Origin of the sequence: Teichococcus aestuarii (assembly GCF_042651065.1) — a bacterium.
In the GTDB taxonomy this organism is placed as follows: domain Bacteria; phylum Pseudomonadota; class Alphaproteobacteria; order Acetobacterales; family Acetobacteraceae; genus Pseudoroseomonas; species Pseudoroseomonas aestuarii.
In genome coordinates this window covers 1-54769 of record NZ_JBHSCH010000047.1, presented here as the reverse complement: position 1 = coordinate 54769, position 54769 = coordinate 1, and the positions used below count along the sequence as shown (strand labels likewise).

The 54769-nt window shown below is 67.0% G+C and carries 57 protein-coding genes and 3 pseudogenes (1 of these 60 cut by a window edge); 34 read left to right on the top strand and 26 right to left on the bottom strand.

The window, feature by feature from the left end; all coding sequences use genetic code 11:
- From ACFOY6_RS16705 to ACFOY6_RS16690, 4 genes are all read left to right on the top strand, one after another.
- Positions 1-1392, top strand: the 3' portion of a protein-coding gene (locus tag ACFOY6_RS16705) for a Y-family DNA polymerase (RefSeq protein WP_379651698.1). The gene continues 96 nt to the left of window position 1, outside the view; the window shows 1392 of its 1488 coding nt (coding positions 97-1488); the start codon falls outside the window, past its left edge; the stop codon is at positions 1390-1392.
- Between the two features lie 3 nt (positions 1393-1395).
- Positions 1396-2427: a PHP domain-containing protein gene (locus tag ACFOY6_RS24395; RefSeq protein ID WP_379651697.1), complete on the top strand. Its 1032-nt coding sequence runs from the start codon at positions 1396-1398 to the stop codon at positions 2425-2427.
- A gap of 62 nt (positions 2428-2489) precedes the next feature.
- Complete coding sequence (locus tag ACFOY6_RS16695) at positions 2490-2717, top strand: DUF2933 domain-containing protein (RefSeq protein ID WP_379639662.1); 228 nt, start codon at positions 2490-2492, stop codon at positions 2715-2717.
- Between the two features lie 551 nt (positions 2718-3268).
- Positions 3269-4204 (top strand): replication protein RepA, encoded by a 936-nt coding sequence (locus ACFOY6_RS16690; protein WP_379651696.1) that lies wholly within the window; start codon positions 3269-3271, stop codon positions 4202-4204.
- A gap of 200 nt (positions 4205-4404) precedes the next feature.
- On the opposite strand, the gene ACFOY6_RS16685 is transcribed toward ACFOY6_RS16690, so the two are convergent.
- Positions 4405-4542, bottom strand: coding sequence for a hypothetical protein (locus tag ACFOY6_RS16685; RefSeq protein WP_379640090.1), 138 nt, complete (start codon positions 4540-4542; stop codon positions 4405-4407).
- A gap of 612 nt (positions 4543-5154) precedes the next feature.
- Between ACFOY6_RS16685 and ACFOY6_RS16680 the strand changes: the two genes are divergently transcribed.
- From ACFOY6_RS16680 to ACFOY6_RS16650, 7 genes are all read left to right on the top strand, one after another.
- Complete coding sequence (locus ACFOY6_RS16680; protein WP_379640086.1) at positions 5155-5817, top strand: AAA family ATPase; 663 nt, start codon at positions 5155-5157, stop codon at positions 5815-5817.
- Positions 5814-6197, top strand: coding sequence for a hypothetical protein (locus ACFOY6_RS16675; RefSeq protein ID WP_379640082.1), 384 nt, complete (start codon positions 5814-5816; stop codon positions 6195-6197). Before ACFOY6_RS16680 ends, ACFOY6_RS16675 begins: the two co-directional genes overlap by 4 nt.
- An 897-nt stretch (positions 6198-7094) precedes the next feature.
- Positions 7095-7448 (top strand): ArsR/SmtB family transcription factor, encoded by a 354-nt coding sequence (locus ACFOY6_RS16670; RefSeq protein WP_379640079.1) that lies wholly within the window; start codon positions 7095-7097, stop codon positions 7446-7448.
- A complete protein-coding gene (gene arsC / locus ACFOY6_RS16665) occupies positions 7445-7870 on the top strand; it encodes an arsenate reductase (glutaredoxin) (protein ID WP_379640074.1) in 426 nt (141 codons plus the stop codon). Before ACFOY6_RS16670 ends, arsC begins: the two co-directional genes overlap by 4 nt.
- A 108-nt stretch (positions 7871-7978) precedes the next feature.
- Positions 7979-9292 (top strand): arsenic transporter, encoded by a 1314-nt coding sequence (locus ACFOY6_RS16660; RefSeq protein WP_379651695.1) that lies wholly within the window; start codon positions 7979-7981, stop codon positions 9290-9292.
- 52 nt (positions 9293-9344) lie between these two features.
- Positions 9345-10082 carry an arsenical resistance protein ArsH gene (arsH, locus tag ACFOY6_RS16655; RefSeq protein ID WP_099095909.1) on the top strand — a complete coding sequence of 246 codons (738 nt, stop codon included), beginning with the start codon at positions 9345-9347 and terminating at the stop codon, positions 10080-10082.
- Between the two features lie 188 nt (positions 10083-10270).
- Positions 10271-11368, top strand: a complete 1098-nt coding sequence (locus tag ACFOY6_RS16650; RefSeq protein WP_379640063.1) for a YncE family protein — start codon at positions 10271-10273, stop codon at positions 11366-11368.
- Between the two features lie 74 nt (positions 11369-11442).
- Here the strand turns inward: ACFOY6_RS16650 and ACFOY6_RS16645 are convergent, their stop codons facing one another.
- Complete coding sequence (locus ACFOY6_RS16645) at positions 11443-11844, bottom strand: MerR family transcriptional regulator (protein WP_198368137.1); 402 nt, start codon at positions 11842-11844, stop codon at positions 11443-11445.
- A 105-nt stretch (positions 11845-11949) separates the two neighbouring features.
- Here ACFOY6_RS16645 and ACFOY6_RS16640 point away from each other — a divergent pair, with 105 nt between their 5' ends.
- The 7 genes from ACFOY6_RS16640 (at position 11950) to ACFOY6_RS16610 (ending at position 18923) form a co-directional block, all read left to right on the top strand.
- A complete protein-coding gene (locus tag ACFOY6_RS16640) occupies positions 11950-12195 on the top strand; it encodes a heavy-metal-associated domain-containing protein (RefSeq protein WP_007002454.1) in 246 nt (81 codons plus the stop codon).
- A gap of 14 nt (positions 12196-12209) precedes the next feature.
- Complete coding sequence (locus ACFOY6_RS16635) at positions 12210-14411, top strand: heavy metal translocating P-type ATPase (protein WP_379651694.1); 2202 nt, start codon at positions 12210-12212, stop codon at positions 14409-14411.
- Positions 14404-14922: a signal peptidase II gene (lspA, locus tag ACFOY6_RS16630; protein ID WP_379640057.1), complete on the top strand. Its 519-nt coding sequence runs from the start codon at positions 14404-14406 to the stop codon at positions 14920-14922. The genes ACFOY6_RS16635 and lspA overlap by 8 nt, the downstream gene beginning before the upstream one ends.
- 13 nt (positions 14923-14935) lie before the next feature.
- Complete coding sequence (locus tag ACFOY6_RS16625) at positions 14936-15673, top strand: cytochrome c biogenesis CcdA family protein (protein ID WP_456316942.1); 738 nt, start codon at positions 14936-14938, stop codon at positions 15671-15673.
- 143 nt (positions 15674-15816) lie between these two features.
- The gene (locus ACFOY6_RS16620; protein ID WP_456316825.1) at positions 15817-16767 is read left to right on the top strand and encodes an MBL fold metallo-hydrolase; all 951 of its coding nucleotides are present in this window, start codon (positions 15817-15819) and stop codon (positions 16765-16767) included.
- A 232-nt stretch (positions 16768-16999) separates the two neighbouring features.
- Entirely contained in the window at positions 17000-17638 is a 639-nt protein-coding gene (locus ACFOY6_RS16615) for a cation diffusion facilitator family transporter (RefSeq protein WP_007002449.1), read from the top strand.
- A 307-nt stretch (positions 17639-17945) separates the two neighbouring features.
- Positions 17946-18923: an arsenic resistance protein gene (locus ACFOY6_RS16610; RefSeq protein ID WP_007002448.1), complete on the top strand. Its 978-nt coding sequence runs from the start codon at positions 17946-17948 to the stop codon at positions 18921-18923.
- 214 nt (positions 18924-19137) lie between these two features.
- Here the strand turns inward: ACFOY6_RS16610 and ACFOY6_RS16605 are convergent, their stop codons facing one another.
- Entirely contained in the window at positions 19138-19458 is a 321-nt protein-coding gene (locus ACFOY6_RS16605; protein ID WP_007002446.1) for a mercuric transporter MerT family protein, read from the bottom strand.
- A 145-nt stretch (positions 19459-19603) separates the two neighbouring features.
- On the opposite strand from ACFOY6_RS16605, the gene ACFOY6_RS16600 reads away from it, so the two are divergent.
- On the top strand, positions 19604-20008 hold the full coding sequence (locus ACFOY6_RS16600) for a MerR family transcriptional regulator (RefSeq protein WP_379640035.1): 405 nt from the start codon (positions 19604-19606) through the stop codon (positions 20006-20008).
- A 193-nt stretch (positions 20009-20201) separates the two neighbouring features.
- Here ACFOY6_RS16600 and ACFOY6_RS16595 read toward each other — a convergent pair whose 3' ends face one another.
- From ACFOY6_RS16595 to ACFOY6_RS16570, 6 genes and pseudogenes are all read right to left on the bottom strand, one after another.
- Positions 20202-20774: a GNAT family N-acetyltransferase gene (locus ACFOY6_RS16595; RefSeq protein WP_379640031.1), complete on the bottom strand. Its 573-nt coding sequence runs from the start codon at positions 20772-20774 to the stop codon at positions 20202-20204.
- Between the two features lie 33 nt (positions 20775-20807).
- Positions 20808-22037 carry an MFS transporter gene (locus tag ACFOY6_RS16590; RefSeq protein WP_379651693.1) on the bottom strand — a complete coding sequence of 410 codons (1230 nt, stop codon included), beginning with the start codon at positions 22035-22037 and terminating at the stop codon, positions 20808-20810.
- On the bottom strand, positions 22034-23491 hold the full coding sequence (locus ACFOY6_RS16585) for an NAD(P)-binding domain-containing protein (RefSeq protein WP_379651692.1): 1458 nt from the start codon (positions 23489-23491) through the stop codon (positions 22034-22036). Before ACFOY6_RS16585 ends, ACFOY6_RS16590 begins: the two co-directional genes overlap by 4 nt.
- Before the next feature lie 55 nt (positions 23492-23546).
- Positions 23547-23885: a PadR family transcriptional regulator gene (locus ACFOY6_RS16580; protein WP_379640005.1), complete on the bottom strand. Its 339-nt coding sequence runs from the start codon at positions 23883-23885 to the stop codon at positions 23547-23549.
- Between the two features lie 136 nt (positions 23886-24021).
- The gene (locus tag ACFOY6_RS16575) at positions 24022-24732 is read right to left on the bottom strand and encodes an IS6 family transposase (RefSeq protein ID WP_379640003.1); all 711 of its coding nucleotides are present in this window, start codon (positions 24730-24732) and stop codon (positions 24022-24024) included.
- A gap of 73 nt (positions 24733-24805) precedes the next feature.
- Positions 24806-26021: pseudogene (locus tag ACFOY6_RS16570) on the bottom strand (IS110 family RNA-guided transposase); the annotation flags it as partial.
- A 118-nt stretch (positions 26022-26139) separates the two neighbouring features.
- Here ACFOY6_RS16570 and ACFOY6_RS16565 point away from each other — a divergent pair.
- Positions 26140-26424 (top strand): annotated as a pseudogene (locus tag ACFOY6_RS16565) (integrase core domain-containing protein); the annotation flags it as partial.
- A 451-nt stretch (positions 26425-26875) separates the two neighbouring features.
- A complete protein-coding gene (locus tag ACFOY6_RS16560; protein ID WP_109518955.1) occupies positions 26876-27064 on the top strand; it encodes a hypothetical protein in 189 nt (62 codons plus the stop codon).
- 56 nt (positions 27065-27120) lie between these two features.
- Here the strand turns inward: ACFOY6_RS16560 and ACFOY6_RS16555 are convergent, their stop codons facing one another.
- From ACFOY6_RS16555 to ACFOY6_RS16535, 5 genes and pseudogenes are all read right to left on the bottom strand, one after another.
- Positions 27121-27375: a transposase gene (locus ACFOY6_RS16555; RefSeq protein WP_146201983.1), complete on the bottom strand. Its 255-nt coding sequence runs from the start codon at positions 27373-27375 to the stop codon at positions 27121-27123.
- Positions 27376-27477: 102 nt separating this feature from the next.
- Positions 27478-29013, bottom strand: a complete 1536-nt coding sequence (locus tag ACFOY6_RS16550; protein ID WP_379651691.1) for an integrase catalytic domain-containing protein — start codon at positions 29011-29013, stop codon at positions 27478-27480.
- Positions 29014-29112: 99 nt separating this feature from the next.
- Positions 29113-29901 carry an IS21-like element helper ATPase IstB gene (istB, locus tag ACFOY6_RS16545; RefSeq protein WP_281262120.1) on the bottom strand — a complete coding sequence of 263 codons (789 nt, stop codon included), beginning with the start codon at positions 29899-29901 and terminating at the stop codon, positions 29113-29115.
- Positions 29898-30254 carry a Mu transposase domain-containing protein gene (locus ACFOY6_RS16540; protein WP_109518958.1) on the bottom strand — a complete coding sequence of 119 codons (357 nt, stop codon included), beginning with the start codon at positions 30252-30254 and terminating at the stop codon, positions 29898-29900. The genes istB (ACFOY6_RS16545) and ACFOY6_RS16540 overlap by 4 nt, the downstream gene beginning before the upstream one ends.
- A pseudogene (locus ACFOY6_RS16535) lies at positions 30251-30499 on the bottom strand (transposase); the annotation flags it as partial. The pseudogene ACFOY6_RS16535 and the gene ACFOY6_RS16540, both read right to left, overlap by 4 nt.
- 53 nt (positions 30500-30552) lie before the next feature.
- On the opposite strand from ACFOY6_RS16535, the gene ACFOY6_RS16530 reads away from it, so the two are divergent.
- A protein-coding gene (locus ACFOY6_RS16530) for an IS3 family transposase (RefSeq protein WP_245906663.1) occupies positions 30553-31700 on the top strand; the annotation gives its coding sequence in 2 pieces (ribosomal slippage) (positions 30553-30811 and positions 30811-31700; 1149 coding nt in all).
- 90 nt (positions 31701-31790) lie between these two features.
- On the opposite strand, the gene ACFOY6_RS16525 is transcribed toward ACFOY6_RS16530, so the two are convergent.
- Positions 31791-31904, bottom strand: coding sequence for an excalibur calcium-binding domain-containing protein (locus ACFOY6_RS16525; protein ID WP_219929813.1), 114 nt, complete (start codon positions 31902-31904; stop codon positions 31791-31793).
- Positions 31905-32014: 110 nt separating this feature from the next.
- Here ACFOY6_RS16525 and ACFOY6_RS16520 point away from each other — a divergent pair, with 110 nt between their 5' ends.
- A complete protein-coding gene (locus ACFOY6_RS16520; RefSeq protein WP_379651690.1) occupies positions 32015-32395 on the top strand; it encodes a hypothetical protein in 381 nt (126 codons plus the stop codon).
- A gap of 216 nt (positions 32396-32611) precedes the next feature.
- Here ACFOY6_RS16520 and ACFOY6_RS16515 read toward each other — a convergent pair whose 3' ends face one another.
- From ACFOY6_RS16515 to ACFOY6_RS16505, 3 genes are all read right to left on the bottom strand, one after another.
- Entirely contained in the window at positions 32612-33337 is a 726-nt protein-coding gene (locus ACFOY6_RS16515; RefSeq protein ID WP_109518962.1) for an HAD-IC family P-type ATPase, read from the bottom strand.
- 237 nt (positions 33338-33574) lie between these two features.
- Positions 33575-33772 (bottom strand): hypothetical protein, encoded by a 198-nt coding sequence (locus tag ACFOY6_RS16510; protein WP_219929814.1) that lies wholly within the window; start codon positions 33770-33772, stop codon positions 33575-33577.
- Positions 33773-33812: 40 nt separating this feature from the next.
- Entirely contained in the window at positions 33813-34625 is an 813-nt protein-coding gene (locus ACFOY6_RS16505) for a MauE/DoxX family redox-associated membrane protein (RefSeq protein WP_379639966.1), read from the bottom strand.
- A gap of 71 nt (positions 34626-34696) precedes the next feature.
- On the opposite strand from ACFOY6_RS16505, the gene ACFOY6_RS16500 reads away from it, so the two are divergent.
- Positions 34697-35110: a MerR family transcriptional regulator gene (locus ACFOY6_RS16500; protein WP_245906664.1), complete on the top strand. Its 414-nt coding sequence runs from the start codon at positions 34697-34699 to the stop codon at positions 35108-35110.
- Between the two features lie 120 nt (positions 35111-35230).
- Positions 35231-36033 (top strand): IS5 family transposase gene (locus ACFOY6_RS16495; protein WP_379639959.1). Its coding sequence is split into 2 segments (ribosomal slippage): positions 35231-35561 and positions 35561-36033, totalling 804 coding nucleotides; the frame shifts between segments, so codons are not numbered across the junction.
- 27 nt (positions 36034-36060) lie between these two features.
- Here ACFOY6_RS16495 and ACFOY6_RS16490 read toward each other — a convergent pair.
- The 4 genes from ACFOY6_RS16490 to ACFOY6_RS16475 all read right to left on the bottom strand — a co-directional run bounded on the left by ACFOY6_RS16490 (position 36061) and on the right by ACFOY6_RS16475 (position 39744).
- Positions 36061-36798, bottom strand: coding sequence for an IS701 family transposase (locus ACFOY6_RS16490; protein WP_456316830.1), 738 nt, complete (start codon positions 36796-36798; stop codon positions 36061-36063).
- A gap of 77 nt (positions 36799-36875) precedes the next feature.
- On the bottom strand, positions 36876-37721 hold the full coding sequence (istB, locus tag ACFOY6_RS16485; protein ID WP_281262132.1) for an IS21-like element helper ATPase IstB: 846 nt from the start codon (positions 37719-37721) through the stop codon (positions 36876-36878).
- 14 nt (positions 37722-37735) lie between these two features.
- The gene (istA, locus tag ACFOY6_RS16480; protein WP_109519408.1) at positions 37736-38998 is read right to left on the bottom strand and encodes an IS21 family transposase; all 1263 of its coding nucleotides are present in this window, start codon (positions 38996-38998) and stop codon (positions 37736-37738) included.
- A gap of 77 nt (positions 38999-39075) precedes the next feature.
- Positions 39076-39744 (bottom strand): transposase, encoded by a 669-nt coding sequence (locus tag ACFOY6_RS16475; RefSeq protein ID WP_379639950.1) that lies wholly within the window; start codon positions 39742-39744, stop codon positions 39076-39078.
- Between the two features lie 517 nt (positions 39745-40261).
- On the opposite strand from ACFOY6_RS16475, the gene ACFOY6_RS16470 reads away from it, so the two are divergent.
- A complete protein-coding gene (locus ACFOY6_RS16470; protein WP_379639946.1) occupies positions 40262-41092 on the top strand; it encodes a replication initiation protein in 831 nt (276 codons plus the stop codon).
- A gap of 102 nt (positions 41093-41194) precedes the next feature.
- On the opposite strand, the gene ACFOY6_RS16465 is transcribed toward ACFOY6_RS16470, so the two are convergent.
- On the bottom strand, positions 41195-41497 hold the full coding sequence (locus ACFOY6_RS16465) for a chromosome partitioning protein ParB (protein ID WP_109518883.1): 303 nt from the start codon (positions 41495-41497) through the stop codon (positions 41195-41197).
- The gene (locus ACFOY6_RS16460) at positions 41494-42156 is read right to left on the bottom strand and encodes a ParA family protein (RefSeq protein ID WP_109518884.1); all 663 of its coding nucleotides are present in this window, start codon (positions 42154-42156) and stop codon (positions 41494-41496) included. Before ACFOY6_RS16460 ends, ACFOY6_RS16465 begins: the two co-directional genes overlap by 4 nt.
- 529 nt (positions 42157-42685) lie before the next feature.
- Between ACFOY6_RS16460 and ACFOY6_RS16455 the strand changes: the two genes are divergently transcribed.
- The 8 genes from ACFOY6_RS16455 (at position 42686) to ACFOY6_RS16420 (ending at position 53423) form a co-directional block, all read left to right on the top strand.
- Complete coding sequence (locus ACFOY6_RS16455) at positions 42686-43273, top strand: hypothetical protein (RefSeq protein ID WP_379639932.1); 588 nt, start codon at positions 42686-42688, stop codon at positions 43271-43273.
- Positions 43270-43554 (top strand): DUF1883 domain-containing protein, encoded by a 285-nt coding sequence (locus tag ACFOY6_RS16450; protein WP_379639928.1) that lies wholly within the window; start codon positions 43270-43272, stop codon positions 43552-43554. Before ACFOY6_RS16455 ends, ACFOY6_RS16450 begins: the two co-directional genes overlap by 4 nt.
- Before the next feature lie 41 nt (positions 43555-43595).
- Positions 43596-44627 (top strand): IS21 family transposase, encoded by a 1032-nt coding sequence (gene istA / locus ACFOY6_RS16445; protein WP_379640182.1) that lies wholly within the window; start codon positions 43596-43598, stop codon positions 44625-44627.
- Positions 44624-45406: an IS21-like element helper ATPase IstB gene (istB, locus tag ACFOY6_RS16440; protein ID WP_379651688.1), complete on the top strand. Its 783-nt coding sequence runs from the start codon at positions 44624-44626 to the stop codon at positions 45404-45406. The genes istA (ACFOY6_RS16445) and istB (ACFOY6_RS16440) overlap by 4 nt, the downstream gene beginning before the upstream one ends.
- An 81-nt stretch (positions 45407-45487) precedes the next feature.
- A complete protein-coding gene (locus ACFOY6_RS16435; RefSeq protein WP_379639923.1) occupies positions 45488-46084 on the top strand; it encodes a toll/interleukin-1 receptor domain-containing protein in 597 nt (198 codons plus the stop codon).
- 566 nt (positions 46085-46650) lie between these two features.
- Positions 46651-46938 (top strand): toxin-antitoxin system TumE family protein, encoded by a 288-nt coding sequence (locus tag ACFOY6_RS16430; RefSeq protein ID WP_099097439.1) that lies wholly within the window; start codon positions 46651-46653, stop codon positions 46936-46938.
- The gene (locus ACFOY6_RS16425; protein WP_176559973.1) at positions 46935-47318 is read left to right on the top strand and encodes an HVO_A0114 family putative DNA-binding protein; all 384 of its coding nucleotides are present in this window, start codon (positions 46935-46937) and stop codon (positions 47316-47318) included. Before ACFOY6_RS16430 ends, ACFOY6_RS16425 begins: the two co-directional genes overlap by 4 nt.
- Positions 47319-47462: 144 nt before the next feature.
- The gene (locus ACFOY6_RS16420) at positions 47463-53423 is read left to right on the top strand and encodes a DUF3320 domain-containing protein (protein WP_379651687.1); all 5961 of its coding nucleotides are present in this window, start codon (positions 47463-47465) and stop codon (positions 53421-53423) included.
- A gap of 139 nt (positions 53424-53562) precedes the next feature.
- Here ACFOY6_RS16420 and ACFOY6_RS16415 read toward each other — a convergent pair whose 3' ends face one another.
- A complete protein-coding gene (locus ACFOY6_RS16415; RefSeq protein WP_379651686.1) occupies positions 53563-54159 on the bottom strand; it encodes a hypothetical protein in 597 nt (198 codons plus the stop codon).
- A complete protein-coding gene (locus tag ACFOY6_RS16410; RefSeq protein WP_379651685.1) occupies positions 54156-54671 on the bottom strand; it encodes a hypothetical protein in 516 nt (171 codons plus the stop codon). Before ACFOY6_RS16410 ends, ACFOY6_RS16415 begins: the two co-directional genes overlap by 4 nt.
- Between the last annotated feature and the right edge of the window lie 98 nt (positions 54672-54769).

Genomic DNA, 54769 nt, shown 5'->3' with positions numbered 1-54769 from the left:
TGGGCCAGCATCGGCAACCGCCGCTGCCTGTTCGCGACCGATGCCCCGGGCCTGCATCCCGGCCAGGCACTGGCCGATGCCCAGGCCATCCGGCCCGACGCCGTCTTCGCGGAGGCCGACGCCGAGGCCGACGCGGCCCTGCTCGAGCGCCTGGCGCTGTGGGCGCTGCGCTTCACGCCGCTGGCGGCGGTGGATGGCGCCGACAGCCTGCTGCTGGACACCACCGGCGTCGAGAACCTGTTCGGCGGCGAGGAATCCTTGCTGGCCACCGTGCTCGAAAGCTTCCGGGTGGGCGGCTATCGCGCCCAGGGCGCCATCGCCGGCACGCCCGGCTGCGCCGCGGCGCTGGCGCGCAGCGCGCCCCGGCCGCTGGTGCTGCCCTCAGGCGACGAGCCGGCCGCGCTGATCCCGCTGCCGCTGACGGCGCTGCGCCTGCCGCCGGAGATGGTCCAGGGCCTGGCCCGGCTGGGGCTGCAGCGGATCGGCGACCTGCTGCGCCAGCCACGCGGGCCGCTGGCGCGCCGCTTTGGCCGCCCCTTGCTGGACGCCCTCGACGACGCCCTGGGCACAAGGCCGCGCTCCATCCAGCCGGTGCGGCCACCGCCGCTCTTTGTGGCCTGCCGCAATCTGCTCGAACCCATTGTCACCCGCCCGGCCATCGATCGGGTGCTGGAAACGCTGCTGGAGGCGCTGTGCCGGGCGCTGGAGCAGGCCGGTCAGGGCGCCCGCCGCCTGGTGCTGCGGGGGTTCCGGGTCGACCGGGTGGTGCAGGAAGTGGCGATCGGCACCGGTGCCGCCTCACACGCTCCCCGGCATTTGGCCCGGCTGTTCGCCGAAGTGCTGGGCCAGCTGGAACCGGATCTGGGCTTCGAGCGCATGGTGCTGGAGGCCGCCGAGACGGAGCCGGTCAGCCGCGCCCAGGCTCTGCTGAGCCGCAGCGGCGATGGCGCCGCCCCGCAGCCCGCCGCTTTGGCCGAGCTGCTGGACCGCGCCGGGCATCGCATCGCCATCGCCCGCCAGGCACCGCTGCTGAGCCACTGGCCCGAATACGCGGTGGCACCCGCGGATCCTTACGCCGATCCTGGCGTCCCGGCGGCGTGGGGCCGCGCCATCCGTCCGATCCGGCTGCTGCGTGTGCCGCTCCTGGTGGCCGTGACCACCGCGGCGCCGGACGGGCGGCCGGTGCAGCTGCGCCACGCCGGTCGTCTCTACCGGGTGCTGGCGGCCATCGGCCCCGAGCGCCTCACGCCCGAATGGTGGGGCGAGGATGGCCACCGGCCGCGGCGCGACTATTACCGCCTGCAGACGGCCGAGGGACCGCGACTGTGGGTGTGCCGCCTGTTAGAGCCCGGTGCCGAAGCCCGCTGGTTCCTGCATGGCGAGCTCGCCTGAGCCATGCCGCCCGCCTATGCCGAACTGGGTGCCCGGTCGAACTTTTCCCTGCTGGACGGCGCCTCGCACCCGGCGGAGCTGGTGCTGACCGCCAGGGCGCTGGGGCATGCAGGCCTCGGCATCTGCGACAGCAACAGCCTGGCCGGGGTGGTGCGCGGGTATGTCGCGGCCAAGGAGGCCGGACTGCCCTATGTGGTCGGCACGCGGCTGGTCCTGGACGACGGCGCCGCCTTTCTGGCCTGGCCGACGGACCGCGCCAGTTACGGGCGGCTGACCAGCCTTTTGTCACGCGGGCGCATGCGCTCGCCGAAAGGCGAATGCCAGATCCGCCGCGACGAGATGGTCGAGCACGCCCAGGATTGGTGCCTCGCCGCCATCCCGCCACGAACGGTCGATCCAGCCTTTGTTGACAAGTTTACAGCGCTCGCCGGTCAGTTGCGCGGGCAGCTGGCGCTGCCCCTGTTCTGCGCCGCCGCCGTCTACCTGGATGGCCGCGATCAGGAGCGCATGGCCTGGCTGGACGACGCCATCCGGCGCGCGGGCGGCGGCGCCGCGCTGCTGGCCTGGAACGACGTCCGCTACCACCACCGGCGGCGCCAGCCCCTGGCCGACCTGCTCTCCGCCATCCGGCTGGGCTGCACCGTGGACGCGCTGGGCCAGCAGGCCGAGCCGAATGACGAGCGCCACCTGAAACGCCCGGCCGCCATGGCGCGGCTCTTTGCCAAGCATCTCGAGGCGCTGGACAGCACGCTGCGGGTCCTAGAGGCGGCGCGGGGCTTTTCCCTGGACCAGCTGCGCCACGAATACCCGGACGAGATCCTGGAGCCGAACATCCGACAGAACCTGTTCCTGGCCTTTGTCTACAACGCGCTGGGCGTGCCGCTTGCCGCAGGCGTGCTCTACCCGTTCCTTGGTCTCCTGCTCAGCCCCATCGTCGCGGCCCTGGCCATGGCGCTGAGCTCGGTGTCGGTGATCGGCAACGCGCTGCGCCTGCGAGCCGTCCACCTGCAGAACCCAGCCCGCCCGGTCCCGTAAAGGTATCCGCCTCGCGTCTGAAACCTTGAGCCACATCAGGCCGGGAAGCGGGGCGGCAGTCTATGATCCTACATGTGGGGAGGAGATCCAGCATGCATGACCATGCGGAATCTTCTTGGTGGCGCAGCCGGACCGGCATCGCCGTCATCGGTCTCGGGCTTATCGCCGCGTTCTACGTTCTTCGGGAACACTACGCGCACGTCTTCGGCGTGAAGGCACTGCCGCCCGGGACGCGGCTTGGCTGTCTGGGTCGGAACCCTCCCTTCCCGCCGCGTCCAAGCCGTCGATAACACGGTGCGTACCGACGATGTCGTCCATCTGGCCTGCGAGGGTGTGGGACTGCTGTGGCGCAGCGATTTCCAGAACGTCCGGCAATTGCTTTAGGCGCTGGTGCGTCGGTCGCCTGACATCCTGGGTGAGGAGCTCCAGGCGCCAAGCTGCCAGTCATCCAGACGCCGCTGCAGCCATGCGACCGGCAGAGGTCCATATGGGGCCGGTGACGCTGCTGAACCGATGACAAACCGGGGGTTTTATCGAGCGTCCACCCTGCCCGAGTCGCAATTGGCTAGGATGGGGGATCTATCGAGCTGTCTGCCTTTTGTTCACACGCAGGGCGGGGGATCTATCGAGTAGAGTGGGGGATTTATCGAGGAGCCCTGACGAGAAATCAGGGGATTGGCAGGGTTATCCCGGGGGGTCTCTCGAGCATACTAATAGTTAGAATCTACTAATAACCTCTAGTAGTTGGCTCGATAGAACCCCCGGCGACAGATGGGCGGATCTGATACACAATGCCGACCGTGATGATTGTGTGGCTGCTGAACGGGTGCGGTAGTTAGCAATGGGCGAGGTTCACCGGCTTCTGACGACGAAGGGCAAACAGGCGGCTCTGGAAGAGGGCGCCATGTCCCGCGAGGTCATCGAAGCCGCTGCCGCGTACATGGCAGCTGAGGATAGCCCCCTGGCCTTCGCGTACAGCGGCTGGGCCCAGTGTGCCCTTCCTCACCGACGAACACCACCTGGCCAGCTTTGGGTCGTGGAGTCCGACCACGTCCGGCTCGTCGTTGAGCCCGGTCACAGAGCATCTGGCAAGAAGGGCGACGGGCCAATGGAGCCGGTCGGAGTGCCTTTCGGCGCCTATGCCCGCCTCATCATGCTCTACCTCCAGACCCAGGCGCTCCGGACGGGCAGCCGCGAGGTGGAGCTCGGTGGCTCCTGGCGCGCCTGGATGCACCGCATCGGCGTCCCTTGGGGAGGCAGCAGCGGCAAGGCTGTCCGCGAGCAGGCCGAGATGATCGCCCGGTGCCGCCTGACCTTCCATGTTCAAGGGATGGGCCGCAGCGGCTTGGTGAACCAAAGCATAGTAGACGCGGCGGACTTTATCGAGGAGATGAGCGATGACCGGCAGGGGCGGCTGTCGCTCGAGACAGCCAAGCTGTCGGAGAGCTTCTTCGCGCAGCTTCAGAAGCACCCAGTCCCACTGGAAGAGAGCGCCATCCGGCCGCTGGCGAACAATTCGGCCGCCCTCGATGTTTTAGTATGGTTGTCTTATCGGCTCCACAGCCTGCAAGTGCCTCGGCTGGTCACTTGGCGCGCCCTAAAGGCGCAGTTCGGGACCTCGTACAAAGAACTGTATCACTTCAAGGCCCGGTTCCCGGACCTCCTGCGCCTAGCGCTAGCTGTTTATCCGGACGCCCAGGTTGAAGTTCAGGATGAAGGCGTCCTCCTGAAACCGTCCAGGCCGCCGGTCTCGCCCAAGCTAATCCAAATCGGCTGAAGCAAGAATTCTCGATAGATCCCCCACCTGAGTTCTTTGGAATCCTCGATAAGCCCTCAGCAGCCCTCGATAGATCCCCCAAAACCCTTGCAGATCAGAATCCGAGAGCTTTGAGGCAGGCATCCAGAGTCTTCTCCGCCACCGATTGGATACCTCGAACTACTGGTTGCTACGCAGTTTTCACGACCAGAATCGTCGCCTCAGGTCGTGATGCGGCCCTGCTGATGAGGCTGGATGATCGCTTGCGGCGATCGGTGCTGCTCTTCCCGGAGCAGCGGGGTTATGCGGGCGCAACTCGGGTGCTGAGCCAGACCGATGGTGCGCACGAACAACGCCATGCGGTGCTTCTGCGCGGCAAAGGCATGCTTGATACCGGAGCGGATCCGGGCGCAGCGGCATTAGCTTTCACCTGCTGGTCCGAGAGGTCGCGGGGCGGAGGATGGCGGAACTGAATGCGCTCGGCGAGGCCGCGTCCGTTACCGTCCAGTGGCGGATCAACCCATGCCACCGGTCGATACCGATATGGCTTTTATAGCCGAGACCGGCACCACGATCTGGATGGCCTGGTGCTGAGTGCTCTCGGACTAAAGCCAGATCGTCTTGGCATCCGGTACCGCACTGTGCCGGCCGAGCCTTCTCCAGAGCAGAGTAACGCCGCAAGCTCAAGCTCAGATTCGGCGCCTTCTGTACAAGATGCTTTCTAGCCTGAAGGCATTTTTCCTCTTCGCTTTATAGTGCTCAAAATCGCCAACGTCTTTCTGATCAAGCCGCTTTCAAGCAACACTGCTTCAAAGCATAAAGATGGTTAAGGTGCTGTACGCGTTCGATGTTAATGCGTGAGATGCAACATGGCAAAGCATCTTGTACATCATGCCTCGCCGCTTTCAAGCATTGCTGCCTGATCGCTTTGGTGCCATTCTATCGCACCGCTTTCATGCAGGAAGGCATTCATGGCAACGATCTCCGTCGCGAGCGACAAGGGAGGCCCTGGGAAGACCACCACGGCCATCCTGATCGCGTCTGAACTGGCCCTCGACGGCTACCGTGTCACCGTTCTTGATACTGACGCCAACCAGCAGGCCGTAGCGTTCGGACGCAAGGCCAACATCCCCGGTCTTACCGTCGTGGGCGAGGTGCGCGAGGACAATATCCTGGCCGAATTGCGGAAGGCGGAGGCGGGAAGCGAGGTCGTCATCGTCGATCTGCCGGGCGGCTCCTCGACCCTGGCGCTCAAAGCCATGCACCGCAGCCACTTCGTGCTGGTGCCGACGCAGGCCGCCTTGCCGGACGTAAAGGCGGCCATGAAGACCATCGCGCAGATCGACGATGCGCAGGAGTTGTCGCGCACCCCTATCGCACGCGCCATCATCTGGACGCGCATTTTGCCGGGCTTCGAGAGCCGCGGCGCCCGTCATGTCCGTCAGTCGGTCGAGGCCGACGAGACGCTGCCCATCCTGAAGGCCTCCATGATGGAGCGCGCCGTGTTCCGCGAGATCCATATCACCGGGAAGGTGCCCCGGCAGATCGATCCCGCCAGCGCTGCGTCGGCCAACGTGGCGGCCGTCACCGCCGAGTTGCTCCAGCGTATCTCCCAGTTGGCCGAGGCCGCATGACCAAGTTTCCCCCAATCACCGATGAAATCAGGCAAGCTGGGAAGAAGGTTGAATTGAACCTGAAGCCACGCCCGGAATTGCCCGACGAGGCCATCGAGGCGAACTCCCGTTCTATCGGCGAGCGCTATGGCTCCAATACCCAGATCACCGCGGAAGCTGTCCGCCCGGCATTCCGGCCCAGCGCGCCTCCGCCTCCGCAGATGGCGCCGCTTACCAGTGTGCGTTTCGACTGCCCGGACTATCTGGACAAGGAACTAGCGGTGCGGGCAGCAGAGGAAGGAGTGACCAAGACCTACCTGATCCTGAAAGCGCTCGGCGCGGCGGGCTTCCGGCTCGATGACATCGATCTGGTAAAGGACCGTCGGCGTATCAGGCGCTAAGGAAATTCTGCCTCTTCGCTTCTTGTACAAGACGCCTTGCTGCATCTTGGCGGTGAGGCGTTCCTGTTCTAGCGCCGGTATGGGGCAGCAGCGGCAGGCATCCACGGCTCGGACAGAACGATCACGCGTGGCAAGGAGATGAGCTACGGTCGGCCAGAGTAGGCCGTCTGACTGCCGGCTCCTACTCCCCCCTCTATCGCGGCCATCGCTCCCGGCGTAGCTGGCGAACCCGGCCTCGCCACGGCGCTACAGCCTGCCGTCGGAAGCCTCGGCGATGCGCCGCACCAGCAAGAGCAGGATGACAGCGACCACGGCAAGCGGCATCGCGTTCAGAGACGAGGAAGGTATAAGGCCTCCCCAGCAGGGTAGGGGCGGAACGCGTCCGTCCGGCAGTGCTGATTCTACGTCGCCGCCCCATGCGCGCGCCAGAAACGGGGCATTCGGCATCCACCCGTGCAAGAGCACACTACCAACTGTCCTTCGCCTCGTAGGTGGGCATCGTCTCATGCAACCCGGTGAGGGAGGATTGCGGCATAGCCTCGATGGCTTCTGGTAAGGCGGTATTATCGGATCGGTCGGGGCGTCGCAAACACAGGGCAGGGGCCTGCCTAGCCCTCATCGGAAGGGCGCCTGGCCGCGTAACCCGGCCTACCTAGCAGCAACACCGCAACGCCGTCGCGTGCACTCCTCGCCGGCAGGGATTGGCCGGAAGCCGCCTGTCCGCTTCTGTGGCGGTAGTGCGCAGAAGCGGACGTCAGACGACTGACCTACGGTCACTGAACTGCGGCAAGGCATCTGCTTCACCGGTGACGCCACACCATGGCCTCCGGAGCCCGCTGCCTTTTGTCACGCCGCATCGACTTGACTGCCAGCTGTTATATCGATAATACCCGATATATGGAATCAGAAGACGCCCTTGCCTGCCTGGGCGCCCTGTCACAGTCCACCCGGCTGGAGACTTTCCGGCTGCTGGTGCGGCATGAACCCGAGGGCCTGCCTGCCGGTGAGGTCGCCCGGCAACTCGACGTTCCCCAGAACACCATGTCCACGCATTTGGCGGTGCTGACACGTGCTGGGTTGCTGCGGTCCGAGCGCCTCAGCCGCTCCATCGTCTACCGGGTAGACCTGGAATGTCTGCGGGAGATGATGCTGTTCCTGGCCAGGGATTGCTGCGGCGGTCGCGCCGATCTTTGCCAGCCCCTGGTCGCTGGCCTGCTTCCCTGCTGCCCACCCGAGAAGGCCGCCTCATGAGCAACGTCACCATCTACCACAACCCGGGTTGCGGGACGTCCCGCAACACCCTGGCGCTCATCCGCAACAGCGGCGAGGAGCCGGAGGTCATCGAGTACCTGAAGACTCCGCCGTCACGGGAGGTGCTGGGCGATCTCATCCGGCGCATGGGTATTCCGGTGCGCGATGTGCTGCGCCAGAAAGGCACCCCCTACGAGGAACTTGGCCTCGGTGATCCGTCCCTGACCGATGACCAGTTGCTCGACGCCATGGTGGCGCACCCCATCCTCATCAACCGTCCCATCGTGGTGACACCGCTCGGCGCGAAGCTGTGCAGGCCGTCCGAGGCGGTGCTCGACATCCTGCCGAACCCGCAGCAGGGCGCCTTCACCAAGGAGGACGGCGAGAAGGTCGTCGGTGAACCGGGCCACCGCCTGATCTGAGTCGGGCGCCCGCGCCCTCCCATTCCGGGGACCGACGAGCCAAGCCGCTGACCATCGCTGACAGCGGATGGTCCGGCGCGCCCTGACGCCCGAGAGAACACGCCCTTCATGCTGGCCCTGGCCATCTTCGTCCTCACTCTCGTCCTGGTCATCTGGCAGCCACGCGGTATCGGCATCGGCTGGAGCGCCATGGGCGGCGCCGTGCTGGCGCTCCTGACGGGCGTCATCGGCTGGGCCGATGTCCCTGTGGTCTGGGACATCGTCTGGGACGCCACCTTCACCTTCGTGGCGCTGATCATCATCTCGCTTCTGCTGGACGAGGCCGGGTTCTTCCAGTGGGCCGCGCTGCACGTGGCGCGCTGGGGCGGCGGAAACGGGCGGCGGCTGTTTCCGCTTGTCGTGGTGCTGGGCGCGCTCATCGCTGCCTTCTTCGCCAATGACGGCGCCGCCCTGCTGCTGACGCCCATCGTCATGGCCATCCTGCTGCGGCTGAACTTCTCCGCAGGCGCCACGCTCGCCTTCATCGTCGCCTGCGGCTTCGTGGCCGACACCACCAGCCTGCCGCTGGTGATCTCCAACCTCGTCAACATCGTCTCGGCCAACTATTTCGGCATCGGCTTCGACCGCTATGCGGCGGTGATGGTGCCGGTGAACCTGGTGGCGCTGGTGGCAACACTCGGCGTGCTCTGGGCCTACTATGGCCGCCAGGTGCCCGCGAGCTATGCGTTGGACCGACTGGAGCGGCCCGGCGCCGCCATCCGCGACCACCTCGTCTTCCGGGCGGCCTTTCCGCTGCTTGCGGTGCTGCTGCTGGCCTATTTCGTCCTGGCACCGCTCGGCGTGCCGGTGGCGGCCGTGACCGGCGCCGCAGCGCTCCTCCTGCTGGTGCTGGCCGGGCGCTGGCACCGGGGAGGGCAGGGCGCCCTTGTCTCCATCCGCAAGGTACTAGGCGAGGCTCCCTGGCAGATCGTCGTGTTTTCGCTCGGCATGTACCTGGTGGTCTATGGCCTGCGGAACGCCGGGCTGACGGACCATCTGGCTGGCGCACTGGAATGGCTGGCCGGGCATGGCCTCTGGGCCGCCACCATCGGCACGGGCGTCGGCGCCGCGCTGATCTCCTCCGTGATGAACAACATGCCGAGCGTGCTGGTGGGCGCCCTGGCTATCGAGCAGGCGCAGGGCATCCCGCTCGCCATCCGCGAGGCGATGGTCTACGCCAACGTCATCGGCTGCGACCTGGGGCCCAAATTCACCCCCATCGGCAGCCTGGCGACGTTGCTCTGGCTGCATGTGCTGTCGCGCAAGGGCACCACCATCACCTGGGGGCAATACATGAAGGTCGGCCTCGTCATCACGCCTCCGGTGCTTCTGGCCGTGCTGGCCGCCCTGGCGCTTTGGCTGCCCGTGGTGGGTACGCCGTGAGCAACACGACCAAGCGCGCCATCCGTCCGTTCCTGACGACGGGGAGACCCTAATGCCATCCGACCTCGACCTCACGCTGCCCAACGTTGCCGACGACCATCTGCAGATGCCGAATCTCACCCGGCTCGGCATTCCCGGCGCCAGCACGCACCCACCGCGCATCCTGCTGCTCTACGGCTCGCTGCGGGAGCGGTCCTACAGCCGGTTCCTGACGCTGGAGGCCGTGCGCATCCTCCGCCGCCTCGGCGCCGAGACGCGGGTCTTCGACCCCCGCGACCTGCCGGTGGTCGACAGCGTACCCGCCGACCACCCCAAGGTGGCGGAACTCCGAGAGTTGTCCCTGTGGTCCGAGGGCCAGGTTTGGTGCAGCCCGGAGCGGCACGGCGCCGTCACCGGCATCCTGAAGAACCAGATCGACTGGCTGCCGCTGGAGAGCCGCGGCGTCCGTCCGACCCAGGGGCGCATGCTGGCGGTGATGCAGGTCTCCGGCGGCAGCCAGAGCTTCAACAGCGTCAACACCCTGCGCCTGCTCGGGCGCTGGATGCGGATGATCACTATCCCCAACCAATCCTCCGTGCCCAAAGCGCATGAGCAGTTCGACGAGGCGGGACGCATGCTGCCGGGGCCGCTCTATGACCGCGTCGTCGACGTCATGGAGGAACTGGTGAAGTTCACCCTGCTGACTCGTGACATTTCGAGCCACCTGACCGACCGCTACAGCGAGCGCAAGGAGCGGGCGGAGAAGCAGGCCAAGGCGGACTTGGCTAAGCTCTCGGGCGCCGTCGGATAGGCGCTGGAGCTCTCGTGCGGACAGTAGGCAAGAGAGGACAACCTCTGCTCGTGAACGGATAAAGACGTTTCCACTGACACCAAGCCCACGAGAAGGCCGGGCTCAGGTAGCTGACAGGATTGTTGGTGCGGCGCGTTATTGTTAACGAGAGTTAATCTCAGCTACCCGTCCACCGGGAAAGGCCCGCCATGACAAACACGAAGTCCGTCACCTATCCCGCCATGCCCACGCTTCGCCGCCGCCACGCGCTCGCGCTGCTCGGCGCGGCTGGCTTTGCCCTGCGGACTGCACCGGCGCGTGCCGCCGCGGTGGAGAAGAGCGTGAAGCTGGCGCCCGGCCTCTACGAACTGGTTGTCAGCACCACCACAGGCCTTGTGCATGTGGCGAGTACCGGCCCGCGCGGCGCCGACGACGCCAAGATCCTTGGCCTGGATCCGCGTACCCTGGAGGTCCGCTCCACCATCGAGCTCGGCGCGAACACAGCTTTCGGCCTCGGCGTGAACGACAGCACCGGCATGCTGTTCGGCACCGGCACGCGCAAAGGCAGGGTGCTCGCCATTGACCTCCGCACCGGCAAGGTCAAGACGGAGATCGGCGAGGGCGAGAACAACCATCCGCGGCAGGTCGTCGTGGACGAGGCGCGCAACCGCGCCTTCGTCTCCAACTTCGGCTTCCGGGAGAAGCCGAGCGCCGTGTGGGTGGTGGACACGGCTGCCAACACCCTCGCCAGCGTCATCACGGAAGGGCTGGAAGGGGGTATCTCGGGCCTTACCCATGACCCTGCGGGAGACCGGATCTTCGTGGCCGCCTTGCAGACGAACGAGGTGGTGGAAGTGAGCCTTGCCCGCCGCGCCGGGGTGCGCCGCTTCGCCTCCGGCGGGGACGGGCCAATCAACTTGGCCTTCCACGCCGCCAGCGGGCGCCTGTTCTGCACCAACCAGAAGAGCGGCCAACTGGCCGTGCTGGATGCCGCGTCCGGCCAGCCGGTCAAGGTGCTGGAGACAGGTGCGGGCGCGCTGGCCGTCACCTTCTCGACCGACGGTGCGCTGGCCTATGTCACCAACCGTGGGGCTGGCACGGTCAGCCTGGTGGACACGCGCGCGCTGACCGTGCTGGCGAGCCTGCAGACCGGCACGCACCCGAACACCGTGGCCGTGGATCGGCGCACGGGGCTCGCCTATGTCAGCAACAAAGCCCGCTCGGCGCCGCGTCCTGCCCAGGGCCAGCCTCCGGCCCCGGCGCCCGAGGACCCGAACGGTGACACGGTGAGCCTGATCCGCGCCTAAGATCATGGCCGTTCCGGCGGGCAACCGCTGAAACGGCCCGGAGTGGACACGGCTGGGAAGAGCCGTGTGAACGGTCAGGCGCCAGTGCTGGGACCGAGGGCTTCGATGATGCGGCACTCCGCCACCTTGCCGTGGCGGCACTGTCCGATGAGGGAATCCAGTTCGCGGCGCAGTGCCTGGAGGTCGGCAATCTTCCGGTCCACATCCTCCAGGTGCTCGCTGGCGATGACGTCCACCGCGTCGCAGGAGCGCTCGCGGTCCTCGGCCAAGTCGAGCAGTGTGCGGATCTGATCCAGCGAGAAGCCGAGGTCCCGCGCACGCCGGATGAAGCTCAGGCGGCCAAGGTGGGCCTCGCCGTAGGTCCGGTAGTTCCCGGCGCTGCGGGCCGGGGCCGGGAGCAGCCCCACACGCTCATACCAGCGAATGGTTTCCACCTTCGTCCCGGTCGCCCTGGCGAGAGCGCCGATGTTCAGCAAGTTCTCCAAAGACATCACCTTGACCCTGTAGCGACTACAGGGTCTATATAAGACGTCATCAGTTCCCCGCAACCAGCGGGGACCCACCTGCGAAGGAGGCAAGCGATGGCGAATGGTGACACGGCAGCAGGAACATCGGTCGACCTGCGTTACCGGGTGGAGGGCATGGATTGCTCCGGCTGCGCCCTGAAGATCGAGGGTGCGGTCGAGCAGATCGGCGGCGCCGAGGACATCCAGGTCAACTACAAGACGCAGACCCTGGAGTTCCGCCTGAATGAGGCGACCACGCCACGCTCGGCCGTCGAGGAGAAGATCCGCGGTCTGGGCTACGGTGTCGCGGCCCTGGCGTAACCAACAGGAACAGGATGACAGCCATGGCTGACGGCGGAACGGCTCAACTAGCCCCCAAGTCCAGGGCGGCCCTGCGATACCACGTGGAGGGCATGGACTGCCCGTCCTGCGCCTCGAAGATCGAAACTGCCGTTGGCCGCTTCGGCGGGGCCGAGGACATCCGGGTCAACTACCACAGCCAGGTCCTGGCCTTCCGGCTGGACGAGGCGGCGACCCCGCGTTCGTCCGTCGAGGAGGGGATCCGCAAGCTCGGCTACGGCGTCGCCCCGGTCGAGGCGCCGCGGGTGGTCGCGGGCGAGCCTGGCGCGGTCGCCGCCGACGTACCGCTCGTTCGCCCACGCCAGCCCTGGTGGAAGGGGAAGAAGGCGCGGCTTGCCGCGGCGATCGGCGCCCTCATGGTGGCCGGGTTCGCCGCTTCGCTCGCCGTCCCGTCGCTGGACCACTGGGCCTACGTACCCGCCGCCCTGATCGGGCTCGTCTTTTTCGGCAGGAAGGCCATCGCCGCGGCGCGCGCCGGTTCGCCCTTCAGCATCGAGATGCTGATGTCGATCGCCACTGTCGGCGCCATCGCCATCGGAGCAACCTCCGAGGCGGCCGTGGTGGTGTTCCTGTTCACTGTCGGCGAACTCCTGGAGGGCATCGCGGCCGGGCGCGCCCGCGCGGGGATCGAGGCGCTCGGCGCCCTGGTGCCGAGGACCGCGCTGCGCATCGAAGACGGCACGGCACGGGAGGTGCCCGCCGCCAGCCTCAAGGTCGGCGACCTCGTCCTGGTCCGCCCGGGTGACCGCGTCTCCGCCGACGGCGATGTGGCCGAGGGCGAATCCGAGGTCGACGAGAGCCCGGTGACCGGTGAGTCTATCCCCGTTCCCAAGGCGGAGGGCGCCCCTGTCTTCGCGGGCAGCATCAATGCCTCCGGTGCGCTCCAGGTCCGGGTGACGAAGCCTGCCTCCGACAACACAATCGCCCGCATCATCCGCCTGGTGGAGGAGGCGCAGGACGCCAAGGCGCCCACCGCCCGCTTCATCGAGCGGTTCTCGGCCATCTACACGCCGATCGCAGTTGCCGTGGCGGCCCTGGTTGTCGTCGCGCCGCCGCTTATCGTCGGCGCGGACTGGGACACCTGGATCTACCGCGGCCTGGCGCTGCTGCTGGTCGCCTGCCCCTGCGCCCTCGTCCTCTCGACGCCCGCGGCCATCGCCTCCGGCCTCGCCGTCGGCACCCGGCGGGGCCTGCTGGTGAAAGGCGGCGGCGCCCTGGAGACCATCGGCCGGATCCGCGCCGTCGCCTTCGACAAGACCGGCACCCTGACCGAGGGACGCCCGCGCGTGACCGACCTCCTCGCCCTGTCTGGCTCGGAACGCACCATGCTCGGCCTCGCCGCCGCGGTGGAGAACGGCTCCAGCCATCCGCTCGGCCGCGCCATCCTGGAGCGGGCGGACGCGGACGGCATCCCGCTCCGCCCGGCCAAGGAGTCCCGCGCCATCCCCGGCAAGGCCGTCGAAGCCGTCGTGACCGGCAAGCGCGTGACGGTCGGCTCACCCACCCACGCTGCCGCTCAGGCGCCGCTCACGGCTGACGCAACGCGGACGGTCGCCGAGTGGGAGAATCAAGGAAAGGCCGTGGTCGTCGTCTCTGTGGACGGCGCGCCCACTGGCCTGGTCGCGGTGCGCGACGAGCCCCGGCCGGACGCGGCCGCGGGCATCCGGGCGCTCGACGCCCTCGGCGTCGAGGCCGTCATGCTGACCGGCGACAACGTCCGCACGGGTCAGGCCATCGCCGGAGCGCTCGGCCTCAAGGTGAAGGCGGGGCTGCTGCCGGAGGACAAGCTGCGCGAGATCGGCGCCCTCAAGGCAAAGGCGCCCGTGGCCATGGTCGGCGACGGCATCAACGACGCGCCCGCGCTCGCCGCCGCCTCGGTCGGCATCGCCATGGGTGGCGGGACCGATGTGGCCCTGGAAACGGCGGACGCCGCGCTGTTGAACAGCCGCGTCGTGGACGTGGCCGCCCTGGTCGGGCTGTCGCGCGCGACGCTGGCCAACATCCACCAGAACGTGGCCATCGCCCTCGGCCTCAAGGCGGTCTTCCTGGTGACGACGGTGGTCGGCATCACCGGCCTCTGGCCCGCCGTGCTGGCCGACACCGGCGCCACGGTGCTGGTAACCCTCAACGCCCTGCGCCTGCTCGGATACCGCTTCAAGGACGTGGCGCATGGCTAAGGGCCTGCCCAGGGCGCGTCTTGCCTGGACCTGGGGCGCGGCGACGGCCGCGCTGGCCTTCGCACTGGACCAGGCGACGAAGTGGTGGGTGCTGACCCATCTCATGGATCCACCCCGCGTCATCCCCGTCACTCCGTTCTTCAACCTGGTGCTGGGATGGAACCGGGGCGTCAGCTTCGGCCTGCTGTCGGCTGATCACCCCGCGACGCCCTGGCTCCTGTCCTCCCTCGCGCTCGCCGTCGTCGCGGGCCTCGTCGTCTGGACGACACGCGACCGGCGCCCGGAAATGGCGGCTTCGGTCGGGTTCATCGTCGGTGGCGCCTTGGGCAACGTCGTCGACCGGCTGCGGCACGGCGCCGTGACGGACTTCCTGGACTTCCACGTGGCTGGCTACCACTGGCCCGCCTTCAACCTCGCCGATACCGCGATCTTCGTCGGCGTCGCGCTCCTGCTCCTCGTCGGCGGGCGGCGGGAACCAGCGGGCGCGCCGACCTCCGCGGCGCGGCCCTGAGGGCGGGACCGCCGTGAACCCGCTCCTCCAGATGTCCGGCCTCCTGACGGCCTTCCTAGCCGGGATGGTCTCGTTCCTCTCGCCCTGCGTGCTGCCGCTGGTGCCCGGCTACGTCTCCTATGTTGCCGGTCGCTCGGTTGCCGCCGAGCGCGCGACGCCCGGTCGCCTCGCCACGGTCGGCCTCGGCCTCTGCTTCGTCCTGGGCTTCGCGACCGTCTTCGTGGCGATGGGCGCGGGCGCCTCGGCGCTCAGCCAGGCCCTGCTGCGCTACCGTTACGAGGCCGGGATCGTGGGCGGCGTGGTGGTCATTCTGTTCGGCCTCATGACCGCGGGCGTCCTGCGGCTGATGCCGCTGCAACGCGACCTCCGCTTCATGCCGACCCTCAGCGGCGGCACGCCGCTCTCCGCCTACGTGCTCGGGCTGGCCTTCGCCTTCGGCTGGACGCCCTGCATCGGGCCGGTGCTCGGCGCCATCCTGGCGCTGACCGCCACCAGCGAGATCAGCCACCTCGGCATCGTGCTCCTGGCCGCCTACGCGGCCGGGCTGGGCGTGCCCTTCCTGCTGGTGGCCGCCTTCGCCGACGCCTTTCTACGCGGCCCGTTCCGCAGCCTGCGACGCGTCGGGCGCGTTCTTCAGATCGTGGCGGGTGGCATCATGGTGGCGATGGGGGTGGCAATGATTACCGGCCACCTGACTGACTTCGCCATCCTGATGCTCCAACTCTTCCCCTGGCTCGGGAGCATCGGATGAGCGGCGCCGCGGATTCTAAGAAGCGCGCCTAATACGCCGTCAGCCACACCGCGAAGCATGCAACTCCGCCCGGCTGGGTTTAGCGCTCCTCGGCCCTCGCCGGGTGCGCCCTTGCCGAAAGACATCGTGCTCGGTGTCCCAAGGTGGCCACCATCGCGGCTTCCGCGACACCGCGCAAAAACAGGGAGAACAGAATGCCGTCTCAGCCGATCGTACGGGGCTTTTACGATGATCAGACCGGAAGCGTCTCCTACGTCGTGGCGGATCCGCAAACAAAGAAATGCGCGGTTATCGATCCCTTGTTAAGCTTCGACCGCAATTCATGCAGCCTTGCGACCCAGCCAGCCGACGAGATTGCCACCCATATCCGGGAGCGCGGACTGATCCCGGAATGGGTGCTCGACACCCACCCGCATGCTGACCACCTTTCTGCCGTCGCCTACCTGGGCGAGCGCCTTGGCGTGCCAACAGGCATTGGCGAACAGACCCTCGCAGTTCAGGCGATCTGGTCGGACATCTATAACATCCCCGATCTCGAGGTCGGTGGCCGCGACTATTGGGACCACATGTTTGCAGATGGTCACTGCTTCAATCTTGGCGCCTTGGAAGTGAGGGTGATTTTTTCCCCAGGCCACACCGCGGCCTCGGTCACCTACGTCGTTGGCGACGCCGCGTTCGTGCATGACACCCTCTTCATGCCGGATGCGGGCACGGCACGAGCCGACTTCCCTGGTGGTAACGCGCGGGCCTTGTACCGCAGCATCCAGAGCATCCTCGCGTTGCCACCGACGACACGCCTCTTCACCGGCCACGATTACCGTCCGGGCGGGCGCGAACCGCGTTGGGAGTCCACCGTAGCGGAGCAGCGGGCAACCAACATTCACCTACGGGACAGCGGCGGAGAGGACGGGTTCGTTCGGCTGCGGGAGGAACGTGATCGAACGCTTCCTCTGCCAGCGATGATGCTCTTTGCATTGCAAGTGAACCTCCGCGGCGGACGTCTGCCGAAGCCGGAAGCGAATGGCACCTCATACCTGAAGCTGCCGATTGACCGCTTTCGAACGAGCGCTGCCAGGGCGATGGACGCAGAATGATCGGCCGGTTTTGGACGGCCTCTCCGAAGCGGCCAGCGATCCCAGCATTGAGCTCACGGTCATCTTGGGCCGTGCATCTGGGTGGCGGTGCTGAGGTCTTTCCAATGTACGAAAGGCGCCCGTCACCTCGTAGCACGCGACATCTTGATGGCCATGGGCGCCGCGCCGGTCCGCTATTTCAGATCCGGCACCCCCTGAACGTATCGGTACGGTCTTGGCTCGGGAGCATCGGATGAGCGACGACGACGACCTGCCCAAGGACCTCGCCCACATCACGCCCGCCTACCGCCGGGCGCTCTGGATCGTGGTCGGCCTCAATGTCGGTTATGGCCTGGTGGAGATGGTCGGCGGCTTCATCTCCGGCAGCCAGGCGCTCAAGGCGGACGCCCTCGACTTCCTCGGCGATGGCCTAATCAGCTTCCTTGGCCTGCTGGCGATCGGCTGGAGCCTCGCCTGGCGTGCCCGCTCCGCCCTCATTCAGGGCCTGTTTCTTGCCGTGCTTGGCGTGGGCGTGCTCGCCACCACCGGCTATCGGGTGCTGGTGCTGAACCAGCCCGAGGCCGAGCTCATGGGCCTCTTCGGCGCCGTCGCGCTGGTGGTGAACGTGGCCTCCGCAGCGGTCCTCATGCCGCACCGCGAGGGCGACGCCAACGTCCGGGCCGTCTGGCTGTTCAGTCGCAACGATGCCATCGGCAACCTGGCCGTGGTGGTCGCGGCGGGCCTGGTCTGGTGGACCGAAACTGCGTGGCCAGACCTCGCCGTGGCGTTCGTCATCGCCGGGCTGTTCCTGCAATCCGCCTGGGCAATCATCCGTGATGCTCGTAGCGACCTTGATAAGGCAGGCCAGGGAGAACAGCAGTCCGACCGATAGCCGCCATCAACTTATCAGCTTGCCTGCTTGGTGGTGCATGCAACAGGCATGATGATAACGGCGCTGCCCATCGTTGCTGCCCTTGGCAGGAGCAGCAGGTGGGCAGGCGCCACAGCGAGGGCGCGGCTTCCTGGGGTATGGCACGGCGGCTTGCGCCGGGGCCCGGCCAGCCGGTGCACCTTCCTGGAAGACCTTTCCGTTCCGGTCCTTGCAAAGCGGGCTGCCTGCTGCGGCTGGCGAGCCTAACCACGTCACCACACCCGCGGCGTGACATCGGTTGCCCGCTCACCACGGAGGAGCCGACAACTTGGCCATCACCCGCACCGGCCTGGAAGAGAACCAAGTCGCCATCTACTTCGCCGCCGTCGTGGCGGGCGCGATCGCGGCCGTCGCCGCGCCCGGCGCGGCGTGGGGGGCGGTCATCAACCCCGCCCTCGCGGCCCTGCTGTACGTGACCTTCCTCCAGGTGCCGCTGGCGGACCTGCGAAGGAGCCTGGCCAACGGGCGCTTCCTGCTGACGCTGCTGGCGGTGAACTTCGTTGCCGCGCCCCTGGTGGCGTTCGCCCTGGCTTCCATGCTGCCCGGCGAGCAATGGGTGCTGCGCCTGGGTGTCCTGATGGTGCTGCTGGCGCCCTGCATCGACTACGTGGTCGTGTTCACCCACCTCGGCCGCGGGGACGCCCGCCTCATCCTGGCGGCGACGCCGGTGCTGCTGGTGGCGCAGATGCTGCTGCTCCCCGTCTACCTCGGCCTATTCATCGGCGAGCGGGCCATGGCGATGATGCAGCCCGGTCCCTTCATCGAAGCCTTCGTCTGGCTGATCGCCGTGCCCCTGGCTCTCGCCGCGGCCACTCAGGCGTGGGCGGCGCGCTTCGGCGCCGGGAAGGCGGTCGCGGACGCCATGGGATGGCTGCCCGTTCCCCTGATGGCCGTGGTGCTGTTGGTGGTCATCGCGGCCGTTGCCCCGAACGTGGCGGCCCAGGCAGGCTCCGTCGCCATGCTGGTGCCGGTCTACGTCGCTTTCGCCGCGCTGATGCCGGTCGTAGGTAGCGTCATCTCCAGGTATGCAGGCCTGGAGGCGGGCGCGGCGAGGGCGGTCACCTTCAGCGGCGGCACCCGGAACTCCCTGGTCGTCCTGCCGCTGGCCTTCGCTATCCCGGAAGCCGGTGCGCTGCTGCCTGCCGCGGTGGTGACGCAGACGCTCGTCGAACTCGTCGCCATGCTGGTCTACATCCGCTGGGTGCCGAGGCTGGTGCCCGCCAACCCCGGCCTTGCTGCGGAGTGACGGTCATCCCGCCGTTGCCGACCACGCGGGGAAAGGGTCAGCCAGCCGCTGGCGGCGGATCTTCCGCGTGGCAACAACCCTTCCCGTCCACCTGGACAGGCGGGCACGGCACCGTGCCGTAGGAGCAGAACACACGGCATCGGTCGGCATTGTCTCGGTTCTCGCCGTGCCGCAGTGCGGGCAGGTGATTGTCGACTCCAGGATCATCGGGTCCTCACACGTACGCATAACCGAGCACCAACAGGATGATCCCGACCGCCAAACCTGCCGGAACGACAAGCCGGAGGGCTGGGTTGGGGGAGCAGGCGGAGCCCGGCTCGCAGGCAACCGCTGCCCGCTGGCGCCAGAGCAGGACCGCTCCGCCAGCCAGGCACGCGGCTGCGGCGGCGAGCAGGATCGTGCGGTACGGCCCCAGAAGGACCGCCAGCCCGAAGAGCCAAGCGCTTCCCAGCCCGAGGGAGCCAAGAAGCATCGGCAGCGCACAGCAGGAGGCCGCACCGAAGGCTGCGGCGATGCCCGTCGTCGTCAGCACCATCGCACCGGCTTCCTGGACCGCCCCATGTGCCGGGGTAGCATTCACTTGGGTGTCGGACACGGTCGGCCTCCTTGTCTCAGCTATGCAGCCTACCTACCGTCTGTAGCGACTACAGACTCAAGTCCTTTCTGAGGAGGCGCATGGGATGGGGCAGAGCGGCGTTGCCATCGGTGAACTCTCGCGGCGGACGGGCTGCAACATCGAGACGATCCGCTATTACGAGCGGATTGGCTTGCTTCCAATACCGGCCCGCCGGGGGCGCTACCGCCTCTTCGGTGAGGAGGACATCAGGCGGCTGAGGTTCGTGCGGCGCGCGCGGGAGCTTGGCTTCACCCTGAACGAGGTGGGCGCGCTCCTCGAACTTGGTGCAGGCGCCTGCATCGAGGTCCATGGCATCGCCGCAGCACACCTCGCGGATGTCCGCTCCCGAATTGCCGACCTCCAGGCGATGGAGCGTGTACTGGATGGTGCCGTGCAGCAATGTCAATCCGGGGAGCAGGCCACATGCCCACTGATTGAGACCTTGTCGGGAACAGCGGCCACTACCTAGGCGCAGCGCAAGGAGGGCCATGGGCTAGCAGTCGATTGCTGTGAGTGGTCGTGGCGGCCATTGCGTCGGGCATAGCGGCCAAATCGGCAGCGTCGCCAAGCTGATCTGCATTTGCTGATGCGGAGGCTGGTTCCCACCATGCCGAGTACCGCCTTCGCCAGTTTGCTGGCGAAGGATGTCAGGGGGAAGGCCCTTACTCCACCTCGGGTGCCGTCTCGTCACCGTCCCCCAAAGCCAACTGCATCAGCACAGTATCCAGCCATCGCCCGTGCTTGCGGCCAACCGAGCGCAAGGTGCCGATCGGCTGAAATCCGAACGCCTTGTGCAGGCGGATGGACGCCTCGTTCGCGCTGTCGCCGATGACGGCCACCATCTGCCGGTAGCCGAGTGCGGCGCACTCCTGGATGAGGGCCTCGAGCAGGCGGCGGCCGATGCCGCGCCCTCGGGCCTCCTCACTGATGTAGACCGAGTTCTCGAGTGTATTCCGGTAGGCGGGCCTGGGCCGATAGGCGCCCGCGTAGGCGTAGCCGAGCACGCGACAATCGGTGTCCTCGGCCACCAGGTAGGGCAGCCCGCGTTCGGTGATGGCGATGCGTCGCTGCCGCATATCTTCGGCCGTCGGTGCCTCTGTCTCGAAGGTGGCGGTGCCATGGAGCACGTGGTGCCGATAGATGGTGGCAACAGCGTCCATGTCGGCCTCTCTGGCAGGCCGGATGGTCACCTCGGCGGGCTGATTGGTGAGGTCGGTTGTGATCAGTTCAGGCACGGGAACCTCGTTTTCTTGGATGGAGGATGACTGTCAGGAACGCCGGAGCGCATTGGGCACGAGTGCCAGCACCATCAGGATGTTCAGCATCGCTGCCCCGCACAGGATAGCCAGCGTCGCCTGCGTGCCGAAGCTGTCCAGCAGCCAGGCGCCGAGAAAGGGCGAGGCTGCCTGCGCGATGAGGGTCGGCATGGCGATGCGGCCCATCAGCACGGCGTAGCCCTCCTTGCCGAACAGGGCCAAGGGCACCGTGTCGCGGGCGATGGAGCGGACGCCACTGCCCATGCCGTACATGACGATGCCTGCGGCCACGACGCCGGGCGCACCCACCAGCATGCCCAGGCCAACCGCCACCAGCACCGCCGAGGCCAGCAGGCTCCAGATCGGGTGCGCCTTCTTGCCGAAGAGCATCTCCAGCACGCGGGCACCAACCTGCGCCGGGCCGATTAGCGTGCCCAGGGCGACGGCCGCCGCCAGGGCCAGCCCTTGCGACTGGAGCAGGGTTAGCAGATGGACGGAGATGACGGTCATGATGACCGCCGCCAGGGTAAAGCCCGCCGCCAGCATGATGAAGGCATAGCGCTGGCCCGCCTGCACATGGCTTGGCGCCGAAGCAACCTTGGCGGCCGTGGGTGCTGCGGTGGGCTTGGCGGCTTCACGCGGCACCCCGAACAGGTAAAGGGGCAGCACCACCGCAAGGTGGATGGCGGCATAGGTCAGGCAGGTGCCGCGCCAGCCCAGGTTGTCAACCAGGAAGGCGCTGAGCGGCCAGCAGACCGTGCTGGCGAAGCCGCCGAACAGGGTGACGTGGGTGATGGCCGAGCGCGCCTGCTCGCCGTAGAGCCGCCCCAGTGTCGAGAAGGTCGGATCGTACAGCCCGGCGCCCATGGCCACCCCGAGGACGATCCAGGCCAGCACGAAGACCGGCAGGCTGGGCGCCAGCCCGAGCAGCAGCAGGCCAGCGGAGAAGAGGACGGCGCTGGCCGCCAGCAGCGGGCGGCCAGCGCGCCGGTCAATCAGGTGCCCGATGCGCGGGGACGGCAAGCCGGAGACCAGCATGCCGATGGACAGGGCACCCATGATCGAGGTCAGTGGCCAGCCCGTGTCCGAGGCGATCGGCCCGGCGAGAACGGCCAGCAGGTAGTAGGAGGAACCCCAGGCGAGGATCTGGGCTATGCCGATGGCGGACACGACGATCAGCCTGGAACGGCTGCTGGCCGGATCCGCCAGGGCAGCCTGAGCCGGAAGGGCGACCTGGCTCATTCGCCAGGCTCTGCCGGGACGGCATCCCTCTGGACCACCCACCCGCAGCGCGGCGCGTCCTCAGCCAGTTCGGGCTTCGGCGCGCAGCAGGCGCCCTGAGGTGTCGCGGGCGTGCAGCAGGCCGCCTCGGCCTCCAGGTCGCCGGGAACCTCGCGGCTGGAGCTGCAGACACCGGTCTGCGGCAGGTCCAGCTCGACACGGCGTGCCGCGTCCAGATCGCCCGCGAGGAAGGCGGCGATGGAGCGCACCTGTTCGTAGCCGGTCGCCAGCAGGAAGGTCGGTGCCCGGCCGTAGCTGGTCATCCCGGCAAGAAAAAACCCGTTGTCCGGCTGCTGGAGTTCGAAGGCGCCATGCGGCCGGACGGTGCCGCAGGAGTGCAGGTTGGGGTCGATCAGCGGCGCCAGCAGGCGGGGGCATTCGAGGGCGGGGTCGAGGTCGAGCCGGACCTCGCCGAGGATGCCGAGGTCGGGACGCAGGCCGGTGGCCACCACCATCTCGTCGGCGTCCGCCGTCCAGCCCTCCAGGCTCATGACCTGCAGGGAACCATCGGCGCCCCGGCGGACTTCGTCCACCGAGAAGGGCGCGAGGAGCTTCACGGCACCAATCTCCACGAGGCGCCGCAGCCGCTGGCCCAGGTCGCCGCGCTTCGGCAGCTGGTCGGCCGCACCGCCACCGTAGGCCCGCGTCAGGTCCGCGCTGCGGACCGCCCACAGGACGGTGGTGCCCGGCGCCTGCCCGGCCAGGACGGCGAGGTCGATCAGGGTGCCTACGGCCGAATGGCCGGAGCCGACGACAAGGATTCGTCGTCCGGCGTAGCGGCCGCGCTCGGCGCCCAGCACGTCCGGCATGCCGTAGCGGATGCGGTCGACCTCCTGCCGCTCGCCGATGGCGGGGAGGCCGGAGGCGCCCGCGGGGTTCGGATGCCCCCAGGTGCCAGTGGCGACGATCACCGCCCGCGCCAGCATCCGGCCCTCCTGGCCATCGGCCTGGAACCTGACCTCGAAGGGCTGCTGCTCGAGACCGACGTCACGCACCTTGCCAGCGCGCGACCGCGCGACGCCGGTCACCCGGGTGTTCAGGCGCAGGGTGGCGGCGATTTCCGGCAGAGCGGCCAGAGGCGCCAGGTAGTCTTCGACGAGCGCGCGGCCGGTCGGGAAGGCTTCGGCATCCGGAGCCTTCCATCCGTGCCGCTCCAGGAGTGCGCGGCAGGCGCGGTCCACATTGTACCGCCAGGGCGAGAAGGCGTGGACGTGGCCCCAGTCCAACGGCGCCGTGCCGACCGACAGCCCGGCCTCGAACACCACCGGCTGCAGACCGTGCTCCAGCAGGTGTGCCGCAGCGGCGAGGCCGACCGGCCCGCCACCGATGATGGCGACGGGCAGGGAATTAGGAGCGGGTCGGCCCTCAGAGGCCCTGTTCTGAGGGCCGGGCTTGGCGGAGCAGCAGGCGCTCATCTGGAGTTCCCCTTCCATATGCCTCGGTGGACGATGTATTTGGTCAAGCCGAAAGTCAGCATCGGCAGTTGCCCTTGGCCTTGCTGCGGGCCGCCGCGGCGCGGCCGGTCTCTATCAGGGTGGCCGTGGCGTCCATCCAGGCTTCCAGGCCGACCTTGAAGGCGTCCCGCCCCTTGTCGGTCAGGGTGTAGACCTTCCGCTCGCGGCCGGAGACGACCTCGGACTCCGAGGTCACGTAGCCGCCCTGCTCGAACTCGCGCAGCGTCGGGTAGAGGGCGCCCTCGGAGGGCGAGCAGCAGCCGTTGGTGGTCCGCTCGACGGCGCGCGCGATGTCGTAGCCGTGCGCCGGGCCATCGTGCAGCACCTGCAGGACGAAGAAGCGGCTGAGCGCCATTTTGATGGTCCCGGCCCAGTAGGCGCGATCGGTGAAGTCCGGAGCGGGACGAGAGACGGCGCGGAGGGCAGGTTCCTTGGACAGGTTGTGTTGCAAATTTTGTGGCACGTCGCAGATGGCTTGGAGAGCAGGTAGATCAGGCAGCACCCTGGAACAGCTCGGCGATGAAGGTGGCCTGAGCCCGCATGTCCTGTCCGCCGATATCCCGAAGTTGCCCCTTCCTGATCATCGCCATCGCCTCGTAACCCGCCAGTGTTCGTCGTGCGGTTTGGAAACTGCCGAAGCCGAGCCCAGACCTGATCAGACGCTTCACGCGTCGATGGTCTTGTTCGACGATGTTGTTGAGGTACTTGCGCTGCCGTAGCCGCGAAAAGCGCCAGAGCTCGCCGGCTCGCTTCATGTCTGCCACGGCACGCGGATAGGCCGGGTTCTTGTCCACTGTGATCGTACGCGGGTTCACGGTATGCGGCTGGGCCAGCGCCCTGCGGAAGAAACGCTTCGCGGCCTCCGCGTGCCGCCTGGCCGAGAGCAGGAAATCGATAGTCTGGCCGAGGCTGTCGACAGCCCGGTACAGGTACATCCAGCGGCCTTTCACCTTCACATACGTCTCATCCACCCGCCAAGACCCATTGCTCGGCCGCAGGTTCGGCCGGATCCGCTTCTCGATCTCCGGTGCGTAGGTCTGGGTCCAGCGGAAGAGGGTGGTGTGCGCGACATCCACACCACGGTCAGCCAGCATCAGCTCGAGATCGCGATAGCTCACCGGGAACATCAGGTACCAGCGAACCGCCCAGAGGATCACCTCGGCGGTGAACTGCCGCCCCTTGAAGGACTGGTCCGGCCTCACCGAGGCCATTCGCCGCCGTCTCGCCATGCCAAGGTTTGTACCTGCTCGGGGAGGCTCGGCAAACTTGCAACGGAACCATCGCGTGAACCACGCGGGCCATTTTGGCGGTGATGGCAGTGAACGCCTTGCGCCGGAGGTCCGGATCCTCCCGGTCCTTGGCGACGTAGCGCTCGAACTTGGCGCGGAAGCTGTTCTCCCGCTGACGGATGGCCACCTGGGCGGCCATCCAGAGCGTCCGGCGCAGGCGGGCATTGCCGCGCTTGGACAGCCTGGTCTTGCCGCGGAACTGGCCAGACTGGTGGGTGGCGAGGTCGAGGCCGCAGAACTTCAGGAACTGGCGGTGATGACCAAAGCGGCGCAGGTCACCTGCCTCGGCCAGGATGGCAAGCGCGTTGATTGGCCCGATGCCCGGGACCTGCTGCAGGCGGCGGAAGTCGGCGTGCTCGCCCAGCAGCTCGCCCGCGAGCCGCTCAATGATGTCGCGCTGCGCGATCAGGTGCCGTGCCTCGGCGATGACGAGCCGGAACATGGTGACCGCAGGCGCCTCGGGCGGGATCGGCAAGGCGATGGAAGGCCGGGCGGTGTCGTAGATGTCGCCGAGCAGGCGCGCTTGGCGACCTTGCGGCCGGCGAGATCCCAGGCCGCCGCGACGAAGGCTTCCTTGCTGAGGGCGGTGATGCTGCTTGGCTGAGGGCGGTGATGCTGCTTGGCACGGGGAAGCGCTCGAGGAGGGCGAAGAACCAGTCGCTGCGGGTGTTGTTCCGGAAGCGGTCAACCTCGGGGAAGTACAAAGGCAGGTAGTGGGTTTGGATGCGGTGCAGCGTCTCGGTCTTGGCCTTGGACACCACCTCATGGGTCAGGGACAGCTCCTGGATGTCGTTGATCCCGTGCTCCAGCGGGTCATGGTAGGGCTTGGCCGCGCCGATCCGCAGCATGTGCAGGATGACCCGGGCGTCCTTGGGATCGTTCTTGTCCCAGCCGTTGTGCAGGGCCTCCCTCGTGCGGGCCAGGGCCACGGAGGAGATCAGCCGGACGTCGAAGCCGGCCTGCACCAGCCGCCAGGCGAGCGGGCGGTGGTAGTGGCCGGTTGGCTCCAGCCCCACCATGATCGGACGCTCCAGCGCATGGAGCTCGGCCACCAGCCGGTCGTGCTCGGCACGGGTGTTGGTCACCGTCATCCTCCGGCGCCGCCGGGCCTCAGGCACCTCGATCAGCACCTCGTTCCTGAGCTTGGCGATATCGATGGCGACAAGGACAGCGGCAGGGGGTGTAGGCTGGAACGTGGTCATGGCCGGTCGGCTCCTTTCCGTGTGGCTGGACACCATCACTGTGGAGGCTTGCTGACCGGCCGTGGCCGTCTTTGAACCGGATCATGCCCAATCCGGTTCAACCTTCCCGATGTGCTACGGCCCGGAGTTCGTGTCGAAGGCGCTGGACCGCTGGGCCTATAAGCGCGGCGTGATGCTGGACTTCTCCCGACTGGGCAAGCCAATCGACAACGGCTTTGTGGAAAGCTTCAACGGCCGCCTCCGCGACGAATGCCTGGACACGCATTGGTTCTTGTCGCTGGAGGATGCCAGGAGCAAGATCGAGGCCTGGAGACGGGACTACAATGCGTGCCATCCTCACAGTGCCCTGGGGCACCTGACGCCCCAGGAATTTGCTGCCAAAGCAGCCCGTAAGGGCTGCTGATGAAGCCGGAAAGCTCTCCCTGCCGACGGATCAGTTTCAAGGCTACGGTCAAACTGCGGCATTTGGCACGGATTACGGTCCGTGCACCGGCGCTTTCGTCCGCTCCGCATGGATCGAGCACCTTTCGCATCTTCCGCCAAACGGCTTACGACATAATTTGTCGCAAGCCAGCGAAAGAGCCGCAATGTTCGTTGTCTAAATCTGAAAACGCAGGAGCACGAGGTTAGTTAGGCCGACCGTGCATCATCCATCAGATTTGGGAGTTCCCATGCCGTTTTCTAAGATTTTTTCTCTTGGTCTGGGTGTTCTTCTCCTGGCGGGTCCCGCGTTCGCGCACGAAGGTGCGGGGACGTCGGAGAACCCTACTCGCTTTAGCATTGCGGCGAGCCGGGGAGAGGTTGGAGCTGGTGCTCCGGGAAACAGCCGCTCCGCCGAGGGCAATCCTCTGAACGTGCCCATCGAGATCAGCAAGCGAACCTTGCCGCCGCTCGAGGAGAGCATCGCGCTCATGAACAACGCGCCGAGCAGCGACGCCAATCAGCTGAGCTACGACGGTCATCCTTGGAGCCATCACTTGTCCCAGCTGCAGATCCGCCCCGACGGCGGCTCTCAGGTTCCAGCTGGCGCGCTCGGCGGCTGAGCAACTCCCCCGTTAGCACAGTTGCGTTCTATAATGATCTTGCTTTGTTGAAAGGCTCATGCGGTTGCGGCGAGGAGCATGAGGTTGTGGGTAAGGACACGCAGGATGAGTTCACGCCGCTGAGCCTGATGTCCTCGCGCGGTCAGCGCTGAGCCGAGGCAACGCTTGTGCTGGCTAAAGCCACTCTCGATGTGCCCGCGCTGATGATAAAGCACCCGAGGAAAGCGTTGCCGGAGCGCTCGCCTATAGGGCGTCTTCGGCCAGCGCCGTCCGGTGTTGCGGTGGTTCAGGGCAATGATATCAAGCGACATCTGAAACCCATCCATCGTGTTGCCTCACGACGGGATGTTACCGGAGCTTTTTGTGTCGCCGCCAGCCCACGCAGCAGCATCAGCCGCCATGATGCCGGGCACCTAGGTTGTCCCATGTGGCAGCAGACCCAATAGGATCTCCCGTGCCATCGTCAGGCGCTGCACTTTCATGAACCGCTGCACCGTGCGCAGGTGATCCGCCGTGAACCGGTCTGGATACAATGCTCGCAGCTGGTCCAGCGCAGCCACAGCCGTCAACGCAGGCTTCGCTTCCAGCCATATCAGCAGGTGGTCGCGCACCGCATCCAGCATCGATGGCCGCACGATCGGCTTGATCCGCACGTAGCGGCGCCGATGCGTAGGCCGTTGTTCCCCGGCTTCCCACGCCACCTTCAGGCTTGCCGTGAACAGTGCCAAATCCAGTGGCGCCGGTGTCTCCGCCCGGCCAGCCTTTATGCCGCGCGCGTCCACACGTTTGCCCAACTCCACCTGTGCGGCACGGATCCCAGCTAGCAGCAGCACCGGGTCAGCGTCAGCCAGCATACCACGCAGCTGCACCTTGTCGGCCTCCGACACTGAGGCATGTGCCAGCGTCCGCATCACCGGCGGCTCCGGGGCGTGGTAGTGCTTGATCACCCGGGCGCCTTCCCGGCGCTTTTCCCTTAGCTTGAACGAGGGCTGGAACAGGTTGCCGTGTAAACGCGCCGACGCGTACAGTCGCCCCAGGCTTTCTCCAGCCAGCACGCCCTCGAACCGGCCATACCCGACTAGGCGACGGACGATCGCACCGTTCTTCTGCTCCACCCATGCCTGATCATTTTTGCGATACGCGCGTGAGCGCGTCACTTCCAGCCCCTCCGCCCGGCACCAGCCTACGACCAGGTCGTTCATGAACAGGCTGTCGTTGTCGAAATCCACCCCCCGCAGCGGAAATGGAAACAGCTCCCGCGCCCGGCCAAGTGCATGCACCACCATCTCGGCCTCGCGTATCACGATCGGGATGCACTCCGTCCACCCGGTCGCCACGTCCGTCAGCACCATCGTCTGCACGAACCCCCCAGAGACCGTTGTGCCGCCGTGCGCCACGAAATCCACTTCGACCCAGCCCGGGATGGGGTTGCTCCAGTCATTGAACGTCCGGATCGGCACGCTGCGTCGCACTGCTGAGCCGAACCCTGCCGGCCGACGACGCCCACTGCCCGCCACCAGGCGCACCCCGGCAAGCAGTCGGTCGATCGTTGCGGCACTCACCTCCAGCAGTTTTGCCCGGCTGGTCTCGTCCAGCATCACCTGGCCATGCCGTTCCAGCGCTGGCAGCAGCACAGCGATCATCGGCTGCAGACGCTTCGAACAAACCCGGTCAGCGACTTCCCAGAGTTGGATCAGCGCATCGCGGATTTCGGGACCATAGCGGCAGCGTTGGGATCGCGCCTGATCTCGGTTATCGCCATGCAACGCGTCCATTTCCCGGGTGCCCCAACCCGATAGCAACCGGATCGCATGCTTGCGATGGTAGCCTGTCACCGCCGCAAACTCGTCCAGGATGCGCGAACGCTCCAACCGCGTCGCACCTCCGTACCGCGTGCTCACCGCCGCCAGAAGCTCAGTCCGTCCTGCCATGCTGATCCGCCGTGCCATCCCGTTGCTTCCCGAGCCTCGTCCGCCGGTAGCAAACCACCTGAGGCAACGACGTGAGCCGGTAACAATCAACGTGCGGCAATGCGGCCACCTCGGTTTCTATGACGCCCCGACGGATGCCGGGGCGGGTGTTGCCTTGAACAGCCCCAAGCGTCGCTTCTCGCGCAGCCGGTAGCTGTCGCCGCGGATGGTCAGCACGTGGCTGTGGTGCATCAGGCGGTCCAGGATGGCGGTGGCCACGACCTCGTCGCCCAGCACCGTGCCCCAGTCACCGACCGCGCGGTTGGCGGTGATCAGGATGCTGCCCCGCTCGTAGCGGCGGCTGACGAGCTGGAACAGCAGGTGCGCCGCCGCGGGCTCGAACGGCAGGTAGCCAAACTCGTCCACGATCAACAGCTTAGGCTTGGCCAGCTGCGCCAGGCGTTGCTCCAGCTTTCCCTCCGCGTGCCCGCCCACCAGTGTCGTCACCAGCGCCGTCGCCGGGGCGAACAGCACCGAGTGGCCGTGCCGGATCGCCTCACGCCCCAGCGCGATCGCCAGATGCGTCTTGCCCACGCCGGGCGGCCCCTGGATCAGCAGCGCATCGCCGTTGGCCACCCAGCGGCAGGCCGCCAGGTCGCGCACCTGCCGGGCGTCCAGCGAGGGCTGCGCGGCAAAGTCGAACCCCTCCAGCGTGCACTGATGCGGGAACTTCGCGAGGCTGGTGCCCATCTGGATACGCCGCTCCTCGCGGTGCGACACCTCAGCCCGGCACAGCAGCGCCAGCGTCTCGCGCAGCGACAGCTCGCCCTGCGCGGCCTCGTCCAGCAACCCGTCGAGCCGGTCGCGCAGCGCTGTCAGTTTCAGCCGCGCCAGCATCTCCGGCAGCGCATCCCCGTCGGCGCTCACCAGCCGCCTCCCGCAACCTGCTCATACTCGGCAAGCGGCCGCAGCAGATCGGCAGCAGGCTGTGTCCCGGCTGGCGCGGCCTCGGGGAGGCTGCCCTGCTCCGGGCCTCGCTGGTCGGGCACGATGCCCAGGAGGTGAGCCCGCTCGACAGCACGCTCGCGGCGGCCCAGCCGCTGGTCATGGCAGGCCACCTCGCCCCCGGCATGGTGGATGCGCACCAAGCCATCGCCAACCCGGATCGTGACCGTGGCCCCGATCAGCCGCCACGGCACGCTGTAGTGGTTGGTGTCGACTGTCAACGCTGCTCGAATTGTGGTTCTCCCGCACTTCCCGTGCTGCTGGATGAGGGTCATGCCGCCTGCAGAACACGGGCGCGGAGCAGCTCAAAGCCCGCACGGCCGTACATGGTGCGCTTGATCATCTTGAGCCGGTTGATCTGCCCCTCGACGGGGCTGGTGGACCAAGGCAGCTCCAGTGCCGCCCGTACCGCAGCGATGTCCTTGCGCAGATCGGCGACAAACCTCGCGAGGGCACTGGTGGCAGCCTCGTCCAGTGCTTCCTCGAGCCTGGCATCCTCTTTCCGCCGCAGCAGGCGGGCAATGGACTTGCTTCGGGGAAGTGGAGAGGTTCCGATGATGCAAGAGGAGCTCCATGAAGCAGCGCCGGTTTACGAAGGAATTTGAGGACGAGGCGGTACGCCTGGTTTGGACAAGCGGTCGTGCCCAGCGGGAGATCGCGGAGGATCTTGGGGTTGGTCTTTCGACGCTGGTCCGCTGGATCGGCAGGAGCCGGGACCGGCAGATCGATGAGCCGGACCGCTCTGGGCAGGAAGACGTCGTGGCCGAGCTGAAGCGGCTGCGTCGGGAGAATGAAATCCTTCGCCAGGAAAGAGAGATCCTCAAGCGTGCTACAGCTTTTTTCGCTCGGGAGGGAAGTCGGTGAGGTTTGCGCTCATCGATAAAGCGAAAGAAGAGTTCCCCGTGCACCGTCTCTGCCACGTTCTTGGCGTCAGCCAGAGCGGCTACTTTGCCTGGAGGGGCCGCCCGGCCTGTCGCCGCCAGCACGATGACATGGTCCTCCTGGCCCATGTTCGATCGGCGTTCGCGCTATCGAACAGCACCTACGGCAGCCCGCGGATGACGCGGGAGCTGCAGGACCACGGCTTGGCTGTCGGACGCCGCAGGACGAGCCGCCTGATGCGGAAGAAGGGCCTCCGTGCCCGGCAAAAGCGGCAGTTCAAGCGGACTACCGACAGCCATCATGCCTGGCCGATCGCGCCCAACCTGCTGGATCAGGACTTCTCGGCGGAGGGTCCCAACCAGAAGTGGGGCAGCGACATTTCCTATATCTGGACCCGCGAAGGCTGGCTGTATCTGGCCGTGGTCATCGACCTGTTCGCCCGCCGTGTGGTCGGCTGGGCCGTGGCGGACCGGCTGCATCGGGAGCTGGCGATGGCTGCCCTGCGCAGGGCCCTCATCATGCGCCGTCCGACCCCAGGGCTGATCCATCATGCGGACCGTGGAAGCCAATATTGCTCCGCCGACTACCAGGCGGAACTCCGAAAGCACGGCATCCTGATCTCGATGTCGGGCAAGGGGAATTGCTACGATAACGCCATGGTCGAGACGTTTTTCAAAACGCTGAAGTCGGAACTCATCTGGCGCACCATGTTCGAAACCCGCCAGGAGGCCGGGCAGGCCATCGGCCGCTACATCGACGGCTTCTATAACCCCATCCGGCGCCACTCCGCGCTCGACTTCACAAGCCCAGCCCAATTCGAAAAAATGGCTGGTAGCTAACCCAATGCCTCTCCACTAAAGCGGGACAAGTCCAGCCTGCATGGCACTCCACCAGACGCCCCGCCAGAGGAGCGGGCGACGCCGGCAGGCTCAGCGGCAGAGCCGCTCGCATGGCACGCCGTCCCGGTCGCCATCCAGCCGGGTCATCCCGCACTGGCGGACGTGGAACTGCGCCTCGGCGCAGCTCAGCAGCTTCAGTGCCACCAGCTTCCTGACCCTCGCGCATCGGCCCCGAGGCTGGACAGTGCAGCGCTGGTCCGGGCAGCCTGACGCGATCCGGTCCGCCATTCCGGCGCCCCCGCGCGGAGGACATGATGCGCCCATCCCCACTCTTGCCGCCCTGCCCCCTCTCGGCCGCGGAACGCGCCCTCATCCGCGGCGAGTTCGGCCCCCGCTTCGGGCAGAACCCTCTGCTGGCCGCGGGTATCTTCCTGCGCCGCTGGCGTAGTGGACCGCAGGCCGGGCAGCCTAAGATCCCGGCGGCGATGCAGAGCCTGCTCGACCGCGGGATGGTGGAGATCCGCACCACCGAGGTGCACCCCCGCGCCGTCTTCACCGCCGCCGGGCTGGAGGTACTGCGGCGGCTCGCCCATCAGCCGAGGCTGCTCGATCCGGTGCGCTTCCGCCATCTCCGGGTTGAACTCGGGCTGGAGGCGGCGGAGCCGTGCGGCCCAACCCCGCTTGTCCCAGCCTGAACGTGGCCGGGTGTGTGCAGGAAGCCCAGCCTGGATTACGGCCAGACGGTATTATCCACAGCCTTGTCCGCAGCCCTGTCCCCGCGATCTGGGGATAAGTGGTCCCCCCCAGGAGCCGGCCTGGGGGGGAGCAATGGCGGCGGCGCCGAGCACGCAAGTGACGGCGCGGCGTGTGACCGTGAGCAAGGGCATGGGCGTCTCCTTCGGTTGGCGCGTTCAGTTGGCGCGTTGGGGCGACGCGAGGGCCGGTCGCGTGGCGGGCGCTGTCCCGGCGCCGTGTCGCGTATCGCTGCCGCTGTCTACCGATGGCCGCCAGGCGAGCAGCCGCAGCGCGTTTAGCGTCACCAATACCGTTGCTCCGGTGTCGGCAAGGATGGCGAGCCAGAGCCCCGTGGTGCCGGTGATCGTGGTCACCAGGAAGACGAGCTTCAGCCCGACCGCGACCGCCATGTTCTGCTTCACGTTGGTCAGGGTGGCGCGAGAGAGCTCGACGAGGTCGGCCACGCCCGAAACCCGCTCCCGCAGGAGCGCGGCATCTGCCGCCTCGAGCGCCACCTCCGTCCCGCTGCCCATCGCGACGCCGGCTGTCGCGGCGGCCAGCGCCGGGGCGTCGTTGATGCCGTCGCCGACCATAACCACCGGACCGCGTTCCTTCAGCGCCGCGATCTCGCGCAGCTTGTCGGCGGGCAGCAAGCTGGCCTTCACCTCCACCCCCAGCGCGCCCCCGATTGCGGCGCCGGTGCGCGGGTTGTCGCCGGTGAGCATCACCGCCTCGACGCCGAGGCGCCGCAGCCGGGCCACCCCCTCCGCCGCATCCGGGCGAGGCTCGTCGCGCAGGGCGAGCAGGCCGAGCGCGGCCCGGCTGACGGTGACCACCGCGACAGTCTTGCCCGCCTCCTCAAGCCGAACCCGCGCTGCCTCCAGAGCGGGCGGCAGCGTCACGCCGCCGCGGCGGCTTCAACAGAAGCGCGGTTTTGCAAGGTTTTGGTCCGATCCTGACCGGGGCTTTGCAATCGCGGATACTTCCCCAGATCGGAAAACTAAGGAAAACCGCGGGCTTCAGCGTTGTTCACGGCTGACTGCGTAACCCGTCTTTTCGGTGAGCGAAGACGAAACAATTAGCCGCTCGTCCGGCAGGTCGGCATCACAGGGCAAGCCATAAGGGGATGCGTTCTCGACCTAGACCAGACCATTGCCATGCAGGACCAGCGTCGCCGCTGAGACGCCTAGCTCGCGCTGGATGCTCGGCAGGGCGATGTTCGCGATGGTGTCGTCCAGGACGAGCATGAGCTGCGCCGTGGCGATGACGAGGAGGGACAGGCCGAGCCCGCGGCCGCCCGGGGAGGTCCCGGGCTGGCCCATCTGCACGGAAGACATGATAAATCCTTGAAGGCTAGGTGGGGTGCGGAGCGCCGGGTTACATCGCGTGTCCGGCGCCGACCGGCAGGCCCAACGCGGCGAGCGCCATCCACACCGCCATGGCGACCATCATCAGGTTCTCGGTCAGCGAGACGAACCCGAGGGGGACGTTGCTCGACCCGCCGACGCAGGCGCACTTGAGCTCGCGCCGGTCGATGTAGACGGCCTTGAACACCGAGGCCGCGCCGACAGTGCCGATGAAGAGGGCGATCGGTACCGACAACCAGGTGAGCGCACCCGCGACCATCAGCACGCCCGCCAGCCCTTCAGCGAAGGGATAGATGTAGCTGTAGGGCACCCACCGCTTGGCCAGCAGGTCGTAGTTCAGGAACATGGTGGCGAAGCCCTCGACGTTCTGGAGCTTCAGCAGCGCCAGCACGACCATCGAGAAGCCGATGAACCACTCCGCCGCGCGGACGGTGAACACATTCCCTGTCACGGCGTAGCTCGCCGCCATCGCCGTCAGGGCGGTCATGGCGAACAGCGCGACCACCGGGCGGTAGCTCGTCGCCTTTGGATCCACGACGGGCTTGCCGAGGAAGCGGCGCAGGTCATCGTAGCCGCCGACGCGCTCGCCGCCGATGAAGACCTGGGGCGTCGTTGCGACCCCATGTTCCGCCTTGAAGGCGTCGGTCTGCTCGTGCGTGGTGAGGTGGTGGTCCTCGACCTCGTAGCCGGAGCGTTCCAGCAGGTCCTTGGCCTTGAGGCCGTAGGGGCAGGTGTGGTGCGGCATCACCATGCGGTGGATGACCACCTTCTTCGCCGTCGCAGGGCGGCTCGACGCAGGGGAAAGGACGGTTATGGCCGACATGTTCGGTTTCCTTGAAATCCGGTCGGCGCGAATATAGGTTCCGTACCATGGTACGGAGTCAAGGGACTTGGTTGCCGCCCGTCAGCGAGCCCCAAGGGGCCAAGTCGCTGACCATCGGCGAGCTTGCCGCCGCCGGAGGCGTAGGCGTCGAAACGATCCGCTTCTACCAGCGCAGAGACCTGCTCAGGACACCTGCGCGAGGGGGCGGGATCCGGCACTACGACCGGGCGGACGTGCGCCGCCTGCGGTTCATCAGGCAGGCACAGGCGGCGGGGTTCACGCTGGAGGAGATCAGGGAGCTGCTGGAGCTGGACGCCGGCGAGGACCGCAGCCGTGCCCGCGAGCTTGCGAAGGCCCGCATCGAGGCGCTGGACGCCAAGATCGCTGATCTCCAGCGTGCCCAAGACGCCCTCCGACGACTAGCGCGAGAGTGCGCTGAGGGAAGCGCCGGGCCCTGCCCCATCCTAAGTTCCTTCGATGTCTGACGCGGGCAGAGCGTCCATGTGGGTCCTGCTGGCTGTTCCAGTATCAAGCCCACAGCTTCTCAAACTAACAGCGCCTTTCAAAACCTGGAAAAGCTGTAGGGCTGCGCCGATCTGAAGGGCATGGCGAAGCCCCTGATCCCGGACGAACTCTGGTTGGTCATTGAGCCGCTGTTGCCGCCCGAGCGGCCCAAACCGAAGGGCGGACGGCCGGTTGTACCGCCCCGTGCCGCCTTGAGCGGCATCCTCTTCGTGCTGCGCTCCAGCATTCCGTGGGAGATGCTGCCGCGGGAGATGGACTGCGGATCCGGCGTCACCTGCTGGCGGCGACTGCGGGACTGGCAGGAAGCCGGCGTGTGGGACCGGCTGCACCGGGAGTTGCTGCGGCGCCTGCGCCAAGCCGACCGCATCGACTGGACCCGTGCCTGCGTGGACAGCGCGTCCATCGCGGCGAAAAGGGGGGTGCCGGAACCGGGCCGAACCCGACGGACCGCGGCAAGGCGGGCATCAAGCGGCACCTCGTCACCGACCGACGCGGCACCCCGCTCGCCTTCCTGCTGAGCGGCGCCAACACCCACGACAGCAAGCCCTTCGAGGACCTGCTCGACGCCGTGCAACCTGTTGCAGGAAAACCCGGGCGACCCCGCCGCAGGCCGGACAAGTTGCACGCCGACAAGGCCTATGATCATCGCCGCTGCCGCCGCGCTTGCCTCCGGCGCGGGATCAAACATCGGATCGCACGCCGTGGCATTGAAAGCAGCCAGAGGCTGGGCAAGCATCGGTGGGTCATCGAGCGCACATTCGCATGGATCAACCGCTTCCGCCGCCTCGCCATGCGCTACGAGCGCAGGCTCGATATACACCATGCCCTCACCGCGCTCGCCTGTTCCCTCATCTGCCTCAACGCGCTTCAGGGGCGGTTTTGAAAGGCGCTGTAAGCTCGACTTTGGCCATCAAGCGGCATGGCAGATGGCGTAAGCCAGGGCGCGTTGAAGTGCTGGGCGGGGTTTCGTGACATGGCGGTTTCGTTGCGACGTGAGCAAACCCTGCTCTCGCCAGATATGATGTCGCACGGCGGCGAGGGTGTCGCTGAAGGTTGGACGTGGTTTGCGGTACGAGGCACTGCTGGCCGCGGCTTCTCGCTCCGCAGGCTTGAGCCGGGCGGCCAAAAGGGTAACGAGGGAGAACAGCGCGAGCAGGCATGGGGTGGTGCGGGCGATGGCGAGGTCCGACCACTGGCGCTGGGTTTCGACGCCGAGGTGGGCGCGGGTCTCCTGGAACGTGACTTCCAGCTGCCAGCGCTGGACGAACCAGCCCAGGATCTGTTCCGGCGCGCGGTGGAGGTCGGTGCACAGCAAGGCCTGCGGGGTGAACCGCTGCCGGGGATCGCGGATCAGCACCCAGCGGATCGGCACGACGGGCATGCCGCCACGACGCCAGACGGCAGTCGCGGTGCAGATTTCGACCTCGCGCTCGCCCTCGCCGTACCAGCCCGGAACCGTTACCAGTTGCCAGCACGTGTGGGTGCTCCTCAGCACCTCGGACAAGTCCGGGAGCCGGGCGCCTTTGGTGCGCGGGCGACCGTTGGTCCCGGGCAGCCGGGGCGGTGCCGGGTCGTATAGCGCCGCGTCGAGGCGCAAGCGCGTGATGCTGGTGACCTTGTGGCGGTTCAGGGCGGCCAGCAGCTCCAGGGCGGCAAAGCTGTCAACGCCGCCTGAATCATCCTCAGAAGTGCCGAGGTAAAATTCCCCAGTTTGGGTTTTGGGGATCAGCCGTTGCTGGGATCGGCACCTCTTGGCTTGGGCGGCCTTCCGCGGCGTCGTGGCGGAGCCTGCGCGAGGGTGGCGGCGGCAGGGCGCAGGCTCTCCGGCACCAGGTCGGCATGCTGGCGCAGGCGGTAGCTGGAGCCCTCGATCGACACGACCACGGCGTGGTGCAGCAGCCGGTCCAGCAGCGCGGTGGCCACCACCGGATCACCGAACACTTCGCCCCATTCGGCAAAGCCGCGGTTGGAGGTCAGGATCATGGCGCCGCGCTCGTAGCGGGCGTTGACCAGCTGAAAGAACAGGTTCCCGCTGCCGCTGCTGATCGGCAGGTAGCCGATCTCGTCCACGATCAGCAGTGATGCGCGGCAGAGAAAGCGGATCCGCTCCCGCAGGGATCCCTCCCGTTCGGCCCGACCCAGCGAGGCGACGATGTCGGCCAGCGTCGCGAAGTAGACACTGTGGCCGGCCCGCACTGCCTCAACGCCAAGCGCAATGGCCAGGTGGCTCTTACCCGTACCCGGTGGCCCGAGCAGGTGCACCACCTCATGGCGGGTGATGAAGTCGAGCTGCGCCAGCGCCAGAATGCGGTGCCGGTCCAGCGAGGGCTGGAACGCGAAGTCAAACGCCGAGAGCGTCTTGATGGTGCCGAGGCGTGCCATCTGCAGGGCCGCCTTGATCCGCCGGCTCTCGCGCAACGTCAGTTCCTCGGCGAGCAGCGCCTCAAGTGCCTCCAGGGCGCCGACCTCGCCACGCTCGATCTGGCGCATCATATGGTCGAGCATCTCCAGGGCGCGGGGCATGCGCAGGCCAACCAGATGACGGCGCAGCCGCTCCAGGGTCGGGGGCACGGAGAGGTCCTCCCTCATTTCCGCAGGCCCTGGCTGGCCAGGCGCTGTCCGACGGCCGCGTAGAACTCGAGGGAGCGGCGGGAGACCACCTCGCCCGAGTGGGCCGGCAGGAGAAACTCCTCGCGCGGTGTGGTGCTGTTGGCCGGAGACCGTTGGCGGCGATGTCCGCTGGCGATCCGCCGCTGGCCACGCCCCTCCAGCACCGGATGGCTGGCGACGAGGCGCCCCGCCTCGAAGATCTGCACCGCGTCGGCCAGCCGGTGCACCTCCACCGGCCGCCGGCGGGTGCTGTCCGGCACGCTGTAGAGGTTGCCATCCACCGAAACCATGCCGTCGCGTGTGATCCGGCGCTCCAGGCGCAGCGTCGCCTGGAAAGGCCCTGCCGGCAACGGCTGCAGGTGCGGCCGCTCCTCGGCGAAGTGCGCGGCGACCACCCGGCGCGTGGTCGCATGCACCCGGGCGTTGGCGACCTCGTCCAGCCACTGCTGCAGCTGGGCATTCAGGTCGTCGAGATTGCGGAAGCTCCGCGCCAGGAAGAAGTCCTCGCGGACATAGCGGAACGGCCGCTCGACCTTGCCCTTGCTCTGCGGCCGGTAAGGGCGACAGGCCTTGGGCAGGAAGCCGTAATGGTCAGCACAGGCCAGCAGGGTGCGGTTGTAGGCGATACCCTCCGCCGCATCCTCGCCGGTGACGGCCGTGCGCATGCGGTCGTAGAGGATCTCCGTCGGCACCCCGCCCATGGCCTCAAAGGCGGCCAGGTGGCAGCGCAGCACCGTCGGCAGGTCCTGCTGCAGCACAAAGCGGGCCCAGAGCCAGCGGCTGTGCCCCAGCACCAGGGAGAACAGCCAGACGATGCGCACCACGCCGGGCTCGTCCGTGAATTCGGTGCGGAACTGCGCAAAATCAACCTGGGCCTGCCGGCCGGGCGGTGTCTCGAACCGCTGCTCAAAGCCGGGATCCGTGACCGGACGGATATCGCGCAGCAGGTCGGTCAGCCGCGTATAGCCACCCGTGTAGCCCCGCTCACGCAGCTCGCGATGCAGACGGCGGCCTGTGAGGTCCGGGAAGGCCGCCACCCGCTCCCGCAGGTAGGGCACAAACGGGTCCAACAGCATCGTCCGCGGTGCCCGGGGGCCATAGGCCGGCGGCTCCAGCCCACGCGCGATGTGCTTGCGCACCGTCTTGCGATCAAAGCCTGTCCGCCGAGCGATGGCGGATACCGACAGGCCCTGCCGGTGCAGGTCCAGAAGCATGATGATGTCTCCCAGTCTGACCACCGGCGCCGCCTCCCTCAGGACAGCGGCAGCATCGGCGATCGGGGCGGCCAGCCGCTCCCCTCCAGGAACTCAGCCGGTCAGGTCACCTGGGGAATTTTCCGTCGGCACCTCTGGGGAGTATTCACCCGGCGTCTACAAAAGCCGCTGTCTCCGACGACGATGATCTCTCGCCCCCGCAGCCATCGGCGGGCCTGCACCACCAGCTGGCGGGCCCAGCCGGTGAGCTTCTTGTGCCGGAGGCCGCGCACCCGGCAGTACCGCTCCGAGGGCGCCAGGGCAGTGAGGAAAGGCAACGCCCAGATCCGCCCAGCCCAGGGAACAGGGGCCAGTAGCATCAAGCTGATCCAGCGTAGGCCGGAAGCCTTCACGAAATGCCCGTGAGAGGAGCGCACCGGGTCACGGTAGATGCCTTTGGCAGCGATCCGCTTGCCGCGGCGGCGCTCGATGGTGTCGTCGATGCCCAGCACCACCGGCCCGCTCGGCGCGAAGGCTTCGATCAGGTGCCCCAGCAGGAGGCGCAACGCCGCCCGGGAGTTCCAGGCCGCCCGGCTGAGCACCCGGTGGTAGTTCACGAAGCGCCTCTCCCGTGCGAGCCCGGTGACGCGGAGCAGGCTTGTCACCGTGCGCTTGCCCGGCGCCAGAATGGCCCCGATCAACAGCACCTTGGCGTGGCGCCAACTCCGCTGGAAAAGGAGCGGCGCAAAGCTCAGGATCACCGCGGCGAAGCGGGTCGGCAGGCAAAGCATGGTGACGTCTCTTGGCGGGGACGCATCATCCTAGCCGGTCAGCCCGCTCCGCCACCTCGGATCCGGCCCAGATGGCCAAAGTCGAGGTAAGGCCCCCTTTCAAAAGCCAATGCGCCGTCAGACGCATTCCGTTTGGCGGCGCGTAACGCCGTCTTTGTGGCGCTGCTTTACGTTATCCACACCCTGTGGATCTGTTCTTTAAGTTCTAATACTATAGTTTCTTAATTTCAGGGGACGATTTCAGAAACGGAATCAAAGGCTTGCAGCGCCTATCGTAAGAAATTGGGGGCGCATCGTAAGCGATTGGGGGCCTGTATCGTAAGCGATTGGGGGGCTATCATAAGAAATCGGGGGGGGCTGGCATGGTAGTTATCCACAACGCACTGGAGTCATGGAAAGAAGCGCCTTTTCCCTTGCAAACGGCCCTAGCGGGCTATCGTAAGAAATTGGGGGCGCGTGCGCGGCTTACGTAAGAAGGATATTGCCCCGCCTTACGTTATGAGTTAGGCATGAAGGCATGGGGAAGACCCTTGCACAGCGCTACAACTCCGATGGCATCGTCAAAGCCGGGGAGATGATCGAGGTAAAAAATACCTCGGCCCTGACCCTGCACGACCGGCGCGTGCTCAACCTGCTCATCCGCCACGCCGCCGATAAGATCGCCGATGACCGCGAGCACGTCATTCTGATGCGAGAGCTGCGCAGCTCACATAAGGGCGGCGAGCGCGTGCGTGACAGTATTGAGCGGCTGATGACCACTCTGGTGCTGGTGCCGACCAAAGACAGCAAGGGTCGCAAGGCGACGCGGCGCACGACGCTGCTGGCGGATACCACCACGACGGATGACGAAGAAAATCCGCAAGGCGAAGTGCGCTACTCATTTTCTCCTACGATGCGCGACATTCTGCGCCGTTCCGAGTATTGGGGACGCATCAAGCCCTACGTGATGTTTGCCTTCTCCACCAAGTATGCGCTGGCGCTCTACGAGGCCCTTTGCCTGCGCCGCAACCTGGCGCGCAGCGAGCAGGATTTCTCGATCGGGGAGTTCCGCGAGATGCTGGGCGTCGCGCCGGACAAGCTGAAGGCGTTTCCCCAGCTCAAGCAATCGGCGCTCGCCCCTGCCATCGGCGAGATCAACACCCTCTCGGACTTCAATGTGGAGGTCGAGCCGTTGCGCGAAGGCGGCCAGCAGCGCGGCACCCTGACTGGCTTTCGGGTGCGCTGGGAGAGCAAGGAGCCGGAAGCGTGGAATGAGGTGCTGACCGAGCTGATGCGCCCCAAGGTCGGCCGCAAGGCGCGCCTGCGTGGGACGGTTGAGAGCGTGGCGGGCGTGCTCGCTCTTGTCTAATCCATTGAAAAAAGCCACCTACGCTCCCCCATTTCCTTACGTTGGAGCCAATTCTTAGCCTCCAGATTTGGATTACCAGGTAATTTTTATTATCGGGTTATTTCATTTACCCGATTTATGGGTGAGGTAGAGCGCCCATGCTTCCTCGATGAGGATGCCCTGCGTCACGCCGCGCCGGGTCGCCTCGGCGGCAATCTCGTCGGCAATGTGTGGCAGCACCTTCGCATGCACCTGGCCGGTGCGCGGGCTGGGCGGGCGGCCGCGCCTGGCCGTGGCATCGCGGGCGACAAAGCCGTGCTGCTCCCCTGCCCTGTCCACGGACTGGATGGCAGCGGGCGACGTATCCTTGGGCCTGCTCTTGAGCTGCTTGATGTCAACGGCGAAGGGTTTGGGCTGATCGCTCATTGGGCAGCCTCCGTCAGGCGCTGGTAGATGGCTTGCGCGAAGGCCGAGGCGTTCTTGATGGCCTCCTCCATACGTCCCTGCGCGGGCATGGAGCGCAGGTCACCGCCGAACTCGAACAGGGCGGAGAATGCAGCGCGCTCCATGAGGGCGGGCTGCACGATGTCCACCCCCTGCCCGCCCAGCGAGGCCTCGATGCCCCGGTGCTGCTTGGACTCGATGCCTCGGGTCATGGTGAACACCACCGCATGGCGGATGGAGCGGCCCAGCGCCTCCTCCTCCTCGCCGATCAGCGCCAGCGTGCGCGCGCCAATAGTGGCATCCAGCGTGGTAGCCCGCATAGGGGTCAGCACCAGGTCGGCCTGACTGATGGCGCGCGAGACCAGTCGGGAAGCGACGCCTTCCAGGTCCACAATGACGATGCCGCCGTCCGCGTCGTGCTTCTGGATGGCTTTCACGATGTCGGATTCCGTGACGTCCGCCAGCAGCGTCATGCGGGGTGGCAGCGCCCGACGCTCACCCCACAGGCTCAGCGAACGGTTGGGGTCGCAGTCGAGCATGGTCACCTGCGCGCCCGCATGGGCTAGTTCCGTGCCCAGCAGTACGGCACTGGTGGATTTGCCTGAGCCCCCCTTGGGCGAGGCGATGACGACAACCGGCATGGGTCCCCTTTCCTCGATAATCCAACACACCGGGTATGTTTGATTATCCGGTAAATTCTTTTACCATGTATTCAATAAAACCAGGTAATTTTAGTTATCCGGTAATCGTGGGTGAGGGCAAGAGTCTGGTGTCCGGGCGACACGCCTGTACGGCCGAACGCCACCAGGAATGGCCTTTCGGCCACAGCGCCAAGCAGGCGAAATTGGAGGCCGGTGCTCAACGAACGCTGGAGTGAAGCTGCGCGAATTCCTAGAATCCGCAACGATGCGGCGCTACCCGGTTCGCTCATGCAGAGGGGAATGATATGCGCGTACTCTGCGCACAAAAAATTACCCCGGGCGCATGCTTTCGCAGAGGCGACACCGGGGTGTACAAAATCAACATAGCTAAAGTGGGCTGATTTTGCAAGAGCACATAAATTCGAGCGCAGAAAATCAGGATGACGAACACGCTGCGCTGAAAGGCGTGCTCTCCACAGAACGCCTCGCAACCTACGTAGGTTGGGCCGGGGGGGACAAAGCGCGGGCGTTGGAACTGTACGCGCTGAATACGGCGCTCTCCGAAGCCCTCAACACGCCCTTGCAGATGTTGGAAGTGGCGCTGCGCAATCGCTTCCACACCACCCTTAGCGCCGCATACGGTCTGTTCTGGTTTGACGCGCCCGACTTCCTGAAGGTGGGGCATCAGGTCGAGCAGGTGCAGAAGGCCAAGGAACTGCTGACGGAGCAGGGCAAACCCCTAGAGCCGGGCCGCATCGTGGCCGCGCTGACCTTCGGCTTTTGGACAGCGCTGCTGAACACCGTGTACGAGGATCTGTGGCGCTCAACGCTGCACCAGGCCATGCAGCCGGACGCGCGTGACGAGAAGGGCAGGGGGCTGAGCCGCAAAAGCCTGACCCGCCCCCTCACACCGCTGCGCGAGTTGCGCAACCGGGTCGCGCACCACGAGCCGATCCTGGAATGGAACCTGCCCAAACACCACGCCAACATCGTGCGGATTACCGGCTGGCTCTCTCCAGCCGCCAAGGCATGGACGCACGCGCGCAGCCGGTTTCTGTCGGTATATCCAGCGCAACCCATCGCGCTGGCAAAGCAGGACGCTCAAGGATGCCCATGAACTTTACGCAGTACGATTTAGGGTACGTCCAAGCTGGCAGCGTGGTGGAAGTCACCCTGCAAGGCAATCAGACCAACGTGCGCCTGATGGATAGCTCCAACTTCTCCGCCTATCGGTCTGGCCGCCAGCATCGCTTCATCGGGGGTCGTGCCCAGCGCTCGCCAGTGCGCCTTGAGGTGCCTCACACGGGCACATGGCATGTTGCCGTCGATATGCAGGGGCTAGCCGGCAGCGTTGTAGCTGCCGCTGTGAAACTGACCCAGGCGCCGTTTGAAATCTGACCCATGCCTAAGGTGGCCCTGTCGTGGTGACGGGGGCCTGGATGGTAGGGGGAGAGGCGGCCTTGGAGATCAGGGTGCTGGCCAAGCATGGACTGGGCGTGCGGGAGATCGCGCGACAGGTCGGGGTGTCGCGCAACACGGTGCGGCGCTATCTGCGGGAGCCCGAGGCAGGCCGCTACCGCGGTCGAGTACCGCAACCCGGCAAACTGGCGGCGTTCGAGGGGTATATCGCGACGCGGGTAGCCTCGGCGCTGCCGGAGCCGCTGGCGGCGAGCGTGCTGCTGCGGGAACTGCGCGAGCGTGGCTATGAGGGTGGCTACACCATCCTCAAGGACTTCCTGCAGCGCCTGCGGCCGGTGGTGATGGCGGAGCCGGTGGTGCGGTTCGAGACGGCGCCGGGTGAGCAGATGCAGGTGGACTGGGCATCGCTACGACGTGGCCCAGATCGGCTGTCGGTGTTCGTGGCGACGCTGGGCTGGAGCCGGGCGGCCTATGTGGAATTCGTCACCGACGAGCGGCTGGAGACCCTGCTGGCAGCCCATGAGCGAGCCTTCCTGGCCTTTGGCGGGGTGCCCAGGGTGGTGCTCTACGACAACATGCGCAGCGTGGTGCTGCAGCGGGACTGCTACGGCCCCGGCCTGCACCGCTACCACCCGGCCTTCCTCGATTTTGCCCGCCATTGCGGTCTGCGGCCGCGGCTCTGCCAGCCCTACCGGCCGTGCACCAAGGGTAAGGTCGAGCGCTTCATCCGCTACCTGCGCGGCAGCCTCTGGGTTCCGCTGGCGAGCCGGATGGCGGCCGAGGGCGTGGTGGTGGACCAGGCGGCGGCAAACCTGGCGGCGGGGCGCTGGCTGCGCGAGGTGGCCAATGCCCGGGTGCATGCGACCACCGGCGCGGTGCCTGCGGAGCGGCTGGAGCAGGAACGCGCGGCCCTGCAGCCGGTGCCGCCGCCCTATCGGGGTTTGGTGCTGCTCGCCAAGGCTCTCCAACCGCCTGCCACGCAGCCGATTGTCGGGCTGCAGCATCCACTGGCGGTCTATGACGCGCTGCTCGCTCCGGCGGGCGTGGCATGAGCAACACCCAGCACGCCCGGATCGTCGAGCTCTGCACGGAGTTGCGGCTGGCGGCGGTCCCCGACCTTTACGGTGCGACGGCTCAGGCCGCGGCGGCGACCGATGCGTCGTTCAGCGACTTCCTCGAGGAGACCCTGAAGGGTGAGCGCGAAGTGCGCCGGGGCCGGGCGCGGGAGATGTTCGCCCGCACGGCGGGGTTCCCCGCGGTCAAGACGTTGGATGGCTACGACTTCGGCTTTGCCACCGGCACGCCGCGGCAGCAGATCCAGGAACTGGCGAGCCTGGCTTTCGTCGAGCGGCGGGAGAACGTGGTGCTGCTCGGGCCCTCGGGCGTGGGCAAGACCCACCTGGCAATCGCGCTCGGCTACCTGGCGACGCAGCAGGGCTGGAAGGTGCGGTTCACCACCGCGGCCGACCTGGTGATGCTGCTGGAGACCGCGCAGCGGCAGGGGCGCCTGAAGGAGGTGCTGCACCGGGCGGTGAATACCTACCGGCTGCTGGTCATCGACGAGATCGGCTACCTGCCGATGGGCCGGGAGCAGGCGAACCTGTTCTTTCAGGTGGTGACCCGGCGCTACGAGCGCGGCGCCATGGTGCTGACCTCCAACCTGACGTTCGGCAGCTGGGACCAGGCATTCGCGGGCGAGACGGTGCTGACGGCGGCCATGCTGGACCGGCTGCTGCACCATGCCACGGTGGTGCAGATCAGCGGCGAGAGCTACCGCCTGAAGGACAAGCGTCGCGCCGGGGTCATGGCCAAACCGAAGCAGACAGAATGAAAAACGCAGCCCGGGTCGGGCTCACCCCCACCCCGGGCAACAGACACGTGGGTCAGCTTTCGACCGGCACATCAATCCAAAGTGGGTCAGTTTTCAAACGGCGTTGACAGCGTACGGTCCGGCATCCGCGTGATACCAGCTGCCGCGCTGCGCCCGCTTCCGGCAATCAACGAAGCTTCGCTGCGCAGCATTCCCAGCCTCGTGCGGGACGCAGAACAGGACTTTGCCCCGACCCCCGAAGCGCCGGATGGGCGCACGTTTGATGTGTTCATCTCGCACGCCTCGGAAGACAAGTACGAAGTCGTCCGGCCGCTGGCTACCGCGCTCGCCAGCGCCGGGCTGAGCGTCTGGTACGACGAGTTCGAGCTGCGGATTGGCGATAGCCTGCGACGGAAAATCGACCGGGGCCTAGCCAGCAGCCGCTTTGGGGTGGTCGTACTCTCCAACACCTTTTTCGGGCGGGGCTGGCCGGAATATGAGCTGGATGGACTGGTGACGCGCGCTGTCTCCGGCGATCAGATTCTACTGCCCATCTGGCACAACGTGACCAAGAAGGAAGTGATTGGCTACTCGCCGTCCCTGGCCGACCGGCTGGCGCGCAGCACGGCCACGCACACCGTGGAGGAGATTGCGGCCGAGATCATTGACGTCATCCGCAATCCTGTCCCGGCCCAGTAGCCCCGCTACCGCCAAGGCGCGCTTTCACGCGTGTGGCGTGGTGCACATGCAGGGCGGCCACCGCAGGCTTTCCGCTCGCCCACATGGCCGCCAGCGCGCAGCTGCGGGCAGGCGCAGGAGCATTGAAGATGCGCTGATTGGGGCACTCGCGCGGTGGGCTAAAGATCGGCACGCTAATAGGGCATTATCGTGTCTGACTTTTCGCTAAGCGCCTGGACTTCCCCAGGAGAAGTGGAGAGCGCTCAGGTAAGTTCATGATCACCTGGAGGCCACCGGCCTCGATCAGGCGGGAGGTGGCGCTGCGTAGCAAACCGCCGCGTTCCTGGTGGTCCCAGCATCTACCATTCTCTGCTTGTCCCGGGTGCCGGCCTGCGCCAGCCGGAAGAGGCTAGCGATGACCTAGCGAACCAGGACGCCCTTTTCCGGCGGCTTTAGCAACCAAATCGGCCTCCTCGAACGGTCACCGCAGGACCAGACGGTACAAGCTGTGTCAGCCATACCCGCATCTTCTACTCCTGCAGCTTATGCCACCTTGAAACATATGGCATCACAGGCCATAGTGACACATGGATGCCATTCGCCTGCACGCCGAGAAGCTAGTGTTCGCGGACGGCGCGATCCGGGAGGAAGTCATCTGGCGCGTACCGTCGCCGGTGCCTCCCAGCGAGCATGGCTACAAGTATCGACTGGTCTACGTGGTGAACGGAACCAGGGTCATCGGGTACGACAACGAGCGCGGCAAAGGCGATCATCGGCACCACCACGGAGCGGAGCATCCTTATCAGTTCCGTGGCTTGGCTGCCCTTCTGGACGACTTCCGCGCCGAGGTTGAGCAGGAAAGGAGCCAGGCATGAGCAAGGTGACCATTCATTTCGCGGTCGATCGCCAGAGGGCTGATCATGACAGCCTCGCGCGCCTGCTGGAGGCGGACGCCCGCTACAACCGCGGGGAAGAGGTCGAGGCCGAGGACCACGTCACGTTCGAGTCGTTCGAGATGCTGCTCAGCGCACTGTCTCCCAAGCGTCTGGAATTGCTCCGTCACCTGCACCAGCATCCAGCGCGCAGCACCAAGGCCCTGGCCGAAGCGATCGACCGCGACTATCGCCGTGTGCATGACGATGTTGCGGCTCTGGCGCAGATTGGGCTGATCGAGCGGGATGGCACAGCGCTGCGGGCACCGCATGATGAGATCGCCTTCGCGCTCTCCCTCAGTGCACCGGCTAAGGCTGCATGATGACAGCAAAGGCGCCAAAGCTGGCGCCTACCAGCTCACATTGTTTCCACCAGCATCGACACCACTCACCTCAGGTGAGCCGCGTCGATGCTGGCTGTTGCCAGTAGATCCTAGGTTCGTAGCGAAAGGCTTGAGGGCTTCCAGATGAGCGTGATGGATGGTTCCAGTGAAGCCACTCCCGAGGCAAGCGAAGCCACCTCAGATCTGCCCCTGGCTGCCCCACAGCCGCCACCTGTCCTCATCAGGGCTTCGCTACAGCCATCCATTAACCTAGCGCTCTGGCACAACCATGTTCCGGCACTGACGGAGCTGTCGATCGAGAACAGGGGTACGGAAACCCTGCGCGATGTGACCGTGGAGTTGCGCAGCAACCCACCTGCCATCCGGCCGCACACCTGGCGCCTGCAGCAGCTGATGCCGGGCCAGATCCGGCCGGTCAATGATCTCGACCTGCCGCTGGATGGTCAGCTGCTCTCCAGCCTCACCGAAGCCACGCGCTGCGAGGTCGTCTTCAGCGTGCAAGCCGATGATCAGGAACACGGCACGCTGCGGCACGACATCCGCCTCCTCGCCCCCTCCGAATGGGGCGGCAGCGTTCAGATACCGGACATCCTGGCGGCTTTCGTGGAGCCGAACGATCCAGCAGTGGCCCGGATCCTGCGGACGGCGTCGGACATGCTGCGGGCTGCGGGCAAGGTGGATAGCTTGGAGGGCTACCAGCGCGGCAACAAGCAGCGCGCCTATGAGCAGGCGGAGGCGATCTGGAGCGCCGCCTGTTCGCTGGACATTCGCTACGTCAACCCGCCCGCCTCGTTTGAGCAGGTCGGGCAGCGCATCCGGCCGCCGCGGCAGATCCTGGAGGAGCGGCTCGGCACCTGCCTCGACACCACCGTCCTGTTGGCTGCCTGCCTGGAGCAGGCCGGGCTCCGCCCCGTTATCGTGCTGCTGCAGGGGCATGCCTTCGCCGGCGTCTGGCTGGCGCAGCAGGATTTCGGCGGCTCCGTCGTGGACGATGCCCCGGGCCTGCGGAACCGCATCGCGCTGGACGATCTGCGGCTGTTCGAGACGACGCTCTTGACCCAGTCTCCGAGAGCCGGCTTTCGTCGCGCCTGCGACGCGGGTGCCGCCCATGTTGCGCTCGGGCAGGACGATAACTTCGTCGCGCTGATCGATGTGCACCGGGCCCGGCAGCGACGGATCCGGCCTCTGCCTAGTCAGCAGCCGCCACAGATTGCCAGGCTGGATGCCGATGTGGAGGAGAGGGCCCCCGACAGCCCTCCGCCCTTGGAGGACGCACCGGTCCTTCGCGAGGAGACCCTCCTCGAAGAGCCTCCAGTCGCGACATCGGCGGACCGCCTAGCCCGTTGGCGCCAGCGGCTGCTGGACCTTAGTGGCCGCAACCGCCTGCTGAACATGAAGCTAAGCGGCAAGCAGGCCCTGGCCATCGACTGCCCCGATCCGGCGCGGCTGGAGGACATGCTGGCGCAGGTCCGGGAGCGGGGCCGGGCAGCGCCCTTCCGGCTGCGGCCCTGGCCGGATCTGGTCGGCGATAGCCGCGACCCACGCAGCGCGGCCCTGCACCGGCGGCGGCTGCATGAGGATGCGCCTCGGACCTTTGCGCGCGAAGCGCTGGAGAAGCGCGAGCTGCTGGCCGATCGCGACGACAGCACACTGCAGACCACGCTGACCGAGATCTACCGTGCTGCGAAGGCGGCCAAGGAGGAAGGTGGGTCGAACACGCTGTTCCTGACCTTTGGTGCCCTGCTCTGGAAGCCGAAGGCGCGGGAGACTGCCTATCGCGCCCCGCTTATCCTGGTCCCGGTGGTACTGGACCGGCCCAGCATCCGCTCCGGCTTCACCCTCAGTGTTCATGACGATGAGCCGCGCCTGAACACGACCCTGCTCGAGATGCTGCGGCAGGAGTTCGACATCCATTTCCCCGGACTGGAGGACGACCTGCCGTCCGATGGGTCCGGGCTCGACGTCCAGTCCATCCTCGATCGCATCCGGTCCAAGCTGCGCAGCATCCCGGGCTGGGAGGTGACGGATGAGGTGGCACTGACCAACCTGTCCTTCACCAAGTACCTGATGTGGAAGGACCTGGCGGATCGCGCCGATGCGCTGCGGGCCAACGAGCTGGCGTGCCGGCTGATGGACGGCGTGACCAGGAATGCCGAGGCGCAGGAAAAGCAGGGCGGTTCGGGCACCGCAGGCCCTGTCCAGGAGATGGAGCCGTCCACAACAGTTCCCGTCTGCCCTCTGGAGGCCGACAGCTCACAGCTGCGGGCGGTGGCTCATGCGGCCGAGGGCCGCAGCTTCGTGCTGATTGGGCCACCCGGCACGGGCAAGAGCCAGACCATCGCCAACATCATCGCCAACACCTTGGCGCAGAAGCGCACGGTGCTGTTCGTGGCTGAAAAGCGGGCTGCGCTGGAGGTGGTGGAGCGCCGGCTGCGTCAGGTCGGCCTGGGTGAGTTCTGCCTGGACCTCTTTTCGGCCAAGTCCGGCAAGATGGAGGTGCTGCAGCAGCTGGATCGCGCCACCCAGGTCGCCGATGCCCTGGCCGATAACACCTGGGATGAGACCCAGGCGGAACTCAGCGGACTGCAGGCCGAGCTGGACGGCTATGTGGCCGACCTGCACCGGCGCGGCCGCAATGGTTGGACCGCCTTTCGGGCCATGGGCTGCCTGTTACGGGCTGAAGGCGCTGGAGTGCCGGAGATCACGCTCTCCTGGCCGGGTGCGGACGCGCATGATGCCGCGGCTTGGCAGCGGCTGCTGCAGACCGTGGAAGACGCCGCGGCGACCATGGTCCAGCTCGGCGACCTGAAAGCTGCCACAGCGCTGCTCGGCGTGGAGCGGGCAGAGTGGTCGCCACCCTGGCAATCGCGCCTGCTGGACGCCGCACGCCGGGCAGCATCCCGCCTGGACGCTGTCGCGGGGGCTCATGCGGCCGCTTTGCGGGCCCTGGCGATTACCCCATCACGATCAGCCACACGCCGCGACCTGCAGGCGCTGGACACCCTGGCCGCGGTGCTGCTGGAACCGCAGGCACAGAGTGCGGGATGGACCGCGTCGGAAGGGGCGCAGGCTGCCCACGAGGCAGTGCTGGCAGCGGAACCACTGGCACAACGGCACCAGGAGCTCACGGCCTCCCTGACGGGGCGCTGGCGCCCGGAAGTCATGGCCCTGCCGTTGCGGGAAATCCGTCGGGAGTGGACCGAAGCCAGCGAACGCTGGGCCTTACCGCGCATGATGGCCCAAAAGGCCGTTCGCAAGCGCTTGGTGGCGACCGTGGAAGGGCCGGTGCCGGAAGATTGCGGCGGTGAACTGGACCGCCTGGTCGCTCTGCAGGAGGTGGAAGCCGGCATCGCGGCTCTGGCCACCGATGCCGCGCCCCTCGGGCGGCGCTGGCAGGGCAGGGGAACGGACTTCGAACGTCTGCAAGCGGACCACGCCTGGGCGCAGCGCCTCCGCGCGGCAACCGGCAGCGTGGCGCAGGAGCCGGCCGGGCTGCTGGCGCTGCGTGACCATCTCCGCCGCCTGCTGCAGGACGGCGCAGACCTGTTGCAGCCGGAAGGCGCCATCGGGCTGCCGCTGCGGCAGTTCCGGGATACCTGGTCTGAAGCTCAGGCGGCCCTGAAGGCTGTGGGCGACGAGAGCGGCAGTGACGTCTCCGCCATTCCTGTGACCGAGGCGGATTGGCTGACGGCACTGGCCGGCCATCTGCGCGGCTGGGAGCAGGCCGCCCGTCATCTGCGGGACTGGTGTGCTTGGTGCGGTGTTGCCCAGCGGGCCGCCGACCTGGGCCTCCGGCCGCTGCTCGACGCCCTGGAGAACGGCCTTGTCGCGCCGGCGGACACGGTTCGGGTTTTCGAGGCCAATTACGCCCGCTGGTGGCTGGGGCTGGTGGTGGAGGATACCCCGCGCCTCCGCGCCTTTGTTGCCGCCCAGCACGAGAAGCGGATCGAGCGCTTCCGGGCGCTGGACACCCATATGCTGTCACTGGCGACCCGTCTGATCCGGGGCCGGCTGGCACAGGGCATCCCCGGGGCGGCACAGCGGCAGCACGACCCTGAATACGTAGTGCTGACCCGGGAACTGGCAAAGAAGCAGCGGCACATGCCGGTGCGTCAGCTCGCCACCAAGATGCCCAAGGCGCTGCGCCGTCTCACGCCCTGCCTGATGATGAGCCCGCTGTCCATCGCGCAGTACCTGCCGGCGGATGCGGAGCCGTTCGACCTGGTGATCTTCGACGAGGCTTCGCAGATCCCGACCTGGGACGCGATCGGCGCGATCGGCCGCGGCCGGCAAGTCATTGTGGTCGGCGATCCGAAGCAGCTGCCGCCGACGAGCTTCTTCTCGCGCCAGATTGCGGTCGATGAGGAGGAAGCGGAAGGGCCTGACGGCACGTTGACGATCACCCAGGATCTCGAATCCATCCTGGACGAGTGCCTCGGCGCCGGCATCCCCTCCACGGAGCTGACCTGGCACTACCGCAGCCGCCACGAGAGCCTGATCGCCTTCTCCAACCACACCTACTACGGCGGCCGGCTCGTCACCTTTCCCTCGCCGGTCACTCGGGATGCCGCGGTATCGCTGCGTCACATCTCTGACGGTGCCTATGCCCGTGCCGGGGCGCGCCACAACCAGCCGGAGGCCCGCGCCGTCGTGGCCGAGGCCGTCGCGCGGCTGCGGGCTGCTCAAGCCGGCGAGGGCCGCGGCTCGGTAGGCATCGTGACCTTCAACGCCGAGCAGCAGAAGCTGATCGAGAACCTGCTGGACGAGGCGCGCCGCGCTGATCCCTCGCTGGAACCCTTCTTCGCGGACGATGCCGAAGAGCCGGTAATGGTGAAGAACCTGGAGAACGTGCAGGGTGAGGAGCGGGACATCATGCTCTTCTCGCTCACATATGGCCCAGATTTGACGGGTCGCGTCGGCATGAACTTCGGCCCGCTGAACCAGACTGGCGGCGAGCGGCGGCTGAACGTAGCAGTGACGCGCGCACGTCAGGGGCTGGTGGTGTTCAGCAGCCTGCGCCCGGAGCAGATCGATCTGAACCGCACCTCGGCGTTGGGTGTGGCGCACCTCAAGCGCTTCCTGTCTTTCGCCGAGCACGGGTCGCGGGCTTTTGCCATTGGCGAAGGTGCCTCGCTCGGTGACTACGAGAGCCCCTTCGAGGCCGCCGTGGCACAGCGGCTGCAGGCCAAGGGCTGGGTGCTGCACCCGCAGATCGGTGTTTCCGGCTTCCGGGTGGACCTGGGCGTGGTGGATCCCGACCTGCCGGGCAGCTTCCTGGCCGGTGTGGAGTGCGACGGCGCCACCTATCACCGGGCCGCCACGGCGCGCGATCGCGACCGGCTCCGCCAAGTCGTGCTGGAGGGGCTCGGCTGGCGTATCGTCCGGATCTGGTCCACCGACTGGTGGACAAACGCCAGTCGGGAGGTGGACCGGCTGCATGCCCTGCTGGAGGCCGCGCTCGCGGAGGCGCGGAGTGCCCGATCCCGCAAGGCGGAGGAACTGCAGCAGCGTGATCCGGTGCCACAGGCGCAGGCAGCCGACCCTGCTGTGCTCGCGGCTATCGAGGCGGTTGAGCCGCAGGAGCTTGAGACAGGCACAGACAACACCGCGGTAGTCGGACAGAGCGAGGTCAAGGCCGACGGTGAACTCTTCTACGAGGAGGACTACCTGCCCCAGCTTGCGGAGCTGGTGGCCCATGAGATCGCCAGTCACGGGCCGATCCGCGACGATCGGCTGGCGCAGCGCATCGCGCGGGCCCATGGCTTCCAGAAGACTGGGCGCAGGATCCTGGAGCGGGTGCTGGCTGTGGTCCCAGCCGACTGCGCGCGGACTGAGGAAGAGGTGGGGACCTTCATCTGGCCGCGGCACGCCCAGCCGGCGCTCTGGGACCACTTCCGAGGTGCTGCTGCGGACCAGGCACTGGATCCTGCCGACCTGCCTATCGAGGAGCTGCGGGTCCTGGCTGCCAGTCTGAAGGCTCAGTACCACGACGAGGAGGTCCTGCTCCTGGCAATGCGGGACGCCTGCAACCTCGGTCAGCTACGGCAGGGAACGCGGGACCGCTTCCGGCAGGCTATCGGCTGACGGAAGCGGCGTCTGTGGTGATGGTGTCGAACTGCGCCACGAACTCTGCAGGCATGGCTCGAGAGGGGCTCGGATTATGCGCGCAGGAATGGACACCTGCCTGAGCCGGAGGTGACACTCTCCGACCCGCACGCCGGGATTACGAGCGCGGCCCGGCTGGCGCCGCCAGGGGCGGCGCATCTTCCAGCCACAGCGGCACCGCGCAGGCCCGTCGGCCACTGGCGTCCGACCACACCGCGCGTCCCTCACAGCGCGCCAGTAGGCCCACGAGATCATTGCGGCGGATCGCGTCGGCCCAGGCCCGCGCCGAGGCCGAACCATTCGACAGCGCGGCACGGATGACGCCTGCAGCGCTCCGCACCTCCGCCGCCTCCGTCGATCGTCCCCACAGGTAGCCGCCACCGAACGCTCCCAGCAGCAGCACCGCGGCGCCGAGCCCCGACAGCACCGCCAGGCGCCGGGACTGCGCCCCGGCCTGGCGCACGAAATCGGCCCGGCACGCTTGCACGAGCTGACGCGTCATCTCCGCGCGCGCTTTCGCGTCCAGCGGCTGCCGGCTGGCCTCGGCGTGGTGCAGCAGCTCGCCCATGGCGCCGAGGCTGGCCCCAAAGGCGTCCAGGACCGGTCCGAGCGGATCGCCTTCCAGTTGCGCCTTCGACGCCGCCAGGCGCAGGTCGGCGCGGGCGCGGCCGATGGCCGCGCGCGGGTCGGCCGCCGCTGTGGTTGTTGCGCTCACGGGATCCACGAGCGGATCGGCACCAGGGCCGCGGCCATGTCCGCCATCCACTTGCGGACGCGGCTGCGGTCGAAGGGGCCGAGGATGGCGCCGGGCTGGTCGGCCGGGGCCTGGCCGTCGCGGGCCTGGCCGAAGCGGAGCCGCTTGCCCTCGATCTCGGCCGCTACGCCCGCGTCCAGCCGCGGCATCCAGATCGGCACCGCCCCACGCTCCACGGCGGCGCGGAAAGCGCTGTGCCGCAACACGCGGGCGAAGGCCTCCTCCCGCGGCACCGTGGGATCGGCGAGGCCGGCGTTGAGGATCAGCGCCGTGGCGCGGGGCTGAAAGCCCTGCGCCTCATAGCCAGCCAGCACGCCCAGGTCATCGACGCGCGGGGAGAGGGTATAGAGCGCCACCGGCTGCACGCCGGCCTCCTCCAGGCTGCCGACGAGATCCGGCACCTCCTCCAGCAGCTTGCCCATGCTGAGGTCGCCGCCGCCCATGTCGAGCAGCGCGCTTTGCTTCTCGGCCATGACTGTTGATTGCCACTGAGACCTGACCCGGTTTGGGGTAAAGTTGCCACTGAGAGTTGACCCATGTTCGGACGCTAGCCTCGGCCTTTTGGGCGGGG

Bases quoted from the DNA above. Each gene is read 5' to 3' on its own strand.
- ACFOY6_RS16635 (WP_379651694.1), top strand. From the start codon at position 12,210: ATGACAGCCATGGCTGACGGCGGAACGGCTCAACTAGCCCCCAAGTCC.
- ACFOY6_RS16640 (WP_007002454.1), top strand. From the start codon at position 11,950: ATGGCGAATGGTGACACGGCAGCAGGAACATCGGTCGACCTGCGTTAC.
- ACFOY6_RS16550 (WP_379651691.1), bottom strand. From the start codon at position 29,013: ATGGCACGGCGGATCAGCATGGCAGGACGGACTGAGCTTCTGGCGGCG.
- ACFOY6_RS16695 (WP_379639662.1), top strand. From the start codon at position 2,490: ATGATCCTACATGTGGGGAGGAGATCCAGCATGCATGACCATGCGGAA.
- ACFOY6_RS16600 (WP_379640035.1), top strand. From the start codon at position 19,604: ATGGGGCAGAGCGGCGTTGCCATCGGTGAACTCTCGCGGCGGACGGGC.
- ACFOY6_RS16590 (WP_379651693.1), bottom strand. From the start codon at position 22,037: ATGAGCCAGGTCGCCCTTCCGGCTCAGGCTGCCCTGGCGGATCCGGCC.
- ACFOY6_RS16555 (WP_146201983.1), bottom strand. From the start codon at position 27,375: ATGTCGCTTGATATCATTGCCCTGAACCACCGCAACACCGGACGGCGC.
- ACFOY6_RS16505 (WP_379639966.1), bottom strand. From the start codon at position 34,625: ATGTCGGCCATAACCGTCCTTTCCCCTGCGTCGAGCCGCCCTGCGACG.
- ACFOY6_RS16605 (WP_007002446.1), bottom strand. From the start codon at position 19,458: ATGGTGCTGACGACGACGGGCATCGCCGCAGCCTTCGGTGCGGCCTCC.
- ACFOY6_RS16670 (WP_379640079.1), top strand. From the start codon at position 7,095: ATGGAATCAGAAGACGCCCTTGCCTGCCTGGGCGCCCTGTCACAGTCC.
- lspA (WP_379640057.1), top strand. From the start codon at position 14,404: ATGGCTAAGGGCCTGCCCAGGGCGCGTCTTGCCTGGACCTGGGGCGCG.
- ACFOY6_RS16510 (WP_219929814.1), bottom strand. From the start codon at position 33,772: ATGTCTTCCGTGCAGATGGGCCAGCCCGGGACCTCCCCGGGCGGCCGC.
- ACFOY6_RS16465 (WP_109518883.1), bottom strand. From the start codon at position 41,497: ATGAGCGATCAGCCCAAACCCTTCGCCGTTGACATCAAGCAGCTCAAG.
- ACFOY6_RS16540 (WP_109518958.1), bottom strand. From the start codon at position 30,254: ATGACCCTCATCCAGCAGCACGGGAAGTGCGGGAGAACCACAATTCGA.
- ACFOY6_RS16520 (WP_379651690.1), top strand. From the start codon at position 32,015: ATGCGCCCATCCCCACTCTTGCCGCCCTGCCCCCTCTCGGCCGCGGAA.
- ACFOY6_RS16450 (WP_379639928.1), top strand. From the start codon at position 43,270: ATGAACTTTACGCAGTACGATTTAGGGTACGTCCAAGCTGGCAGCGTG.
- ACFOY6_RS16425 (WP_176559973.1), top strand. From the start codon at position 46,935: ATGAGCAAGGTGACCATTCATTTCGCGGTCGATCGCCAGAGGGCTGAT.
- ACFOY6_RS16420 (WP_379651687.1), top strand. From the start codon at position 47,463: ATGAGCGTGATGGATGGTTCCAGTGAAGCCACTCCCGAGGCAAGCGAA.
- ACFOY6_RS16585 (WP_379651692.1), bottom strand. From the start codon at position 23,491: ATGAGCGCCTGCTGCTCCGCCAAGCCCGGCCCTCAGAACAGGGCCTCT.
- ACFOY6_RS16690 (WP_379651696.1), top strand. From the start codon at position 3,269: ATGGGCGAGGTTCACCGGCTTCTGACGACGAAGGGCAAACAGGCGGCT.
- istB (WP_379651688.1), top strand. From the start codon at position 44,624: ATGAGCAACACCCAGCACGCCCGGATCGTCGAGCTCTGCACGGAGTTG.
- ACFOY6_RS16580 (WP_379640005.1), bottom strand. From the start codon at position 23,885: ATGGCGCTCAGCCGCTTCTTCGTCCTGCAGGTGCTGCACGATGGCCCG.
- ACFOY6_RS24395 (WP_379651697.1), top strand. From the start codon at position 1,396: ATGCCGCCCGCCTATGCCGAACTGGGTGCCCGGTCGAACTTTTCCCTG.
- ACFOY6_RS16460 (WP_109518884.1), bottom strand. From the start codon at position 42,156: ATGCCGGTTGTCGTCATCGCCTCGCCCAAGGGGGGCTCAGGCAAATCC.
- ACFOY6_RS16470 (WP_379639946.1), top strand. From the start codon at position 40,262: ATGGGGAAGACCCTTGCACAGCGCTACAACTCCGATGGCATCGTCAAA.
- istA (WP_379640182.1), top strand. From the start codon at position 43,596: ATGGTAGGGGGAGAGGCGGCCTTGGAGATCAGGGTGCTGGCCAAGCAT.
- arsC (WP_379640074.1), top strand. From the start codon at position 7,445: ATGAGCAACGTCACCATCTACCACAACCCGGGTTGCGGGACGTCCCGC.
- ACFOY6_RS16615 (WP_007002449.1), top strand. From the start codon at position 17,000: ATGAGCGACGACGACGACCTGCCCAAGGACCTCGCCCACATCACGCCC.
- ACFOY6_RS16650 (WP_379640063.1), top strand. From the start codon at position 10,271: ATGACAAACACGAAGTCCGTCACCTATCCCGCCATGCCCACGCTTCGC.
- ACFOY6_RS16430 (WP_099097439.1), top strand. From the start codon at position 46,651: ATGGATGCCATTCGCCTGCACGCCGAGAAGCTAGTGTTCGCGGACGGC.
- ACFOY6_RS16685 (WP_379640090.1), bottom strand. From the start codon at position 4,542: ATGGCGTTGTTCGTGCGCACCATCGGTCTGGCTCAGCACCCGAGTTGC.
- arsH (WP_099095909.1), top strand. From the start codon at position 9,345: ATGCCATCCGACCTCGACCTCACGCTGCCCAACGTTGCCGACGACCAT.
- ACFOY6_RS16660 (WP_379651695.1), top strand. From the start codon at position 7,979: ATGCTGGCCCTGGCCATCTTCGTCCTCACTCTCGTCCTGGTCATCTGG.
- ACFOY6_RS16680 (WP_379640086.1), top strand. From the start codon at position 5,155: ATGGCAACGATCTCCGTCGCGAGCGACAAGGGAGGCCCTGGGAAGACC.
- ACFOY6_RS16410 (WP_379651685.1), bottom strand. From the start codon at position 54,671: ATGGCCGAGAAGCAAAGCGCGCTGCTCGACATGGGCGGCGGCGACCTC.
- ACFOY6_RS16675 (WP_379640082.1), top strand. From the start codon at position 5,814: ATGACCAAGTTTCCCCCAATCACCGATGAAATCAGGCAAGCTGGGAAG.
- ACFOY6_RS16475 (WP_379639950.1), bottom strand. From the start codon at position 39,744: ATGCTTTGCCTGCCGACCCGCTTCGCCGCGGTGATCCTGAGCTTTGCG.